This window comes from Chitinophaga solisilvae (assembly GCF_009928525.1).
In the GTDB taxonomy this organism is placed as follows: domain Bacteria; phylum Bacteroidota; class Bacteroidia; order Chitinophagales; family Chitinophagaceae; genus Chitinophaga; species Chitinophaga solisilvae.
In genome coordinates this window covers 1-57671 of record NZ_JAABOK010000002.1, presented here as the reverse complement: position 1 = coordinate 57671, position 57671 = coordinate 1, and the positions used below count along the sequence as shown (strand labels likewise).

Below are 57671 nucleotides of genomic sequence, written 5' to 3'. Positions count from 1 at the left end.
CAGTAATCATCTCCTTGTAGGCGGGAGGCAGGGATTCATAAACAATCAGCACGGTACGGCCATTGCCGCCCCGCTCCAATACTTCAATTCTGTTCCTGTTTTTCAGGGAATCATATGTACCTTTTGGTACCAGTCCGCCGGGATGTTGCGGTGTGCGTATAAATTCGTGTCCTTCAATACATAACCGGTGCTGCGGATCAAACTTCATAGGTAAAGAAGTGTTTAGGATGGGTCAATGGATACTATCTTTTAGGCAATTGATTTTTTTATCAATAATTTTATGTTCATTTGAACGATACAAAAATATAACTATTCTTATATTGTCAAAATCTTTTTTTATAACTATATCTATATTCAGCCAATGACCGAAGGACAACGCATATTATTTGTCAGGAAACTGATACAGAAGAGCCAGCAGGAATTTGCCCAGCTGCTTGCTGTATCTCAGGCGGCGCTGTCAGACATTGAAAACGAAAAAAACGGCATTTCCTACCCTGTATTTAAAAAACTGGTGGAAGAAATCGGTATCCATCCCTATTGGTTTCTATGGGGACAGGAACCCGTTTTCCGGGATATATCCTTTGCAATAAAATATAACATAGGTTATAATTATGCAAGCGCAACTGCAGGCGCAACTGCAAGCCCGGCACCTAAAAAGGCCACCATCAAGCACCTACCCACCCCCACAATGGAAGACGTTATGAAAGAATTGACCGCCCTCCGGGGAGAAGTGAATAAAATAAAGCGCAGCAGCAAAAAAGAACGATAATCAAAAAAAAGACGCCTGGATTTTCCGGTCTTATACCATTACAGGAGATGCCCTGCAGCTCCTGCAGCCCGTCATACCAATATCCTCCCGCCTTTAGCTGACACCCGCCTCCTGCACTTTCTCAACCCGCATTATTTTTTTATATTTAAAATATGAGAAAACAAACATGGTTACTGCTGACAACATTCCTTACCTGTTTCGGCGCCACTGCTCAGACCGCTGATCCCGCCGCCGCTATCAGCCGCATTCATCAACTGTTCCTGCAGGATTACAACTACCTTAAACCCATCGACTCCCTCAAGGGATCGGCGACAGCATACCGGCACAACGAAGACCTCCTTGGCATGTACTTCCAGGCACTCGCCACCTACGAATCCTTTACCGGCAACTACGCCGCCGCCATCAGCGCCTATAACAACATGTTCCCCCAAAATGACTATGATGCCGGTAACACCGAAAAAGCAAAACCTGCCTTTAACGGATACACGCCTGTTAACGCTGCTGAAAAAATTGGCGCCCTGGCAGCACAACACCGGGTCATCATGATAAACGAAAGCCATCACACGCCCTATCACCGCCTGTTTACAAAATCACTGCTACCGGCACTCTATAAAAAAGGATTCCGATACCTCGCACTGGAAACACTGGAGTATAAAGATGCAGCTCTCAACAAAAGAGGATATCCCATACAGGGCGATGGATTCTATTCTACGGAACCTTTGTTCGGAGACCTGATAAGAACTGCCATCAGCATAGGATTTAAGGTCATCTCCTATGAAGACACCACCGCCTGCCGGGAGGGCGACTGCTACCAGCAACGGGAAACAATGGAAGCCCGCAACCTGTGCAAAATACTCCGGGAAGATACTGCCGCCCGCATACTGGTGCACGCCGGATATGATCATATCTTTGAAAAAGAAAAATATAACTTAAGAAGAATGGCCATGTGCTTCCGCGAATGCAGCGGTATCAATCCGCTCACCATCAACCAGGAAAGCATGTGCGAAAAGGGTAACCCGGCAAATGAAAACTCCTATTATACGGCAGCTGCAACGCTTTACCACATCAGCGCGCCCACGGTATTCGAAAAAAAAGACAGCATATGGGTAGAGCCCCGTCTGGCCGGATACGTTGACATGGAAGTATTCCATCCACGGTTCACAGATAAATATAACAGGCCCGGATACTTCCTGCTTGACCCTACCCGGATACCTTCGCCGGTCAGCCTGAAAAAAGAATATACCAACATGCTTGTACAAGCCTATATGGACAACGAATCCGGCAACAGCATCCCCGTTGACCAGCAGGTATATTCCGGCACTTCACCACTGTATCTGATGCTGCCCAAAGGGAAATTTCGTATAGTCGTTAAAGATCATCTCAATAAAATAATATCCACAGCTGCCTACTCCAATTAAGCTGCATCACCTGAAATATCCGGAGTATTGCCTGGATTACTGCTTACAATGCCTGCTGATCTGCTGCTCATAAAACTGTATCCTGCCGGCTGCCTTAGTGGCTGCATCCTCAGGCCCCAGCGGCTTCACCGTTGCCTTCAATCCCTTGCTGCCGCCTATTTTCCGGATAAATGTCTCAAACGCGGCTGACGAAGTTTTTTTCACGGTCAATGTCAGATTATTATTGATCTGCGTGGTAAAGGCCGTATTGCCGAAATAGAAGGCTGCCCTTTCATGATCTTCCGCTACTGCAAAAATCCAGGCAGGTTGCTGCTGGGGCAGGTAAACAGTACCGTCTTTACCATAGAAACCATACGTTCTTCCGTCTTTCAGCAGCCCTCCGGGAGATAATATCCTGTCATGCGGAATTACCAGGAAAAGATGCATGGAGGGCGGCTTCGGGCCGTCTACAGTTACGCTCAGCTGAGATGCAGAGGCAGTCAGCATCTTCCGCGTTTCTTCATCCACATTCTTCCAGCCGAAGTTGTTAATTTTTACGATATAGGCCTGCGCCTTCCTGGTACTACCGTTTGTATCCAGACCAGCAGCCTCAATTTTTTCCGTACCCGGAACTGTATCTATTGTTCGTGTATCCGTTCGGGTTACAAAACCAGCCTGTTCTCCGTTGGCGTCATATGCCAGTTCTTCCTTCGCCTGCGCAAGCATCAGCCGGTAACATTCACAGCTGTCGCAGTTGGTACGGGAATAGGCTTCCGGCTTGCCCGGAAATTTACGGCCTTCCTGTTCTACATAGCTGTATAAAGCTGTCAGCTGCTGCTGTGTAAGCGATGGATAAGCCGGCATGCCGGTTTTATTGTATTTCAGGAAGAGACAGCCGGCACGGAAATTTCCGGCCGATATCTGCGCTGCCGCATTGCGGGTATAGGCAAATAACAACGCGGTATCATAATCCCAGCGGCTCACAGCGCCATACAGTGGTGGGCCTGTCAGCTCCTGGTTAACGGCATGACAACTGCTGCAGTTATCCTGAAAAAGCTGTTGCCCCCGCTTCCATATCGGAGGGGTTGAATCGGCCAGCGGGCGCGGATTAGCCCATGTCAGTTCACCAAATCCTTCCACACCGTCGTATAACTCCATGCCCGGTGAAATAAAATCAGCCGGCACCTGCACCGTTATTGGCTTCCTGATACTGATATCAGCACCTTCTGCCGGTTTTATCATGAACATCCCACCGCTGCTGAGCAAACCGCTGTCACCTACCGTTACCAGTCCGCCGCGGATCATATCTTCCAGCTTAAATGCTTCTTTTATTTCCAGCTGCGCAACACTGTCGGTCGTAACCAACGCACCTGCAGGTATAAATATTTCAAGTCCCTGCTCCATACGCAGCAACGTATCTCTTCCGGGATGAACGCTTACAAACTGGCTGGGAATACGGTCAGGCATATAAAAATATGAAGTTGCCGCTTCACAGGAAGTCAATGCCAGTATAACTATCAGGTATAGGATCCAACTTTTCATGGTAAAGGAATATACCTCAATATAAACCATTCGGAATTGCTATCTGACAATAATATCTGCCCGGTAATTTGTATGCTAGCGACTGAGACTGCCGAGATCATTCTTCTCCGCATATTTTCCCTTATCAGTAAACGTCGTATTCTTGCCGAAGGTATAGCTGAGAGACAGCCGGCAGTCAAAATTCCTGTAACGGTCTGCGGATAATGCGTAATATCCCTCTCCATTACTGCTGCTGCGCTGTTCCAGCCACGGCTGATGCAGGTTGCTGCCTGTTAAGCTGCACATCCATTTCCCTTTCGCATATACAGCATTGATATTGGAGGAAAAATAATCCGGTGAGGTATGCTGAAAACCAATACGTTTATCATAACTGCCTGATACCATCAGCCGCCATTGTGCATTAATCATGCAGGTAAGGGAAAGGCTTGCTCCTCTGGAGAATCCATTGGTATTATAATCCTGGCGCACATGATACCTGTAGTATTCCACCCATCCGGATATCCCGGCTTTTAACTTCCAGGCAAGCGGAATATCTGACAGCATACCTCTCGTGTAATAACCGTTTACGGCCTGCAGATTCCTGTAAGACACTACTGTTACGCTGTCGCGTGCATAGGTATATACACCGATATCGTTGCTGATACGTCTGTAGCTGGCATCAAGATTAAAGCGCAATTTTTTCCAGGGAACGGCATAACCGGCGTTAACAGAAAAGGTACCGGAAGGGCGGAGATCCGGGTTGCCTTCTTTTACAGCATATCCGTTATTGAAAATCATCGGCACATTCACCAATGCGTGAAGCGGCGGACGCTGCTGGGAATATTCCGATTCCAGACGCAGCGTGCCTTTGTTGGGTAACTGATAGTACAGAGAGAGGTAAGGAGATACGAAGAATGACCGGAAATACCGGTCAGGTAAATGCTTAAACCCATTGTAGTTATAATCGCCCTTCAATACTGCTCTTGCGGAAAAGCTACTGCCAAACTTCTTTTCCAGTGATGCCAGCAAAGCGCCGTAATGATACACTGCAGTAGATTGCAGCAGCTCAGGTTCCTGCGGATGCAAAGAAAAATCAGTCTCCTGCCTTTCTTCATACGTACGGTAAAAATACTTGGCAGCAATATCAAAAGCACCCACGCGCTTATTCTCATATGCATAGCACGCGTACGCATATACGTCCTTTTCCCGTTCTTTTTTCCGTTGCCGGTAGTTATCAGCCGGCACTTCTTTTCCTTGATCCACGGCTGACACTAATGAATTCTCCAGACCGGTACCTATAGATACGTATTCTGCTGAAATATCCAGCCGGCGGCGGGTACCAGGTATTTTAGCCGGTATCTTCCATATATATGCCAGCCGGGTGTTCAGATTATTATTATCTGCAAAGGGCATATCTGTTCTACGGGTAGCAGTAACAGATTTCAGGAGTACGTCCTGATGGCGGATACGGGTAACTGCCTCTTCATTCTTATGATCGTCGCTGGCATTCCAGCTGAATTCTGCATTCAGGAAGTGGCGGTCGTTGATGCGGTAATTATCTGATATACTGATAAAAGGTGTTATCCTGGCGGTTCCGGTAGTGCGGGTTTCTCTTGTCAGTACAATGGCGGAAGTATCATAATGCGTATTGCCAGTCATCACTTTTTCAGGGGTATATCGCCGGGAATATCCACCCATAGCGCTGATGGTATGCTTTCCTGTACGGGCAGTGATACTGCCATCGGCACCACCGGAAACAGTAGAAACATAAGTATTAATGTTTCCATAGATGCTTTTATCAGCAGGCAGCACCTGTTCAAAGTTGAGCGTTGGCTTTTCAGTTTTCAGGTCGTGCAGCTGCAGTGTAATGCCGGTATATTTCAAAGCTGGCTGCTGGTGAATATTATCTGACAACATTTTACTGAATACCACTGAGGTATATCCGTTATGCTTGAGGGCAACCGGTTTACCTGCATAGGTAATATTACCGTTTGCATCTACCTCTACGCCGGGAATATTTTTTAGTGCTGCAGCGATAGTCCAGAATCTGGCTTCCGGAATTTTAGTCAGGTCCATGGTTATTTTAGCAGCATCGCCTTTTGTATAGGTTGCGGCAGCTGTGATACTGACCTCCTTTAACTGCTGCGTACTTCCGGGAATAATGACAATCCGGGTTTCCGGCTTATCTGCTGCCACGGTGCAGTATCGGCAGGTAAAGGCAGTATCCTTCAGCTGCAGGGTTAGTGGTGCATGGATCGTATCCGGCAGCAGAAATCTGCCTGCAGTATCGGTAATACCTGCAATATTTTTCTTTCCGGGAGAAAGCATGACAAATGCTACAGCGCGCTGCGGCCTTTTAAAATTGTCCTCGAAAATGAGCACTCTTTTATCACCTTGTTGTGCAAAAGCATGCTGGCAAACGAACAGCAGCAGCAGGCAGGTCAGTATTTTCATATCATATCTTACAATTATACCGCACCGGAATAACAGGCGTTCCGGTGCGATGGTGCAGAGTTTCGTAATTACATGTAAATATGGATGCCGGTCAGTTTACCTGTCCGTTTATATAAAAGGGAGTCGGAGAGTTGACCGCATTTGAATACACCCGCATCATGCGTTTAAAGCTACCTGCCGATACACCGGACACCACTACTTTAATAGTTCCCTTCTCTCCCGGTGGCACAGCCACCTTGGTAAATTCACCTACTGTACAGGTACAGTCGGAAACTATGTTTTCCACCTTCAGCGGTTTCTTACCGGTATTTACAAATGTTATCGTGACTGAATCTTTTTTATTCAACGCAATGGGTTTCTGGAAACGTTGCTCAGCTCCGGGATCCATAATCGCTTCGTTCTGCTCATCATAATTGTTATTCACAATGTGGTGTGCATGCTTTTTCAGTGCCAGGTTCAGAATATCAGAAATTTTATCATCCACAGCAAGCGCCTTTTCTGCTGCCAGGCTGGCCTGCACAGTATCATTACGCTGCTTGTAATATTGCGCCAGCAGGAAGTTGTTGTAAAAGGTAGGCAGCACTGCGATGCTTGACTTCAGCAGCGGCGCTATGTCCTTCAAGTCTGCGCTGTCATGTGATTTACCGAATGTTTCCAACTGCAGCTGGGCCGTGAGTGATCCCTGCACAAATGCGCGGGTTTGTTCATCCGGTATACGCTGATGTTCAATAACATCAAATCTGTCTGCAGCAAATGCACCTTTCTTTTCCAGTGTGGCTAGTATCTGTCGCAGTCTTTCTTCCGGCATCTGTCCGAAGTAAATACCTTTCAGTTTCATGGCTGCATCTGTAAAAATAAAGCCGGGAGTGGCGCCGCTGTTCAATATGCGGGCCAGCCATTCATTACCGGCAATGGAGTGATCAATATATACTACCAGGTATTTATCGGTAACAGCTTTCTGCAATGCCTCATTTCTGAACAGCATCAGTTCAAACATATCACACGGACTGCAACCACCGGATTTATTTACCAGCAGTACATCTTTATGTTGTTCTTCCGCCATCTTGCTGATCTGCAGCAGATGCAGGTTATCAAATATTTTCTTCTGATCCGGAGAACAGGAATACATCACGACGCTAAAAAGAAGAATAAAAGGAAAAAATATTTTTTTAATCACAGGTTATAAATTGACAGGTATAAAAAAGGGCTTGTCCGTATATCACAGCAACGGCTATCCGAAAAGCACATTTATCACTCCGGAACGTTTATATTCCGGAGTGACAGCAATACTTTCCTGCATGAACAACATGCTTCGCTGATTCAATGCCGGAGTATTATTTACTCCGGCATTGCCGGGAAAGCTATTTGCAAGGGCATCCATCCGGTACAATGGAGGGATAGGTGCACATTTGTCTGATACAATCCCACTCCAGTCCGGGTCCGCAATGACGCTTCACCGGCACCAATGCCGCATCGCATTCATAATAAATAGTACAGTCCTTTGAGTCTGACAGGTATTGCCCCTGATTGGCACAGGTACCTACAACGCTGGCATGCGAAACATATGCGCCCATAGCCAGTACGGCGGCTAAAATTAGTCTCTTCACCATTCTTAATTTAATGATTAAACAATTGATTTGTCACATCGTATTACATATTGCAGGGGCATCCTGATACTTTTTCAGGATAGTCGCATACCTGTACAATGCAATTCCAGTGCAGCCCTGCGCCGCAGTCACGCCGCTGCGCCACCTTCATGGCATCGCATTCATAATAAATAGTGCAGTCTCTTCCGTCGGGCAATAACTGACCCGGATTTGAACATGGCCACCATACCTGACACATACCTGCCAGCGAAATGCATAGTAATGCACCAGCAAAGAAAACTTTCTTCATATAACTTATTTTTAAAGATGGAAAAACAATAGTGCGGATCTGATATTATTTTTTACAAGGGCAATTTCCTGGTACGCTATCAGGATAATTACAGATCTGTCTTATGCAATCATACTCCAGTCCTGGAGGGCAATCATGTCGCTGTGGTTTTTTCATCGCATCACACACATAAAAGATGGTGCAATCTTTCGAATCTGCCAGGTACTGTCCTTCGTTCGCGCAGTCACCTACTACTTCCGCATTAGAGATAACAGTACTTATCAACAGCACTGCTACAGTCATAATTTTCTTCATAATACTTTTTTTAAAGGGTTAATTAAAATCTCACCATAGTACAGGGACAAGCACTATTTACTTTCTCCCTGACATCACAAGTCTGTTCAACGCAATTCCAGTAGAGGCCTGCGCTGCAATAGTGTTTAACAGGGTTCAGGGCCTGGTCGCATTCATAATACACACGGCAATCCCAGCCATCCGGCAGAAGCTGGCCGGGATTCGTGCAGTTCCAGAAGGGCTGGCAAATGCCCGCCACGGAAGCGCATAGCAATGCACCAACGAAGATCAATTTCTTCATTTCATTAAATTTTAAAGTAAAAAAACAGCGGAGCAGTTATGCTGACCGCTCATATCAGAGATGCTGATAATACTGCTGAAAACGGGCAATACATAGCTGTCTGATACAAGGTATGTATCAGTCCGGGCACATAACACTACTACCGGTACTGCAACCTGCGGCACGGAAATACTGCTGTCCGGGGAAATGCACGGCTATATACAATGCATGAGCATAGACCGGTATAAAAGATATTGGTTCATGGCGGATTTTATTCGGTAATAAAAATGGTAACAGGTTTTTTATTCAGACGCAGTGTACTGCAAAATTTATTTCATGACTACGGGAAACAATAACTATTATCAAAGGCTTTTTAATGTTGGTTTATTAATGGTTATATTTTTCAAATATAGAATACGCAGTTATAAAATCAAAGTATATTTCTGAAAATATTTTCTACCTTCCTGCCATCAACACAACCATTATATAAAAAAGGAAATGATTAAATTTTTTTCTTTTCTTGTTACGATTTTTACAGTTTCTCTGATGTCATCTGCACAACAGATAAAGATATATTTCCCTTCGGGCAGCACTGTATTAAACGACCGGTCAAAGCAACTACTTAGCAGCATATCCGTTACCGGAGCGCGTATCATAGAAATAACCGGCCATACAGATACTATCGGCACAATAGCGTACAACAAAAAACTGGCTGCCGGCAGAATCAAATCAGTAACAACATATCTTGGCATCACCAATGTCCCCGCTTCCATCAATGTATACAACAAAGATGAATCACATCCGTTGCAACCTGGTCATGACTCTCTCAACCGATGCGTTGTAATCAGCCTGGTATGCAAGCCTGAAACAGACAGCACTACTGCGCGGCAGATATCTGCAGGAAGCCGGACCCGCACACTGATTAAACAGTTTACGATCAGGGACCTTCTTTTCCTGCCCGACAAAGCTGCGCTGGATCCCGCTACTGTTTCTGCGCTTAACGAAACAGCTGCATACCTGCTCCGGTTTAAAAATCATGCATTTGAAATCAGGGGGCATGTTAACTATCCGGCGGAACTGTTACTGGATACCGCCTCTGCACTGTTCCGGCTATCGGCCGACAGAGCATCACTGGTGAAAGACATGTTAACAGACTATGGCATTCCGGCCGCCAGTATTACCTGTAAGGGCATGGGTAACACAGAACTATTGTATCCGAAACCCGGCAATACCGATGAGAAAATGAAAAATATGCGGGTAGAAATTCTTATCTATCAGTTAAGCCAATAACGTATATGCATATACGTTGAAAATGATATTTCCTCATTTATTTACGACTATGAGGTAAACGGAAAAAATTCGGTAAATTAGAATACAATTGCTTAACTCCTGAAATAACCCCATATGGAAAATGATTATATCATTCTGCAGGCCATCACCCCTTCAGGCGTGAAGAGAGATGCCGGAAATAAGGATGTCGCCGAAATAAAAGCTGGCCCTCAGCCTGTTGAATACAAAGCCATTACAACCAGTTTAAGCGACAAAGCTGCAGCAGATACCGCCAGGGATCCAAGCACCTTAGCCATGAGCCCTAGCATGCCGCTGCAACTCATCACTCCTTTTGAAAGCAGTACCGCTGCTGCTCCTGCTTCCGGCGGCGTTACCTGGAATATTCAGTCTATCGGCGCCGATGCCTCAGACTTCACCGGGGAGAATACCCGGATCGCCATCCTGGACACCGGGATAGATGCTGATCATGAGGCATTCAAAGGCGTCAGCATCGTAACAAAAAATTTCACGGATGACAAGGAAGAGGGAGATGTATGCGGACATGGCACCCATTGCGCGGGTGTGATTTTCGGACGGGATGTAGCTGGGACCCGTATCGGTATTGCACGCGGTGTAACAAAAGCGTTGATAGGCAAAGTTATCAGTCCCCGCAGTACCAGCGGCGCGCTGACGAAAGGCATCAACTGGGCAGTAGAAAATGGCGCGCATATTATATCGATATCACTGGGACTCGACTTCCCGGCCTTTGTGCAACAGCTGGAAGAGCGCGACATGCCCCGCAATGCCGCCATATCAATGGCACTGGAAGCATACCGTAAAAACCTGCAGCTCTTCCAGACGCAACACAAATACCTTATGGCAAATGTGGAAAGTAATTACATCCAGCCGGTAATACTGATTGCAGCTACAGGCAACGAAAGCAGCAGGCCCCGGTATACCGTGGCGGTAGCCCCTCCGGCAGCAGCTGAAGGCATCCTCACGGTGGGTGCTGTTAAACAGGAAAACGACCGCCTGATTATTGCTCCATTCTCCAATACCGGCGCTACCTATCTGGCTCCCGGCGTAAATATCCTGTCTGCCAAAGCAGGTGGTGGCCTTATCAGTAAAGATGGTACCAGTATGGCCGCGCCGCATGTGGCGGGAGTTGCCGCCCTATGGGCCGGCAGAATGATTTCCGGCGGGAAACTTACCCGGGAACTGCTGATCGACCGGCTAAAACAAGAGGCGGATGGCAACTACGGACTGGAAGCACCACTGATAAAAGCACCGGCGCCGCTAAAGCCTTAACACCAGAAAAGATTCTGCCTCCCCCTCTTTCTTCCCGCACGCATATACGCTGTCAGCCACAGCCTGCAGATATAGATGCAGCAACATGTTATGCCCTGAAACTTTCGATTGTTATTTATTTTCTCTATCTTTTTATCCAGATATGTATGGAGAAGCCATACTTTTCCACGCGATGAATGATGAATACCTGCTGATTAAAAAACCGAAAAAACAAATCTGTCCGGCGACGCCTTCAATGTGAACTTTTAGTTACCAATTCCACGACCATATCACATTCCATCATTGCCATTATATTTTTACCACTTGAAAACTTTAATCATGAAACCTGTCTGTAAAACTGTCCTTCTCTGGCTGCTATGCTGCCTTTCTTCGTATTATGCATCTGCGCAGACAACGCAGGCATCCATTATCGGAACAATCACCGATGAAACCAAACAAACCATTCCCGGCGCCTCTGTAGTGGTACGTAACGAGTCCACCGGATTCAGCAGCCGTACCATCTCCAATGCCAAAGGGGAATTCACTATCAGGGAACTGCCGCTGGGCGGCCCTTACACCATCCACGTTACCTTTATCGGCTATCAGGAACAGAAACGTACCGGTTACACCCTCAACCAGGGCGACCTGGTGCGGGCCAACATCGAACTGAAAAGTGCGTCTGTCAGCATGGAAGAAATCAAAGTGGTAGCTTCCGCACTGAAGAACAAATCCGAGAACTTCGGCGCCGCTACTACTGTCACTGCCCGCGACATCGCCCGGCTACCCGTTAACGGCCGTAACTTCAACTCCCTGGTAGACCTCTCTCCGCTGAGCAGTGGTAACAACCTGTCAGGGCAGCTCGGCTCATCCACCAATATCACCATCGATGGTACCTCTGCTAAAAATCCTACGTCCAGCAGCGGCACCAACACCCGTATCGGTGGCCCCTATGCCATGTCCATGGAAGCTATCCGTGAATTCAAAGTGGTAACCAACCAGTACGATGTACTCTATGGACGCAGCGGTGGCGGTACCATCAGCACCGTAACCAAATCCGGTACCAACACCTTCTCCGGAAGCGCCTTCATGTTCATGCGCAACGATGCACTGTCCAGCCGCTTCGACGCACGCGGTAAAACACGTACCAATGAATTCTCTACCTATCAGTATGGATTCTCCGCCGGCGGCCCCATCATCAAAGATAAAGCGCATTTCTTCGTAGCCTGGGACCATCAGGCAGATGCCCGCCCGCTGATACTGGCAGATATTAAATCGCCACAGGATGAAGTTACCTTCAACGTAAAACAGACAGTACTCGATACTTTCCTGCAGATTGCACGCGGCTCCTACGGCGTAGCCAATACACCGCAGTTCGGTTCCTTCAACAAAAAAAGAGGTACGGATGCTGCCTTCGCCCGTATTGACTGGCAGCTGAATGAAAAAAATCTCCTCACCATCCGTAATAACTATGTGAATGACCGTGCTCCGCTTGGCCGTGATGATAACTCACTCATCAATCTGTATGAAGTATATGCCGATGCCAAGGCTATCAATAACAGCCTCCTGGCTACCCTGCGTACCGTAGTAAATCCGCGCGTCACCAACGAACTGAAAGTACAGCACCTCTACACCTTCGAGGAAAGCACACCAGGAAAAGAACTGCCGGCACAGAATATACCACGCGCCATTGTGGAACGCGTACAATCCAACTTCAACGGAACGCCTGCGTATACCACCATTCAGCTCGGCGGACAGCGATATTCTCCGGAACACTTCTATAACAATGTATTCCAGCTGGTAAACAACACTTATTACAATACCGATAAAGCGAATTACACCTTCGGGACCGATGTCATGTACAGCCACATGAACTCCCTCTACGGCAGTGAAATGAACGGCCGCTTCTATTTCAACACCATGGATAAATTCAAAAACCTCACGCCCTACCGCTATGCCCGTGAAGTAGCCCTGGAAGATGATCCCAGCGTTAAACAAAATATCTTCAGCGCTGCGCTCTACGCCCAGATACAAACCAAACTCTTCAAAGGATTCGAAATGATTGCCGGTCTGCGTGCAGATTATACCGCTTATCTCAACAAACCAAACTTCAATAAGACGGTATACGACGAACTGGGATTACGTACCGACAACTCCCTGAGAACCTTCCAGCTGCAACCGCGCCTGCAGTTCAACTGGGACATCAACGAAAAGCATACCGATTACCTGCGCTTCGGGGCAGCCATCTTCGGATCTGATATTAACAACTACGCCATGATCAACAATATGCTGTTCGATGGCACCAAGGTTTTATCTATTGATCTCGCCAACGTACCCACCGTTCCCCGTCCCAACTTCGTGGAATACCGCAAGAACCCGTCTTCCGCACCAGGCAGGGAACTCTTCGATCAGCTGAACCTCCCGCGTATAGGCACAATCAATATGAACGGCAAGGACGCCCGCATTCCTGTGGTGTATAAAGCCAATGTATCCTATAACCACCTGTTCTCTGACCGCCTGAAAATGGGGCTGACGTTCTTCACCACCATCGCCCGCAACAACTATATGTATGTGGACAGAAACATGGTGGATCAGCCGTTCTTCACCCTTCCCAACGAAGGCAACCGCGGCGTATATGTACCGGCGAAAAAGATTGATGCAGGAACAGGCAACGCCGACTGGCAGAATGGCCGCAAATCTACCAGCGTGGGCCGCGTGCTGGAACTGAACAGCGGCGGCAAGGTCAACCAGTTTGCATTTGTGTTGGACGGTACCTGGCGCTATTTTAAAGACGGCGAAATATCTTTCAGCTATACCTGGAACGATACCAAAGACAATACCTCCTATAACGGAGACGTAGCCAACACGGCCACCTTGTCCCTCATGGTAAAAGACGATCCCCGCAATCTTAATACCATGAGCTATTCCGACAACCAGTTCCGTCACAAAGTGGTGTTCTACGGTACGCTGCCCAGCTTCTGGGGTATCAATATAGGTATCCGCTACAGCGGCATCGGCGGTACCCGCTACTCCCTCTCTGCCGGCGGCAACGTAAACGGCGACTTTGTGGCATCCAACGATCTCGCCTATGTTTTCGACATCAACGACCCGAAAGTACCTGAAACAGTTCGTAACAACATCCACAAAATCCTGGATAATCCGCTTGCCAACGAAGGCTATAAGGATTACATCCGTCGCAGCATGGGCAAAGTAGCTGAAAGAAATGGCGGCATCAACGGCTTCTACGGCGTATGGGATATGCGTTTCACCAAAAAGTTCAGCTTCGCCAGAACCCAGAGTGTAGAACTTTCCTGCGACCTCTTCAACATCGTAAATATGTTTGACAGAAACCGCGGCGTATCCAAGTTGCTGGGCAAACAAAATATCTACTCCATCGGCGGATTTGATGAAAATACACTCAGCTACAAATACAACGTCAACACCAACTCCGGCGTTGTCACCCCCGGAGGCTCGCCCTGGCAGATCCAACTCGGCATCAGATACGGATTCTGATCATTTTGTTATTTTATTATTTTATTATTTGAGATTTGTATCTATAAAAAATGTCCTCCGGAGTTTCCGGAGGACATTTTTTATGGAATGCAGTGCGAAAATCTTCGTTCAGCTCTTCGCACTGCATTCGTAATTCGTAATTTGTAATTCGTAATTACCTTATCTAACCTCCGCTTCTGTTTGTTTGCAAAACCGCTTTGCTTCGTGGCTGAAGGCAAATCGCATCAGGAGTATGTTAGTGCTGATAAAAAGAACAATAGCTAATATGGCTGCTACTTTGGAGAGGCACGCCAATGCCGGTCTTTTAGAGAAGCCTCCGAAAATGTAGCCGATAATGAATACCATGCATACACCGAATAATATGCGGAGGAGAATAAGAAATGGGAAAATCATTGTTTTAAATTTTAAAGGTTCAACTATTTCAGCTTGTTCAGCAGTTCCTCATCTTCAGTTTTGCCCCAGTGAGGCGCCACACCTGTTGATCCGTTTTTCAGTCTGGAAAGGCTTTTTTCAGCCAGCTCCCTGGCCTGTTGTTTATCGCCGCCCCACATTCTGGGAGTGGCATATTTTACCCAGGCCTGTACATATAAGGCGCGTGGGTTCTGAGGGTCCAGCTGCAAAGCCTGTTTCATAAATTTATCTGACAGCGTGCCGTAACGGCGGCCATAAGTCATCGGGTTGATAAATACTTTAGTACGATATACCATGCTGTATACAGTATATACTTCTGCCAGTTCCTGCTTCTGCCGGATGGTGTCCAGCAGGGACTGTGCCTTTGCCAGCTGCTCTTCGCCCCTTACGCTATAGGGTTCTATTCTTTCGCCGTCTTCTTTATAAAGAAATCCGATTTTGGCATTACAGAAGGCAGCATAGTAATAAGGCAGCCAGGAAGATTTCTGAGAGGCTGCCAGTGTAATAAATTCTTTCTCCAGCGACTCATAATCTTTTACGCTGGCGGCCTTATCCAGCTTTGCCACAGCGCCCTGCAGGGCGGCGTCAGCACTTTGCGCGAAGCTGCCGGCAGTGATGAGCAGCAATAACAGCCATGTAATGGAAATCCTTTTCATAATGTAATGTTTATTTTATGATGAGTGAATGAATGAATACTTAATTTTCGTTTAATCATTTACGTTATATGACAATTACAGATTATCGAGTATATCACTGGTACGGTCTGTTCCCAGGCTTATGAATACGCCTATGAAATAAGTACGTGTAGCCGGCAGCGTGATAGCTACCTTATTAGCGCCACCGGCGCTGTAGTTATATCCGAATACCTGTGCAGTACCCAGGAGATTATTTACACCGCAGGCGACACCCGAAATATCCCTGTGTTGCCGGTTCTTAAAGAAAGAAGTGATATAGGCGACGTGAATATTGGCAACGCTGTAGGCTTTGGTAGTACCTTCGTCGTATGTTCGCCAGTGTCCGGCCGCCATATCATAACGCAGGTCATAATACGGCCGGCCGGCTGCCAGCGAATAAGAAAGGTTCACGTACAAAGACAGGTCCTGGAAAAATTTCTTGATGGCAATGGTAGTGGTATGCGGTGCGGCAAAGGTGGGGCGCATCTCATACGGATAGTTCATAAAATCCCGTTTTGTATCCAGGTAGGTATAGGTGATCCAGTAGTCCAGGTTGCGGAAGGTTTTCTTATCCCGGTAGAATAGCTCCACACCCTGCGCATAGCCGTTGCCGTTATTACCGGTTTGCGGAAAGGTTTTTATGAGCTGATCATATTTTTTATAGTAGGCCTCCAGCCGGAAGTAGCGGTTATTGGCCCTCCTGGTGTAATTGAGTACGTAGTGGGTAGCCTTTGTATAATCCAGGCCGGTATTGTGATACAGAAAAGTGTTCTGCGGCTCCTGGAAGAAGATGCCATAAGCCAGGTTGAGCTGTCCTTCTTCGTTCAGCCGCCAGGCTATGCCGGCACGCGGCGCTACCACCCCGCGCTGCAGCAGCGAACTGTATTCTGCGCGTACACCTGCCCGCAGCGAAACATTTGTTGCCAGCCGGATGTCGCCTTCAGCAAAGGCGGCAGACAACTGATCTGTCAGCCGGATGATGCTGTCACGCATCACACCATGGTCTTTACTATAGAAATGTTCTGCCCCGATACGTAATGCCTGTCCGCGTGGAAAGAAACGTGTTATCACCACCCTTGCCTGCGCGAAATCTGATTTCACCACATCATTACCATTTTTATAACGATAGGGATCGGTTGCCAGGATGACCGGTTTGCTTTCTGCATTGGTCAGGCTTCTCCGTGTATCATTATCGTTATAGCTGTAGGCAAGGCCCGCATCCAGCCGCCAGTCGCTGTTCCAGGTATTACGGTAGCTGAGGTTGCCGTAATAGTTTTTCCCTTTCACCTGGTAACCGGCAAGCAGGGTGGTACTGTCAATATCCGGGTTCCGTATGCCTACATCGCTGGAAGTCCACATGGTATAGTATTTCAGCATGCCTGTCCTACCTGTTTTAATTCTGAAATTGGCATTCCCTTCGAAGTACGAAGGGCCGCTGAAGTAATCGGGGTTATGTGGCACGATGGCGTTATACCATCCCTGGTGGCTATACGTCATGCCTACGCCGTAGCTGCTCCGCCCGTTTCTGGCCAGATGCTGGTAGCCCGCGCCCAGGTTGGACGGGAACACGCTGAAACTGGCGGAAGACTTATCAGGCAGATCAATGCTTTCCATGATTAAGGCGCTGCTCATTGCCTGACCATATAAGGCAGAATAGCCGCCAGCACTGAATAATATACCTTTGAACAGAAAGGGGTTGATGCGTGCAAACTGTTGTATGCCCGGCACAGCAGGATAGTTGGGATATTTCAGCAGGGTGCCGTCAATAAACTGTCTGGTTTCATCGCTGGTACCGCCACGAACAAAAAGCCCTTCCTGTTCGCCTATCTGCTGTGCGCCAGGCAGGGAGCGCAGCGCCTGTGTAATATCTGCATTGCTGCCAGCTACGGTAACGGCATCCATAGGTGTCAGCGAGGCGCCTTTGGCTTTATCGCTGGCATCAAAAGACCCGGCGCTGACAGTAACCTCCTTCAGCACGCGGTTGCTGCCGCGGCGCGCCGTGTCAGCAGGCAGACTGTCTTTTACCGGCTGCTGAGCTGCCACAGCAACACTCATCAGAAATACCGCCCATATGACAGATACTCGTTTCATTGCTGGTAATATTATTTACCTGCAAAACTATCGGGATGCAGCACTGAAAATCCGGAGAGTAGATGTCACGGGCAAGTGTTGCGACAACCGGCACAAGTGTGCACATGTCAGCTTTCGGGGTTCACAAGTCTGTTGATATTTTCCTTGTAGAAATCGCTTACAGGAATCTCCTTTTCACCGATGCATACCAGGTCGCGCCGGATGGCGGTGATCTTCTGCGCCGCCACCAGATAGGATTTATGGGTACGTACAAAAGCGGCAGCAGGTAGCTTTTCCGCTATTGCTTTCATCGTCATGCGGGTGAGTACAGGCTTGGGAAAAGATGATAAATGTATTTTGATATAATCTTTCAGTCCCTCAATATATTCGATGTCGGCCACCACTATCTTCACCTGGGTGTATTCCACATTCACAAAAAAATCAGTGATCTCACGGGTAGGCGCTGACAGCTTTTGCTGCATCCGGAACAGCTCATCGGCACGGTGACAGGCTTTCAGAAAGCGTTCAAAGCTGAACGGCTTCAGCAGGTAGTCTACCACCTGCAGGTTAAATCCTTCCAGCGCATATTGTTCATAGGCGGTCACCAGGATCACCAGCGGCGGGTTACGTAATGATTGTAAAAAGTGAAGGCCACTCAGCCGCGGCATCTGTATATCCAGGAAAATCAGGTCGATGGTTTCCTGCTGCAGTACTTCCATCGCTTCCAAAGCATTCCTGCAGGTTTTTACCAGCTGCAGAAAAGGTATCTGCCGGATATTATCTTCCAGCAGCTCACGTACCAGTTGTTCATCATCAACCGCAATACAGCGTAGCATATCATATTAGTGTTAACGTCAGGGAAATATTAAATTCATGACCGTTATCCATTATCTTCAGCTGATGTTTGTGACGGTAGAGCAGGTCCAGCCGGCTGCGCACATTGGCGAGCCCTATACCGGAACTTTCATCTTTGCTGCTATCGAGTATACGGTCATAGGCGTTATTCACTTCAAACACAAGCTCCTCCTGTTTTACATACAGACGTACGGTTATCACCGGCGATACCACGCCCGTTCCATGTTTGAAGGCGTTCTCCACAAACGGTATCAGCAGCATCGGTTCTATCAGCTGTGCGCCTGCATTTTCTTCCAGGTGTATACCGGCCTGAATATCCACATCCGTTCCGAAACGCAGCCGCTGCAGGGCGATATAACTCTCCAGGTAAGCCACCTCTTTGGTAACAGCCACCCTGGCTCCGCCGGCATCATAAATCATGTACCGCATCAGCTCCGATAGCATAATCAGGGAAGGCTCCAGCTGGTCAGACTTCTTCCTCGCCAGCGATACCAGGTTCGTCAGCACATTAAACAGAAAATGCGGGCTTATCTGTGAACGCAAAAACTTCAGCTCTGAAGAAAGCTGCTGCGCCTGCTTCTCCTTCTGCTCCTTCTCCACCCTTATCCGGTCCAGGATCTTACGGTATACCAGGCTGATGACAAATACGCCCACCGATGGCGAAAACACCGCCCTGTACGCCGGCCGGTCTTGCAACAGCTCCGGATACCACCACGCCATCATATGATACTTCAGCCAGAAAGAGCCTCCCAGCAGTGCTGCTGCCGCCACTATATACAGCCACCAGTAACGCCTGTTCAGCCACCGCGGACAAAGAAAAAACGCATTGACATAAAAAATAATCAGGTGAATGATCCCCGACAGCGTAAAGAACGTTCCCGGCAGCGGCCCCACCCGGTAATCATTCGCTTCCGTAGATACCAGGTATGGCAGCAACAGCACCATGCCCCAGATGAGCACGTGCAACACAATAATAATATTCCGGGATCGCAGCAACGCTTTCATTTATCAATGGTCAATACACTTCCATAAAGATACGCGAAGTAATGCAACGGGAGGGATTATACGACAAGACGGGGAATTGTGCAGACCAAATTGATTTTAATTACGAATTACGAATTGCGAATTACGAATGAGGAGCGAAGACATAAGCGAAGAAGTAATCTTCGTTTATGTCTTCGCTCCTCATTCGTAATTCGCAATTCGTAATTCGCAATTAAAACTCCGGGTCTTTCGGCGTATTCGGATTATCATTCCTTTCTACAAACGGATACGGGAAATACGTGCGTTTCCTTTCGCTGACAGGCCGGTTAAAGCGGCGGCTGTCTTCGAGTTCCTGGCCGCCCATATAGAGTTCTATGCGGCGGTGTTTATAGATGAGGGTCAGGAGTTCATCTTTATCGCTGGCGGATACCGCTGGCAGGTTGGCTGCCAGTTTGTAGGCATCTTTATCAGCGGTTTTGGTGACTACCTTGTTGAGTTCGGCGAGGCCCTGCGGGATCAGGCCGGTGCGGGCATAGCATTCAGCTTTTATCAGGGTGATTTCTCCGGGCAGGAACAGCGGAACCGTATCGTTGAGGCTTTTAAAGAAGCCGTTGATGATAAAGCGGGGCTTCGCCTGCCGTTTGATATAGAAAGGTACGCGGCCGTCTGCCTGGTCGGGCTGGATCTCTTTAGGTAATCCCATGGAGGAATCTACTACCTGGAAGATGTTGTTGGTAGCGGTGGCCAGCGTATAAACCGGATTGGTAATCAGGGAGGTGAATACCAGCGCACCCTTGCCTTTTTCGGAAAGGTCTACTTTGTCTGCTGCCGCAAGCGCACCGGCATAATCGCCGGCATACAGGCTATACCTGGCTTTCAGCGCATATAGGGTATTCTCAATGTTGATACCCTTTGGTATGTAACGGAGGAAATTATCGCTGACAGGAGCTGCGCTGATGGCATTCAGCGCATTATCAATAGTGCGTACGGCACGCAGGTAGCCCTGCCTGGCCGGAATGAATTTCACATCGTTGGTAATGCCGTCCGGCCTGCCAATGGTATCCGGCACCTGCTCCCAGAAGTTGGCCTGTATACCCAGGCTCAGGGCCTTAAATATAGACGTATAGCCAATCAGGCCGCTCGCGAAACCGGCATCTTTTACAATCATTTTCGTGCTGCGCAGGATGCTGTCAGACTCATACACTATTTTATTGGACACCGCCCACATACCGGTTACTACAACATTGACATTGAGCAGTGCTGCGCCACCGGTGCCCAGCTGCGCTTCATCTGCATTGCCGGGGTTGGTTACAAATGTTTCGCCGGTGAGCAGGCTGCCCGCCGTAACAGTAGTATAGAGCAGGCCGGTCCGGTCGCGGACATACCAGCTTTGCAGACCGGCCGCCACATCAGCCAGCACGATAGGCGTACTGAAAGCCTGATCAGAGGAAGGTCCGGAAGCATCCTGATAATCTTTCTTGCAGGCGGTGAAAGTACCCAGCAACAACGTAATCCCTGCAAAATATTTATAGATGTGATGATAACGTTTCATAATCATTGTTTTTGTGGATTAGAATTTAGCGCGGACAGAGAAGTTAAAGGTTCTGGGCACCGGTACTGCGCCGAAATCGATACCGCGCAAAATGGTGCTTTGCCCTGCTGCATTCACTTCCGGATCATATCCTTTGTAGTTATCCCAGGAGATGAGGTTACGGCCGCCGAGGCTTACACTCAGATCACTCAGTCCTTTCAGCTTACCGAAGTCATAGCTCAGCGCCAGTTCTCTCAGCTTCACAAAAGAGCCGTTATCAATTCTGAATTCATGAATATCATACACTGCTCTGAAATATCCTCTGGGCAATTGTCCCAGGTCTTCCTGCTCTGCCACCTTTCCGTTGTCGGTAGCCTGGCGCGTTCTGTAGTCTGCATTGAAAACATCTACGCCCTGAACGGCATCGAGCTGAATGTGCAATCCCAGTTTTTTATAACGCAGATCTGTTGTCAGCGTAGCAGTATAATCCGGGTTCGGGTTACCGATTATTTTATTCAGCGTAGCACCTGTGGGAAGCCCTGTGGCCGGATCACGCTGCGCCTGCCAGGTGGTGGGAGATGTTTGTACACCTTTCTCTGTGAGCGGAAGACCAGCAGCATTTTTCATGATGTTGCCGTTGGCATCCCTTGCATAGAACAGGCCATAGAAAAACCCGATAGGCTCCCCGTTGGCAATACCTACCGGCGCACCGCCTACAGTGCTGAGTAATACCAGCGACTGCCCAATGTCCAGCGCTTTGTTCCTGTTGCGGTTGAAGATAGCGGTAACATCCCAGGTGAAGTTGGTCGTTTTCACCGGCGTTACATTCAGCACCACTTCCAGCCCCTTGTTCTCCAGGCTGCCGATATTTTCCAGCACAAAGGAATAACCGTTTGTCGGCGCTACCGCCCGGCTTATCAGCAGGTCTTTTACCTTCTTTCTGTAGTAGTTAACGGATAGGCCTATACGATTATTCAGAAATGCCATATCTGTTCCTATTTCCAGTTCCTGCTGCCTTTCCGGCTTCACATCAGGATTGGTGTAGGTATTGGGCGACTGAAAAGCGGCGGCTCCGAGGAAAGGAGTAGCGCCATAGGTATTGAAACGGCCATAGGCCGGAATACCGGTGAGGTTACCTGATTCACCGTATGCAGCACGTATTTTCAGCAGATCCCACCATCCTGACACACCGGCATTAGCCCAGAAGTCGGTACCGGACAGCACATAGCTGCCGCTCAGCTTAGAGTACACCTGGTTACGTTCATTCTTCCCGAATACGGAAGAACCGTCCATACGTAAAGCGCCGGTAATAAAGAGTTGATTACGGTATTTGAAATTCTGCTGTATATACTGTCCGGAGATGGATAACTCCGTACGCTGATCCGCGCCGGGAATGAAAGTGATGGCCCTGTCTGCCGTTTGTACAAACGGCGGCATCCCTCTTCCCTGCAGTAACGTGAAATGTTGTTTCTGGTACTGTACAGAATAACCTACCTGTGTTACAGATTCCAGCTTATCATTGATATGCCAGTTATAGGTAGCATTCAGATCGTGGTTCAGCAGGAAGGAAGTATTGGAAGCCGAGCTGGCATATCCATTCTGTGTAGGATCCAGTTCCGGTCCGCCGCCATAAAAACCTGGATTGACAAAATAAGCGTAGGCGGGCATGAAAGTCGTACCATCCTGGTTATAGTTATCAATACCCAGGCGGTAATCAACAGTCAGATTTTTAATCGGATTCAGTTTAATTCCTGCGCCGGCAATCACACGGCCTACCTGCTGCTGCTGTTTAAAATCTTCTATCACCGATACCGGATTTACACGGCCTCTTTCTCCTACCTTCATCAGGTTACCGAGAGCATCCCGTTGCTGAATATCATAATAGTTGCCCAGGATGGTGATGGAGTTCATGGGAGAATAAAACGTATTCCCATCAGGCTTTTCATGACTGCGGCTGTATACGTAGTTCATGGTAGCATTGACGCTGATCCATTTATTGATTTCCTGATCCAGGTTGAGACGGAAGCTGTAACGGCTGAAGTCTGTATTTTTAATGATACCCTGATTATAGAAATAACTGGCAGATGCGTAATATTTCGTTTTATCTTTTCCGCCGGCAACCGATACATTGTTATCAGTACCTAATCCGGTACGGAAAATATAATCCTGGTAATCATAGCGGTTTACCTTTGTTTGCGAAACAATGCTGGGAGTAAGGATATCCTGGGTAGCATCATCCGGCGAACCTCCAAATTTTACGGGGGCCCTGTTTACATCCAGCTTCTTGCGCAGCTGGTTGACAGATATACCCGTAGAAAAATTTACGGTTGGTACGCCGCTGCTGCCGCGTTTGGTGAATATCTGCACAACGCCGGCATTGGCGCGGGAACCGTATATAGCTGCAGCCGCAGCACCATTCAGTACTTCTATCCTTTCAATGTCTGCCGGGTTAATATCCGCCATACGGTTCTGGCCTACGTTACCCACAAAGGTACCGCCGGCATAGTTAGGATCACTGTTGGTAACGCGGGTGGTAGAGTTATCTACAATGACGCCATCAATGATATAAAGCGGTTCTGTAGAGCCGGAAATGGTGCTGGTACCTCTCAGCTTTACGCTGATACCGCCGGCAGGATCGCCGGAGTTCTGCGAGATCTGCGCGCCGGCAGTTTTTCCCTGCAATGCGGACAGCACATTCCCGGTACCGCCCTTGTTGAGTTCATCCGCCTTTACGGTGCTGATATAGTTTCCCAGCTGCCTCCTGGTGGTTCCCTGTGAGGTACCGGTAACCACAATTTCATCCAGCTTGGATACAGCTGTAGCTACCCTGATATCATGCGTAATACTGCCGCTGCCGGTGAGCGTAACGGCGCTTTCTGTAGTGGTGAATCCTACGCCGGAAGCTACCAGGGTGTAATTGCCGGCAGGCAGGTTAACCGTGAGGTTGTACACACCATCTGCATTGGTGGCGGTACCCGATTTGGTATTCTTAATGGTAACGGTGATACCCGGTAATGCCGATCCTGTTTCGTCGGTCACCTTACCGGAAATTTTTACCTGCGCCTGAGCTGCAGCAGCCAGACAGGTCATCAGCAGTAGCAGCAACAGGCTGCAACGCCCTGTCAATCGCGTAATCTGACACATGAGCATAATGATTTAAATAGTTACACAGACTGATGGAATTGCGGTCAGTCCGGGATGAATTGGTTGGTAATCTGTTCCGGCATAGCCTGAAATGTTCGCTTAGCAATCGTTCTTACCGATGACCAATAGTTTTTCCTGTGAAATAATTTTTAGATAATAAAGCTGATAATTGAAATTGTTGAATACTGCTCCGGATGGCCGGAATGACGTACATAAAATCTGATACTATAAAATTCTGATGCCCTTATTACTGTAAGGCTGTAACTTTTTAGATTTAGCCGGTAACTCTGTTATTAATATATCAATGTCTTCCACATCGCATACTTTCAGGTGTTCGGCGGTATTGACCTTTTCCGAAATACATAAAGCCACCACCTTCCTGGAAGTACTGACCATGGCCTTTTTCACCTGTACCACTTCCCAGTCGTTATCAGTAAGCCCCGCATGCACATCGATGGCATTAACGCCCAGGAAGCAGAGGTCTGCACGGATATCCCTGATTCTGGCAATGGCTTCGCCGCCTACGGTGATTTTGGAATTTTTTGCCAGCTTGTCCCCGATCACAATCACATCTATATTCGGATGATTGGCATATTCAAAAGCAGCAGGCAGACTTACCGTAATAAACGTGGCCCGCAGCTCCGGCGGCAATATACGCGCCAGCTGCAGGATGGTGGTACCGCCGGTAGTCAGTACAAACATACCGTCAGTAATCAGGTCTACGGCTTTCAGCGCTATCAGCTGCTTCTTTTCCTGTGCATATACATCCTGCGATACAATGCCCTGATGAAAAGAATTGGATAACCCGCCTCCATGCACCTTGAGGATCTTCCCTTCCTGTGCCAGCGCCGCCAGATCGCGGCGGATAGTATCTTCCGATACCGCCATCTGCTCGCTCAGATGCGATGACAACACCTTATTATGCAGGTTTATCTGGTGCAGAATATATGCCTGTCTTTCCTTTTTTAACATTTTTCAAGTGGAATTCCGGGATAATTTCGGCAAAAAAACGCATACAAACAAGTAAAAAAAAGCATTTTCCTGCGGGAAAATGCTTTTTTTATAAATTACGAATTACGAATTGCGAATTACGAATGTAGAAGCGAAGATTAAAACAAAGATTGAATAGGATATTTAATAGCTATCCATGTTAATCTTTGTTTTAATCTTCGCTTCTACATTCGTAATTCGCAATTCGTAATTCGTAATTATTTAAGTAGTGTTTCCAGCCCCACCATCCTATACCCCTGATTCTTCAGCGCTGTTATCAGTTCGGGGAGGCGTTGATAGAACTTATCTTTTCTGCGGGGATCGGAGCCGATGTGCAGCAGCAGGAGGTAGCCGTTCAGGCCGCCGGGCTGCTGGCGGGCAGTGGTGATGATGGAATTGAATATTTCTTCGGAGGGGCGGTAACGTGCGCCCATGCCGGGGAAGGTGTAGTCGGCATTGGAGCGGGTACCGGGTGTAAAGCATATCAGCTGCCGGCCGGAGGCTTTGGTCCAGGCGGCGATACTGTCGTTATACCACTCATAGGCCGGCAGGAAATAGCGGGCTTTTGAACGGTCGATGCCCAGCAGGGCCATACGGTGATAATTGGCATTGAGATCCTTCTCGAAGTCCGCACGGGTAACCAGGAGGCTGTCCCGGTTGCTCCAGTCGCAATATTGCAGATGCTGATCGGAATGAGGGCCCAGGTAATGGCCGGCATCTTTCAGCTTTTTAATCAGCGCTTTGTTATCCGGGTTAGCATAGAATTTTCCGGTGAGGAAAAATGCTGCCGGCGTCTGCTGCTGCCGGAGGGCTTCATAGATGGCTTCGCCGCCATCGTTGAATTCATCGCCGGTGAAAACGAGCGTCAGCTCCCGGCGGGTACTGTCACCACGGATAATACCCCCATGCACATACGAAAATGCCTTCTTCCTGCTTTCATTATCCTTTGCGGCCAGCAGATATACCAGAGAAGCCGTGCCATCCATGGTAGGTTCGTTGGTGCTGTAGTCGCCGTTATCATCATGGTATACGGCCAGATCGCTCTGGAAGGGAGCATAGGTATCCGGCTTTGATAGTTTTATGCCGATAAGGTTTTTGTAGATGCTGGTATAAACGGGGCCATCCACCAATCCGCCATCAATGGGGTAATGCCCCAGGTGCGAGAAGGCAGAATGCGGGTCAGCAGGAGTATCGCCGGAATCCGGCAGCCCATATACCATACTGGTGCCCCAGGGATTGCAGCCGAAGAGCCAGTCGGTATTGGCCTGTTCCAGTTCTGCAAAGGCGGTATCGCCGGTTAGTTGCTGGTACCAGTAACACTGGATGGCAAAGGCAGTGGTGAGGTTATTGCTGCACCAGATAAAAGGTACGCCGCGGTAAAAGGCATTCTGTTTCGCTTTCTGCCAGACTTTGTCTATGCCTGTTTTATAGAATCCGGTGACTGCTTTTCGTTTCTCTCCGTCCAGCTGCCGGGCCAGGGCATAATGTCCCAGGTTGATGAAGGGGTACCACTGGTAATGACTGGCGGTATCTGTTCCCAGCCAGGGTGTAATCTTTTCCTGTTGTGCATATTCCCATGCCTGCTGCAGGTATTGTGGCTGGCGGAGCATATCGCTGAGGGTGGCGGCTGCCAGTTCCATATCGTCCGTCCAGTTTTCTTCGGCATAGATATAGGGAGATAATACGGAGGCTGTCTGGCATACTCCCGGCTGGCGCAGGCCCATGGCGTAGGCGGATAAGGCCCTGCTATACAGGCGGCGCGCATATGCGCTGTCCTGCTGCCTGAGTATAGTGTACCCCAGCGCAAAGGCGCTGGTGAACTTGCCGGCGGTAGAGGCTACGCCGGTAGATTTGTTCTTGTATTTACCGAGTCCCTGCGGAGCGCCGGTGCAGAAATATACGGGGCGTTCAAATCCTTTTCCATAGAAATCATCCATACCGGGCAGGCGCATCCCGTGGTGGTCGCGGTCGTCCGCGATCTGATTGAACATGATATTCTTTGCGGGATGCATTTTCAGCAGCCAGTCGAGCCCCCATCGCGCTTCGTCCAGTACGTCTTTCACGTGGTTGCTGCCTTCCAGTCCGTTAGCGGCGTAATGATCCCCGAAAGTGGCGGGGAAGTCGCGGTAAGCGGCCAGCAGGTGCCAGGCGGCATTGGCGGAGGTAGTGACATATTGCAGGTAGTCGCTGGCATCGTGCCAGCCACCGGCAACATCTATATAGGTGCTGTCGGGCATGGGGCCATACATTGTATAGCCGTCACGGGTATGACAGGAGTCTTTCAGGAAGGGATTGAATCCGCTGCGTTGCTGACGCATATAACGCAACGCTATATCTGCAGCGCCGGTATATACGCTGTCGCCTATACGAAAAACGGGCGACCGGGCCGGGCCGGCCTGGAGGTAATAAGTGCCTGCCTTTTTAAAGGAGGTGAAGTTGAGCCGGCAGGTTTGTGTAAACGGACCGTAGCTACCAAAAGCCTTACCGGTGCTGCCGGTGTAAACTACTTTATGATGTGAGGCTTCTATGAGTTGAAAGGAGGAAGGCATGGCGCCTGATTTTGCACCCCACACCGCTACTTTGATACCATCCGGCAGGTAGCCCAGCTGGTTGATCCGGATCCAGGCTGCAGGCTCCTCTGCGCTGCTGAAAGCCCAGAGGAGCGTGAGCAAAATGAGTAAGTAATGCTTTTTCATTACTTAAATCTAGTAAAAAATAACTGCCGGTAATAGCATCGGCTACTTATTCTCCACCCATACAACTTTCTGTTCAGAGGTATGCGCCTGCCCGATAATATCCCGGTAGAGATCCGGACGGCGTGCTTTGCGGTATCTGTGTCCGCCTGCCTGCTGCAGCTTTTCCGGCGTCAGGACGGCAATTGCGAAGTCGTTGCCCAGCTTGCGGCACTCCGCAATAACATCCCCGAAAGGATCCAATATCATGGAACAACCATTCTTTAACTGGTCATCATCCATACCAATCGGATTGGAAAATACCACGTAAATGCCATTATCATAGGCACGTGCCGGTAACCATTTCATCAGCCAGCTTCTGCCTTTCATGCCATCAAATTCCAGCCGCAGTGATGTAGGATCAGATTCCCGGTGATGCCACAGTGCCGGATCTGCGAAACCGGCGCCAGGGCGGGTAGACGGCGTCATCATGGTGACATGCGGCATGAAAATAATGTCGGCCCCCAACAGGGTGGTAGCTCGTACATTCTCCACCACATTGTTATCATAACAGATCAGGATGCCGCACTTCCATCCCAGCAGATCAAACACCACATATTCATTCCCCGGCGTAAGATGCGGATTGATAAACGGATGCAGCTTGCGGTATTTTGCTACCAGGCCATTCTTATCTACACATACATATGCTTTATACATTTTATCTGCTGCATCTTTTTCAAACAGTCCGGCCAGGATAACAATATTATGTTTCGCGGCAATGGCTGTCAGCGCACGGATGCTTTCTCCATCCGGTATCAGTTCCGACAGCTCCAGCATTTCTTCCCTGGAGAGATGGCGGGCAAAAGTATATCCTGTTATGGAACATTCATGAAAAGCAATGACCTGCGCACCTTCAGCGGCAGCCTTTCCGGCGAGGTGATCTATCTGCTGAAGATTATAGGATTTATCTCCGTTCCTGTTTTCAAACTGGGCAGTGGCAATCTGTAATTTTTCCATCGGGAGCATTTTTCGGGTGAGTAAACAAAGGTAAAGCCAATTATCGCTGCAAGTACCGGCACAGGAATATTTGATTTATTATTAACAAAACTTATCGCATCCGCTTGCCGGCAGCACTTTCTGCAATCAGCTTATCCAGCCGGGATTCCTGTGTGGCAGCCTGTTTCGCGCTCATCACCCAGTGTATGCTCACCTTTATGTAAGAGGGCGCCTGGCTTTCAAAAAATTCCCATGCTTTTTTGCTGGCCCTGAATTTTTGCTCGTAAGCAGGAGAAAGAGAGCGGGCTTCATTCTCGTGAGAATAGATGTTGGTGCGTGATTCATTCCGCTGCCGGAATACTGCCAGACCAGCAGGCATCATTAGCCCCTGAGCTGTCAGGTCTTCCACCTTCTTCAGGTTGATGGCGCTCCAGATGCTGTTGGGTTTACGCGGACAAAAACGGATATAGTAACTTTCCTCATCGATGGATTTCCGTACGGCGTCTATCCATCCGTAGCAAAGTGCCTGATCTACGGATTCAGACCATGTCATGCTTTTTCTGCCGCTGCTGGTTTTATAAAATCCTACTATCAGCTCTGCTGCTTTACTGTGGTTTTTATCCAGCCATTTGCGGAAATCTGCGGCTTTTTCAAAAAAGGTAGGTTTAATATCGTTAGACATGACGCTTTTTTTGCAGCTTAAAATTACACATTTACCACCTGATGCCAAACAAAAAAGCGATCTGTTTATCGGCAATACGTCGTGGAACGCTTTTCAGCAGCCGGTTGCGCAGCCAGGTAATAAAGCGTCCCTTCCGGTTGGTCAGCATCGCCAGACTCCAGGAGGTGTTCACAATTTTATGCGCCCTGGCGATACGCTTATCCTGGTATGCCTGAAAAGCCGTGGTAATACTGCTTTCTGTCGCAAGACAACCAGCGAGTACCCAGGCATCTTCCACAGCCTGACTGGCGCCCTGTCCCAGGTTAGGCGTGGTGGCATGTGCAGCATCTCCCAGCAACACAATACGGCCCCTGTACCAGGTGTGAACAGGTGCAATATCATACAGGTCGCTGCGGATCAGCTTTTCCACGGGAATATGACACACAACTGTCTGCATGTATCCTTTGAACGGCAACAAATCCCTGCGGATCATATCCAGTGCTTCCTGCGGTTCGAACGGCGTGCCTGCCGGCAGTTTCTTAGTATACCAGAAATACACCTGCTGCGGATCTACCTGCACAAAAGATGCCCGTAGTCCATTTCCCGGCCCCCATACTTCTGCGGTGGTATTAATTTCTTCCGGCGGTAAAGTCATAGGAACGATGGCGCGCCAGCAGATCTGTCCGGAGTAACGGTATTGTGCAGGTGCAATATATTTTTCGCGTACCAGAGAGCGGATGCCGTCTACCCCGATCAGCAGGTCCCCGGCAGCGCTGCTGCCGTCTTCAAAACGGGCAGTGACGCCATTTTCATGCTCCTCAATGGCTGCCAGTTTTTTCCCCCACTGCACAGGCTTCTTCAGCCCTTTAATCAGTTCATCCTGCACAGCGGCACGGTGTACGGCGTAGCTCCCGTTGCCATAACGGTCACGCACCTCCGTATTACTGATGTGTTGTAATATTTCTCCCTGGTAATCTTTTATGTAGATGCTCTCCGGGAAAACGGCGCGCTGCCGTAGCGGGGCCGCCATATCCAGTTTCTCCAGGACATTCATGGCGTTGGCGCCCATCAGCATACCGGCGCCCACCGGCAGATTCGCAGGTGCTGCGTCAAATATTTCATAGTCTATTCCATAATGCGCTAAAGCCAGTGCAGTAGTCAATCCGCCAATACCGGCGCCGATAATAACAGCTTTCATTGCGGGTTCATTTTTATCTGACAAAGATAGCTGCTTTTTTCAAATTAGGACATTTGACCTAATTTATTTTTTAAAGTTTTCAGGAAGACGGCATTTTACTAGCTTTGGGGGAGAACCAGCAAATATGAAAGATTTTAAAAAGCACTTCAGCGTACCGGCGCCGCCGGAAGAGGTATTTGCCGCACTCACGAACCCAGCCACCATTCAGCTGTGGACAGGAGAGCGCGCGGAAATGTCTACCGAACCCGGCACTGAATTCTCCCTCTGGGAAGACAGCATCGTAGGCAAGAACCTGGAATTTGAAGAAGGCAGGAAAATAGTGCAGCAATGGTATTTTGGTGAAGATGAGGAAGCTCCATCCATCGTTACCATCATCCTGCATCCCGGCAAAAAAGGTACCGACGCCGAACTCCGTCATACCAACATCCCGGATGAAGCATATGAAGATATAACGGCAGGATGGGTAGAGGAGTATTTTGGGGCGCTGATTGATTTCTACAAGGAATAAAGGAGATAAAATAATTACGAATTGCGAATTGCGAATTGCGAATTACGAATGTAGAAGCGAAGATTAAAACGAAGATTTAAGGTGATAACTATTAAACATCACCTTAAATCTTCGTTTTAATCTTCGCTTCTACATTCGTAATTCGCAATTCGTAATTCGTAATTGTTTCCAACTACAATTGGTATGGAAAACTATTATCCAGCCATTCAAAGTTGATGTTTGCTTCGAGGATACCATGTAATTCCTGTCCGGTAAGTACGCCTTTCTGGTAGGCGGTGGCCACTACCTGTTGCTGTTGTGGCGAGAGGTAGGGGGCGTGGGTACGCAGGAAGTGGTAGCTGTTTACTTTTATATCTCCGTCGGCGATGAGGCCGCGGTATTGAGGATCAGGGTTGGTGATGGCTTCCAGCAGCTGGGAGAAGATGAAGTCCTGCAGGTTCTTTGCGATGATGGTCGCTTCATTGGAATCGTGGTATACCAGTGCAACGGGTACATCGTCGCCCTGTTGCAGGTTATAGTAGAACGCGTACCAGTCGCCCGCGCCGGTGTAGCCAAAGGGAACGAAGCGGTGTTTTTTATCTGCATTGGGCAGCCCGTCTTCCATCTCGGCGGAGATGTCTGCTTCATCCATAATCTCAAAATCCGCCGCAAACATCAGGAAACGGGGAGTGGCTTTCAGGCCGGGATATACGTCCCTGATCCAGTCCGGGCTAAGTTCTCCCCAGGAGAGCATCCCGTCTTCCGAGAGTTGCTTGTACAGCGCGGGATAGGTAAAGTTATAATCCTGTTCAATGGCTTCTAGTGTAGTCATCGGTTAAATCTTTTCTTGCAGCAAGATACCCTTTATTTATGAGCTGCCCTACGGGCAAAGGTTTGCTCACCCTGTTTGGTATATGGATTCATGACAAAAGAAAGCATAGTACCATCGGCTTTCAGCTCTACTACGCGAAAGCCATGATAGGGTGTACCCCAGCTGCCGCCAACATGGCTGTCAAACAGGAAAGGAATTTTCTGATCCAGTATCTTCACGCCATCTTCATCATGGTCATGTCCGTTGAAAACGGCTCTCACATTCGGATACTTTTTTATGAGCGCCTGAAACTCCGGCGCATCGATGCCATGCTTCGTCCATTTCACCGGTGTAATATGCACAAAGATGAAAATGTTGGCCGCATCTTTATATTGTTCCAGCTTCTCTGTAAACCACGGCACATCCGGACTCACATACTTCCCTGTCTGCGTAGCCGTATCTCCCAGCAGTATTACCTGGTTATCTATCATCACATCATGGTTCAGCGGAAATCCCCATGCCTGCTGCCATGCCTCCGGTGTAACCATATCATGGTTCCCCCTGGTAGTAAACACCCGCGGATGCAGTTTCCTGAACATCGCTGCGGCAGGCGTCAGCAGTTGCGGATCATTATGAATCACATCTCCGTTCAGCACAAAAAAGGAACAGGGATACACTTTATCATATGCCTGAAACGCTTTTTCCAGATCCGCATAATATTGCTCATACGATGTGCCCGGTTCTCCGTAATGCCAGTCAGATCCGATAGCAAAACGGAAAATGGTCTTACCACCAAAATGCTCCGCAGTAGCCGCTTTTGCGATCCTGCCACAAGCTGAAATAACAATAGCAGCAGAAACGCCGCTGAGGAAGTTACGCCGGTTCATAATTGTTTTTCTTTAAAATTACGAATTGCGAATTACGAATTACGAATGTGAAGCGAAGATTTAAGCAAAGAAGTAAATTCTTTATCCGCTTAAATCTTCGCTCCACATTCGTAATTCGCAATTCGTAATTCGTAATTAATTCTTCTCAAAGAATTCCCTAATGCTTCCCGTTATATGCAAAACCTGTTCCTCCGTAAGTTCGTAAAACAGCGGCAGCCTTACCAGCCGGTCTGAATAATAGTCGGATTGCGGCAGGTTTCTTCCGTCATGTTTATCGTGATAGAAAGGTGATTTATGCAGGGAGAGGTAGTGGAAAACGGCGTATACATCGCGTTCTTTCAGCCAGGCGATCAGGGCTTGTCTTACTGCGATGTCCTGACACACGATATAGAACATGTGTGCGTTGTTGGTGGCGTACTCCGGTATAAAAGGCAGCGTGATACGGTCTTTCAGGCTGTTCAGTTCGCGGAGGTATATCTCCCACAGGTGCTTCCGCTGCTGCTGGATATCAGCGATATTTTCAATCTGTGCATAGAGGAAGGCAGCGATTACTTCGGAAGGCAGGAAGGAAGAGCCGATGTCTACCCAGCCGTATTTATCTATTTCACCACGGAAGAAGGCGGAGCGGTTGGTACCTTTCTCCCAGATGATTTCTGCTCTTTCCACAAAGCGGTCATCGTTGATGGCGAGCATACCGCCTTCGCCGGCGATGATGTTTTTTGTTTCATGGAAGGAGAAAGCTGCGAGATGCCCTATACTTCCCAGCGGGCGGCCGTTGAAAGAGGAATCGATGGCCTGTGCTGCATCTTCAATCACAAATAGTCCGTGTTTGTCTGCCAGCTGCATAATTTTTTCCATATCGCAGGCAATACCGGCATAGTGTACCGGTACGATGGCTTTTGTACGCGGGGTGATAAGCGATTCCAGCAATGCGGTATCTATATTGGGATTGCTGACGCCGCTGTCGGCAAATACGACGGTGGCGCCTCTTAATATAAAAGGGTTGGCGGTGGACACAAAGGTGTAGGAGGGAATGATGATTTCATCTCCCGGCTTTGTATCAATCAGTATGGCGGCCATTTCCAGCGCATCGGTGCAGCTGGTGGTCAGCAGGGTTTTCTTAAAGCCATATTTTGCTTCCAGCGCTGCCTGGCATTTTTTGGTAAAAATCCCGTTGCCGGACAGTTTGCCGGACAATGCTGCCTGGTACATGTAGTGCGCTTCTTTACCGGTGAGGTATGGCTTATTGAATGGTATCATGATATATGGCTTATTAAAATTGTTTGTTCAGGCCTGCGGCCAGAAATGGTAAAAGTACAGCGCTTCTTCCACGGTGCAGCCGCTTTTCTCATAGAGCATACATGCCGGCTTATTCAGGCCCTGTGTCACCACCTGCAGGGAAGTATGGCCCTGCGCGATGGCCCATTGTTCGGCGGCGGCCATGAGAGTGCGTCCTATGCCTTTTCCGCGGTGGTTTTCCGCTACTGCCAGCAGGCCGATGTCTGCCCGTTGGCGCTTCTCTCCTACTGTTACTACGCCTGCTATCTCCCCGCCCGTTTCATATATCAGCACATCGCGGGCAATGGTACGGTTCACGGAATTGCGCATCCAGATGGTATAGAGTGCTTCGAACCTGTCAGGCCCGATGCGCGGGTCCCTGCTAAAACGCGACCACACGCCACTCTGGATGGCCAGCTGCAGCAGCTGTTCATTGGGTGCATCCGCGGTATAGGAGATAATATTTGCCGGCATAGCGCCTTGCCGAAGCGCATGCTTTACATAGGTTGTTTTGATATCTGCTTCAAAACCCCGGAAACGTTGCAGCGACGGAGTTGTTACCGCTACGGGATACCGGGAGGGATAATAAATCAGTTGCGCAGTTGCCGGCATTTCCGCCAGCATTGCAGCCAGCGCTTCTTCGCCAGGCAGCTGCCGGTTGATACGGTATACTTCGTATCCGAGGAAATCACTGTCCCATGGTAATAATTCAAATGGTTCTTCCATGACAACTGCTTTTATGACAATATCTCCTGTAACACCTGCATCTTCCTGCTGATGTCAAAGATAGCGTCAGTGCGGGATACATTCTCTGCTGCTGCCGCCGACTGTATAGGCCGGCTGAACTCTTCGAAGCTCATATCGGCTGCTGTGGCGGCATCCCAGACATGTATCTGTTTTTCTTTCAGAAACTGATATACAGTACTGTTGTGATGCAGGAATACTTTCTTTCCGCGGTAGAGCAGCGCCAGCGTATTACCGGCGGCCTGTGTGCGGTAGTGGAACATAAAGGCAATATCCACTTCATCGAGCTGCCGGTAATAGTCTTCCCGGTTCATGAAGCCGCGGATGGCCTGCACTTTATCTTTCCCGAAGATGGAGATGGCCTGCTGTTCTATCATATCGCCATAACGCCTGTCGCCGTAGTTCAGCGGGATAATCAGCTTTATCGGCTCGTGACGGAACTTTGCCAGCACCTCCAGCGCTTCCTGGTGATTGTTGGAGGCGGTATCGGAATTACCCAGCAGAATGGTGGTAATACCCGAGGAACCCTGTGCGCCGCCACTGCGGAAGGTATCCGGCTCAGGCTTCGGGTTGAAGTTATAAAAGAAGAAGCCGAAGGCGGCATCTGTCTGAAAATGTTTTCTGATCCACTCAAAATCTATCTCGCTCCAGTTGAAGAAATAATTGAGTCTTTTGAAAAAACGTTCCCGGCGCTTTGCAATCTTACGCTGTTCTTTCGGGTAACGGATGTAACGGTTACGGAATGTTTTATAGGTCCGTACCGGCTTCAGCAGGTTCCATTCCACCATAGCCCGCTCTTCATACTTTTCAAAATACTGCAGGCTCTTCGGGCCGTATACAACCTGCTTAAAGCGGGTGAACGGTATTTCCACAATGTCGCCGCCCCAGAAAAACATGCTGACAATAATCTCCGCCGGCAGGGAAAGTACAAAGCTGATCGCGCTTTCCGAGGTCCAGTGAATAAATACCTTATCGCTGCCGGTCATATTTTTCGTCAGCTCCCGGAAGGCGGAGGTGTGATAAGGCGCAAATACTGCCAGCGGGTTCTTCACATGCCTGGCATTTTCCTGCAGCCCGTCAATAATATAGATATTATTTCCAGGTGCGGCTTTCTCTGCATCGCTAATAAAATCGTTGATAAACTTGTCGTCTACCATTAAATGGTAATTCATACTATATCTATAAAGTTCGTCCGGAAGGCTTTCCCATGCTGCGGAAAAAGAAGTGTCAAATATAAATAAAATATATGAATGCCTTTGGAAGGCAGGCAGGCAACAGTTGTTGCCGCTACAAGATAAGCGGATTAAAAAAATATCAGTTCACAATAATATACCATTATAACTATGATCTTCTTTTCTGTCTGCTGCACATATTTAAAAATCAGTTATACAAATTTATTCAAACGCTGTTCTATCAAAGGTTTCCACTGTTTTCAATTTTATTTTACGGGAGAAGAAATTGAATATCACTTCTTCAACTTTCAATTTATTCAGAAAGAATTGTAATCAGATTGTTAATATTAGTCTGAAAGATGCATTTTATTACCCCTGCAAAATTTTTTGATTGTAACTTTGCACCTCGAATAAAAATGGGGTTATGTTTAGAAGCAAGAGTACGTCTGAAACAGGTCCGGATGTGGTTTTAATAGGCGCGGGAATCATGAGCGCCACACTGGGAACGCTGCTCAAAGAGCTGCAACCCGAACTGACCATTACAATTTTTGAGCGACTGGATATGGCGGCAGCAGAGAGTTCCGACGCATGGAACAATGCCGGCACCGGCCACTCCGCATTCTGCGAGTTGAATTACACACCGCAGAAGCCGGATGGTTCAGTAGATATTAAGAAGGCGGTAAATATCGCAGAACAATTCGAAGTATCCCGTCAATTCTGGGCTTACCTGGTGGAGAATCATATTATCTCCAATCCCGGCGCCTTCATTCAAAGTATTCCGCATATGAGTTTTGTATGGGGAGAAGAGAATGTGGATTATCTCAAAAAGCGTTACAAGGCCCTGCAACAGTGCCATCTTTTCAAAAAGATGGAATACTCTGAAGACAAATCCCTGCTGCAAAACTGGATGCCGCTGATTATGGAAGGCCGCGACGCCTCTCAGAAAGTAGCCGCCACCCGCATGGAACTGGGAACCGACGTGAACTTCGGCGCACTCTCCCGTGCACTCTTCGATCATCTTGCATCCCTGGACGGCGTTAACATGCACTTCAACCATGATGTGCGCGACCTCAAAAAACAGGACGACGGCAGCTGGCTCATCAAAGTAAAAAACCGCGATACCCGCGAAAAACAAACCATCAGAACAAACTTCGTATTCATAGGCGCCGGCGGCGGCTCCCTGCCACTGCTGGAAAAATCTGATATACCGGAAGGTAAAGGCTTCGGCGGCTTCCCTGTAAGCGGACAATGGCTGCGTTGCACCAACCCGGACATCATCGCCCAACACCAGGCAAAGGTCTACGGCAAAGCCTCTGTAGGCGCGCCTCCTATGTCTGTGCCACACCTGGACACCCGCATGATCGATGGCGAAAGAGCCCTGCTCTTTGGCCCCTATGCAGGCTTCTCTACCAAATTCCTGAAAAACGGCTCCATATTCGACCTGCCACTCTCTATCAAAGTCAACAACATTCACCCCATGGTGTCTGCCGGCCTTGATAATATTCCGCTGACCAAATACCTCATTGCACAGGTACGCCAGAAGCCGGAAGACAGGCTGGAGGCGCTGCGCGAATATTTCCCCGAAGCGAAAATGGAAGACTGGCAGCTGGAAATCGCCGGCCAGCGCGTACAGGTCATTAAAAAAGATCCCGTACACGGCGGTATCCTCGAATTCGGTACGGAAGTGGTGAGTGCGGCAGACGGCTCCATCGCCGCCCTGCTGGGCGCTTCCCCAGGCGCTTCCACCGCTGTTTCCATCATGCTCAACCTACTGAAACGCTGCTTTAAGGATTACGTGGAAACCGAGGAATGGCAGATCAAACTCAAAAAAATGATCCCATCCTACGGCCAGTCCCTCCTCAACGACCCGGCTCTCTGCGACTCTCTCCGCAGCTGGACCAGAGAAGTCCTTGAATTAGGTGAAACCAGCCACCAGATGGCAGTGTAAAATTTGATTATTTAATTATTTGAGATTTTAAATAAAAAAAAGGTGTCCTCTGAACAGATCAGAGGACACCTTTTTTTATTTAAAATCTCAAATAACCAAATAATCAAATAACTACATTTTCTGGATTTTCTTCACGGTTACTTTCCCGCTGTGTACCAGTTTTACCAGGTAGGTGCCGGTGGGCAGCGTTGCGCCGGACAAACTACGGGTATGGCTACCCGCAGGAAGATTGCCTTCTACCAGGGTGGCCGCTACTTTGCCGGTCATATCGTACACAGCCAGTGTAGTAAAGCCGGCTGATTTCAGGGAGAAGCTGATCGTGAAATGTTCCGGTGAAGGGTTAGGATATACCTGCAGCACCGTCAGCTTTTCTGCCGGCTGATCTGCAACGGGTACAGCTGCCTGCCTGGCCAGCAGAGACGGCGCTGTAGCTGTCACTACCAGCTGCGGCGCGTTGCTGCCTGATTCAGCTGATTCAAAGTTCATCACCGGCGTACTGGCGCCATCGGCCTGCACCAGCAGGGAGATGATGTTGCGGCCGGCCGCTTTTTCTGCCTGTACGTATCCTGAAATATCCCAGGTATAGTAACGCGCGATGGAATCAGTCACCGTAGCGCTTTTCAGTGCTGCAGTGCCTGCCGCAGGCTTATTATTCCAGGTAATGCTGTTTTCCGTCCAGCTGGTATTTGCCACCGGATACACGCCCACCGGTATATTAGTGGAGCGGTTATCCGATAAACGCCCATAAATTTTCAGGGTGGCGTTACTAACGGTACCGGCTACACTGTTCAGATCAAAGGAGAGATATACCAGCCGGTCATTACCCGCAGTGGTAGTCGGATTTTTCTTCAGCACCAGCTTGGCAGAATCAGTCACACCATGTGCTATGTCTGCATAGGAGGCGCCATTGCGCACATAGGCGTCTGCCCTTGCCGGCAGTACTACCTGCGTGGAGGTGCCGCCGCCGGTTTTCACCACTACTTCCGCATAACTGTTCCAGGCATTGACATTATTACCATGCCCCACAATTCGTATATACTTTGCCGTTATTGGTGTGAATGTAAACGATTCCAGATTCAGCGAGGTACCGCTGCTCTGTAAACCACTGGCCACCGTTGTCCAGTTGATGCCATCGTTTCCTGCCAGCACATCGAAGAGCGAGCGGCGCTCATTGCCCTTGAAGAAGGCGATATCCACACCGCTTACGCTGGCAGCGGTACCCAGACAGAACTGTATCCACTCGTTATTGCCGGTAGCTGACCAGCGGGTATTCAGGTCATTATCGATGGCATTGGCGGGAACGTTACCATCATGGCTGCTGGCAGACACCGGCACACAGGCAGGCGTACTGGTATCTCCGGTAGGGAAATCGTCTGCAGGGCTCATGATTTTGCTGCGTATCCACACACCGGCTTCTTTCAGGTTGGCAACTGTCCACGGGCCATTGGCGCCTACGCTCTCTTTCCATACAGCGCCGGAACGCCAGTCGTTCGAATAGTTCCAGTTGACCCAGCTGATTTTCTTCTGCCGCATCATATCTATATATTTCTGCGCCATCACAAAATCATTGGCATTTTCACCGCTGGCTTCCTGGGTGCCGAACTCTGTAACAAATACCGGTAACCTGTCTGCCGCCCAGCTTAACTCGTTCAGGTACTGATCTCTGTGATCCTTCGCATAGAAGTGGAAGTTGTACATGATATTGGTATAGTTAAGCGGGTTGCTCACAATGTCCTGCGCAGAACGGCCGTCGGAAATACCCATACTGGACCAGGCATGTGTTCCTATAAGGATAGGCGCATCATTGTCAATAGCGCGTATCAGCGGAATAATCTGATCTGCATAGCTTTTGATGGTAGCCCAGCTGACACCGTTCGGCTCATTGCAGATGTCATACAGGATATTATTCTTATTCTTATTCCTGGTGGCAATGTCTGTAAAGAATTTTTTTGCCCTTGCCAGGTTGTAGTTCGGATCACCGGGTTTAAGCTGATGGAAATCCACCACGGCATACATACCGCGTTCGGAGGCTTCATCAATCAGGGTATTGACCATGGTGGTAAATTTATCCGGGAAATCCTGGTAACCGCCATCCTGCACGTACATGGATATACGAATTACATCTGCTCCCCAGCTGGCCAGGGTATCCAGGTTGCCATCGTTCAGGAACTGCTGCCAGCCATACCACTGCAGGCCATGCGTACTCATACCGCGCAGCTGTATAGGTTTGTTGTACTGGTTGCAGAGTTTCAGCCCTATAACTTTCAGCTGGCCGTTAATGCCTACAGGCGTATTAGGTCCGGCTACAGCCGCTGCGGGCGCACTGTCAGCCGTTGCAATATCTGACGCAGGACCGCCGAGATATTCAGGTCCCACATCAGCAGTCGTCAGTGGTCTGTTGGTAGCAGTACCGCTTACTGCCTCATCGCAGCCAACATCTTTCTTGCTGGTACGTGGCTGCCCGTCAATATCATAGGCTACGGACATATCCACATCCAGGCCTGCAATGCCACGAATGCCGCCCCAGCCGCCTTTCCCGGAATCAATGGAAAGACTGTTGGAGAGTAATTTCCAGCTGTTGGCGGTCAGCCCCGGATTCCTCACTGCGATGCCACCCGGATTGGTAACACCCAGCGGACCGCTGAAAATATTGCCCCGCCAGTCTTCTGTGCCGGTGAGCGAATTAGCTACATTGCTTAAAGTACTGCTGATCAGGTTATTGGCAACTACCACATTCAGAGGGGATAAAGGCCGGCCGCCGTTATTCAGGTCCAACGCCTTTCCGCTGATGTTGCCCACAATGGTATTGTAGGCAATCACGCAGCTGTCTATCTGCGGATTAAAGCGTACTTCGCCGGAAGCATAGCTCTGGCCTTTCTGCAGAATAATGACCGCATCGCCGGTGGAGTTCTCCGCATCCAGACCGGAGAAATAATTGTTGATGATATAATTTTTGGAGCCGATCACGCGTACGCCACCGGTGCCGCTCTTACCTTCTCCCAGGAAGAAATTACTGTACACCACATTTCTGTCGCCATGACGGAAACAGAACTGCCCCTGCGATTTCCTGATGGTATTGAACCGGTACAGGTTTTCACAGGATTTGTTGGAGATGATTTCATTTTCTCCATCACATTCTTCAAATAAGTTATATTCGAAGATAGTTCTGGAGATGTTATCCATCTGGCCGCTGTAGCCTGCGCGGATCGTTTCTCCGCCATTGGCGCCCAGGGAAGGGCGTTGTGCAAAGTGGTTATGATCTACCAGGTGATAATCTGCCGTTTTATCTTTCACTTCAATCTGCATGGTAGGATCAGCTGTATTCTTTCCTTCAAACCGGTTATGGTCTACCCGCAATTTAAAACCATCCAGCACGATCCATTTCTTGCCGGCATTATAGTTAATCATAGCGCATTGCGTTACCCGGTTATAGCTGCCCTGAATGGTAACGATGTTAGCGTCTATATTACCGTTAGTCCAGCGAAAACCGGCTACTACCAGGTATTTACCGGTAATGGTCAACGTTGAGGCGCCGGAGAAGGTGACACCGCCGGGTGTTTCTGCGCGCATGGTAATCAGTGCAGCCGCAGTACCGTTGGAACTGAAGGTAATGGCAGCATTGGACCATGTTCCGTTTTTCAGGATGATGTTGTCTCCCGGCTGTGCGGCGCTGATAGCAGATGTTAACTGCGAATTGCTGGTCACAAACCGGTCAGTGGCCTGCAGTTCGTTGAACTGCAGGCTTAACAGGGAGATTACAACATATAAAAATCTGTGCTTTTTGCTGATATACATAGTTACTGTTTATGGTTAATCTTTGATAATTTTCTTGCTGACTGCTTTGCCATTATGTACCAGCTTAATCAGGTAGATGCCTGCCGGAAGAGATCCTGCCGGAACCGTTTTCGTATAGGCGCCGCTGTTAAGTCTTCCGTTCACCGGAATCAGCAGCTGTTTACCACTCATATCGTATACTGCCAGGGTGGTATAACCATCGGAAGGCAGCTGGAAGTTCACGGTAAAGGCGGCCCCCACAGGGTTCGGATAGATAGTCATGGCAGCCAGTCCGGTGTTTTTAGCCAGTGCTGCGCCGGTAACAAACTGTACCTCATTGTAGCTGTTCCAGGCGTTCACGTTATTACCGTGGCCCAGAATACGTATATGCTTAGCCGTTACACCGGTGAAGGAGAAGGTTTCAAAGGCGGTGGAGGTACCGCTGCTTTGCAGGCCGGTAGCTACATTGGTCCAGGTAGCAGCATCGTTGCTCACCTGTATATCAAAGAGCGAACGGCGGGTATCTCCTTTGTAGAAGGATATTTTCACACCGCTGACAGCAGTCGGATTACCGAGACAGAACTGTATCGACTGTTCACCGGAGGCAGACCAACGGGTGTTGAGATCATTATCTATGGTGTTGGCTGCTACGTTGCCGTCGTCACCGCTGGCAGTAACCGGCGTGCAAACCGGGCCTCCGGTAGAATCACCGATGACAGACAGTTGCGGAGGATTAGCGCCGGCTTCCTTCGCATTCAGGAAGATGCGCGGATCATGCGCCTGCAGGCTTTTCAGCACCAGGGATATTTTCTTGCGGCCGGCTGCCAGTTCGCTCTGCACGTAGCTGGTAACATCCCAGGTATAATACCTGGCACTGTCGTTGGTCAGCACCGTTGAAGCCAGCTGTGTAGTACCGGATGCGGGCTTGTTATTCCAGGTAATGGTTTTTTCTGACCAGGTGGTATTGCTCACCGGGTAAACGGCTACCGGTACGCTGATGGCGGTGGTACCATCTACTTTACCATATACTTTCAGCACTACGGCAGATACATTACCGGCAGTGCCGGTAAGGTCGAAGGCCAGGTAGGCTTCCCGCGCATTGTTCAGCTGACCGGCAGGCGATACCTTGGTAATGAGCCAGGTAGAGTCGGTAGTACCATGCGTGATAGCTGCATTGGAGCCGTCTCTTACATAGGCATCGTTGGTAGGTTTCAGCAAGGTGGCTGCCGGAGCGGCTTTGAACACAGCGGTATATGAAGTATCATGATCGTTGATGGTGATATTCTGTACCCTGTTACCACCATGCAGCCATTTATCGAAGATATAGGTAACCCCGTTCAGCACCTGTGGTGATGCGGCTTCCATGGGTCTTACCATACCAGACAAGGTAGCAGAAGAATAAGGCGTAGTGAACGGAATATCATTCAGTTTAATCTGCAGTCCTGCAGGCTGGGTATTGAGGGTGATATTGGAAGTAACGGGGAACAGTTCTACATAGGAAGTATCGTATTCACCACGGCTGTCTCTCACGGCGAGGTATATACGGTACCAGATATCTGTTTCCGTATGTCCTTCCGCAGAGATCACGAATTTACCGTTCTTAACGCTGTCTTGCAGCTGTGGTCCGGGGTGTACGTGGTTCGCATGATGGAAGTCCACCCACCAGGTGAATGCGTTGGCAGGCAGGGTACCATCTTCCGCATCAGTGCCATTTCCAGCAAAACTAACGGTGTCGCCTGCACGGAAAAGTCCGCCGTTTGCCGGAGCGGTGATAGTGGCTACCGGCAATACATTGGGTGCAGCTACTGTTAGTCTGGCGTTGCTGCTGGTTACGCTGCCTGCGCTGTTGCTTACTACTACGCTGTACAGGCCGGTATCGGCGGGTTGTACATTGGCAATAACATAAGACGCTGCCGTGGCGCCGCTGATGTTTGTGCCGTTCTTACGCCACTGGTAGGACGGCGCAGGGTTGGCGATGGCGGTAACACTGAAGGTAGCAGATTGGCCGGCCGGCACAGTGGTGTTCTTCGGTTGTGTGGAAATCACCGGCGCCTGTGTGCCGGTATACACAATTTTGTACAAGGCACTGTTATCACGGCTCAGGTAATACAGGTTACCATCGGTGCCTTGTTTAATGTACACCATGCCGCCGCCCAGTCCTGTTCCGAAAGCTGTGCGGGTAGGCGATGCGGGGTTGATGTAGTTGATCCATCCGCCGCAGTAGTCGAGGAAGAAATATTTACCGTTATAGGTAGAGGGATAATTGCTGATAGCGCTGTTGAAGAAGGTGCCGCCGTTGATGGCGCAGCCTTGTCCGTCCGGAGGATTGCCGTCTCTGTTAGTACGGTACAGGTATAATGGATTGGTAAGCCCGGAGCAGCTGCCGCTGCAGTTGCCTTCCTGGGTGGACCATCCGAAGTTGCGGCCGCCGGTGGTGGCATCATTGATTTCTTCCCAGGTAGATTCGCCTACGTCATTCACAAATATTTTACCACTGACAGGGTCAATGGAATTAGTGAACGGGTTACGCAGGCCATAAGCCCACACGCGGCTGCGTTGTGCGCCACCGCTGAAGGGGTTGCCAGCCGGTACTGTACCATCGGTATTGATACGAAGCACTTTACCCATGTAGCTGTCCAGGTTGCTGGCATTGTTACCCACCTTGTTATCACCTACAGATACATACAGTTTACCGTCATTGCCGAAGGAAAGACCACCACCGTTGTGGTAGATGGCACTTAAAGTAGGCAGGTCGAGGATCGCCAGTTCAGCACCGGCCACATCTCCGTTCATGGTAAAGCGGCTCACGCGGTTGTGTGGTCCGGAGGTGTGCGTATAGTACAGGTAGATGTACTTATTGGTGGCGAAGTTGGGATCTACGGCCACGCCGATCAGCCCGCGTTCACCGCTGCTGTTGACAGACAGTGAAACGGCTGGTGCAGATAAAAGGCTGCCGTTTTTGATGACACGCAGCTGACCGCCTTCCTGGCACACCAGTATGCGGCCGTCAGGGATAAAAGCCATCGCTGTGGGGCTGCTGATGCCGTTGGCTACCTGTACGCGCTGGAAATTTGCAGGCAGGGATTGTGCGCCGGCATACAGGGAAAGCATCAGCAAAAACAACGGTAATAAGAAACCGGTAATTGTGTATCTTTTTCTCATGATACAATGCTTTTAGTGGGAAAAGGTTATAAAATATGGCCTGATTGTAGGCATAACGGGCCCTAAAGCGTATATCCGTTGTGGTTATACACTGCAATAAATTCCATAACGCAGGCGGGCGTACCTGGAAGGGAAAATCTGAATTACTGGGATCGCATACAACTGTTTTTTTGATGAAAGTAATTGTGTAAAAGTTGGGAAACGGGTTTTCTACAACACTGTGCTACTGGGAGTTTCCGGTTAATAACATCAGAATTAAGGCTATAATAAACTTGGTACGAGATATAATATGGTTTGTTCAGATCCTGGCTATATCAAATTTATGCAATCGTTTGCAAAATTCAAAGATATTATTTTGTCATTTACCGGTATCATTTTCACTATGTTTATTTGATTATTTGAGATTTGATTATTTGAGATTTGGTTTTCATTCATGGTATTCCTTTGTACTGCTAAGTTAAAGGAATACCATGATCGGATACAAAATCTCAAATGATTAAATAATTAAATAATTAAATCTTTTACATCCATGGATCCCCTGAAATTGTTGGCAACCCCAACTACCAGTTGCTGTACGGTGAAATAGGGGGCGGCAAAGGTTTTTGATTCGCGGAGGTAGCCCATCATAAATCCGAATGCACTCAGGTCATTTGTTTCTACGATCAGGAAGTCGGAGATGGCAGCATTGGTGAAATCAGCATCATACAACCTGATATTACAGCGGTCGCTGAAATGATTCAGTATCGGCCGTACTTCCTTCTCCACAAAGGAATCCCGTTCCGTACGAGGCATAGAAAGCCATAGGCTGGTAGCATTGACCAGCACAAGAATTGTGTACTCCATATTATTGTATTTCAGGCGAAAGTAAGAAAGGGAGGGAGGGGAAACATTTACATATGTTGAGAGATAATGATGGCTTTGAATTACGAATTGCGAATTACGAATTACGAATGTAGAAGCGAAGATTGAAACGAAGATTAAAAGAAATGTTTAATTATTATCTCCCTAAATCTTCGTTTCAATCTTCGCTTCTACATTCGTAATTCGCAATTCGTAATTCGTAATTAAAAAACTCACCTGCTTCTCCCTGCATCTTTCAACGCCTGTAGTTCTGCAGCGAGTGCCTTTACCACCTCGGGGTGTTGTGCGGCGACATTCTTTTTTTCGGCGGGATCTCCGGCGATGTCATATAGCTGAGGGGCGGGATCATTGCCGAGTTCAATATTTACGCTGTGGTCGTAACGTGCGCCGTTGCCGGGTTCAATATATTTCCAGTTGCCATGGATGATAGCCAGAGCACCTGCATGTTCTATGACGGATGCTCTTCCTTTTTTATCCTTGCCGGTAAAAGCGGGCAGCATGTCGAAGCTGTCCGGTGCGTCTTCGTGCTGCAGGGTTTGTCCGGTGAGGGCGGCGAAGGTGCCGAGGAAATCAACCTGACTTACCAGTGCGTTGGAAACGCCGCGTTTCATGTTGCCTGGCCAGCGTACTACAAAGGGAACGCGGGTACCTGCGTCAAAATTACTGTATTTGCCGCCGCGGAATTTGCCGGAAGGCGTATGTCCGTTCAGCAGTTCCACTGCCTGGTCCTGGTAGCCATCGTCTACAACCGGGCCGTTGTCGCTGGTAAAAATGAAGACGGTGTTATCAGCAATATGCAGGCTGTCCAGCGTATGCATGATCTGCCCTACAGTCCAGTCCAGCTGCAGAATGGCGTCTCCGCGTACTCCCAGCCCGCTCTTGCCTTCAAATTCCTTTCCGGGTACACGGGGCACGTGAATATCATGCGTTGCGAAATAGAGGAAGAAAGGCGTGTTTTTATGATTGATAATAAAGTCTGTGGCTTTGCCGGTGAGCGTAGCTGCAATGCGGTCGTCTTTCCACAGGGCGGCGGCGCCTCCCTGCATGAAGCCAATGCGGCCTATACCATTTACGATAGCGTTGTTGTGGCCGTTGGAAGATTTCATGACCAGCAGCTCCGGGTTCTTTTTACCGGTAGGCTCATTGCCTACAGGCGCTGTATAACTTACGCGGATAGGATCGTTGGGATCCAGGTTAGCTACGCGGCTGTTTTCCACGTATACGCAGGGAACACGGTCTGCCGTAGCCGGCATGATCCAGCAATAACTGAAACCAATCTCCAGCGGCCCCGGCCTGAGTTCGCCGTTCCAATCCGGCCCTTTCTCATCACCGATGCCCAGGTGCCATTTACCTACAGCGCCGGTAGCGTAGCCGGCTCGCTGCAGCATGCGTGGCAGCGTGTTCATGGCGGTGTCAATAATCAGGGAAGCATTGCCGGGCGCAATGCCGGTACCTTTTTTACGCCAGGCATATTGCCCGGTGAGCAGCGAATAACGGGAAGGTGTACACGTAGCAGAAGAGGCATGGCCGTTGGTAAAGCGTATACCCTGGCCAGCCAGACGGTCAATATTAGGCGTACGTACTTTGGTAGCGCCGTTGCAGCTCACATCGCCGTAACCAAGATCATCCGCATAGATGAGTACGATATTAGGACGCTGCGCTCCGGATGCAGCAGTACGCTGCTGCGCCTGTAAATGCCCGGCTATCCCCATAGCCAGCGCTATGCCCAGCATAGTTTTCATGTTCACCATCATGTTTTAAGCAAGTTGTTCACAGCTAAGATAACATGTCATTCCCCGAAATCAGCAGCAAACAGACATGACAACAGAATAATGTGAAAAAAGCACAACAAAAAGATAAAATCGATACAATTTCCGGATCGATTATTTCCGACCTTTAGTGTACAAACGACGTTTATAAATAGAGGTATCAACTAAATCAATTTTCAATCTTGGAAGCGCCCCGCGCTTATTTTTTTTCAGTATAATGCAAACGATTGCAGAAATATTTACGGATTTTGTGATTTATTGATTTTGAGATTTGAAATGCAGCGGAGATATATAAAGAAAGATGTCCGCTGCATTTCAAATCTCAAAATCAATAAATCACAAAATCCGTAAATAGACCCTACGCCAATATTCCACTTACTTATAAAAACACGTCATGAAAAAACTGGTTCTCATTCTGTTGTCTGTTGGTATTGCGGCACAGACGATCTATGCACAGACATCCGTCTCCCGCGATCAGCATATGAAATGGTGGCGGGAAGCCCGTTTCGGCATGTTCATACACTGGGGCGACTATGCCGTGCTGGCAGGCAATTACAAAGGTCAGCAGGTAGGCCGCGGCGGCGAATGGATCATGAACCGCGCAAAAATTCCGGTGGCAGAATATCAGCAGTATGCCCGGCAATTCAATCCTGTTAAATATGATGCGGACGCATGGGTAAAAACAGCCCGGGACGCAGGTATGAAATATATTGTCATCACCGCCAAACATCACGACGGGTTTGCCATGTTCAAATCTGCCGCCAGCAAATGGAACATCGCAGATGCCACCCCCTATGGCAAAGATGTACTGAAACCATTGGCTGCTGCCTGCAAAAAATATGGTATCAAACTCGGCTTCTACTATTCACAGGCACAGGACTGGAACAACCCCGGCGGCGCTGCTGCCCGCAAAATAGCATCGGAAGGATGGCCTAACCCCGACTCCGCTACAATAGATGCCTTCACCCAGGCCAACAACGGCCACTGGGATCCCGCACAGTTCAGCGCTTCCATGGGTGAATACATCGACAGGGTGGCCGTACCACAGGTGAAAGAACTACTCACCAACTACGGCGAAGTAGCCGTACTCTGGTGGGATACACCCACCAACATGACGGACGAATACGCAAAAAAATTACAGGAAGCACTCCAACTGCAGCCCAACATCATTACCAACGACCGCCTGAAACGCCCTAACTTCCCCGGCGATTATAAAACACCTGAACAGAAAATTCCTGCGCAGTCCGAACTGGATGGCCGCGACTGGGAAACCTGTATGACCATGAACGGCACCTGGGGCTACAAAAGCTATGACCATAAATGGAAAAGCACGGAAACACTCATCAGGAACCTGATAGACATCGCCTCCAAAAATGGTAACTACCTGCTCAATGTAGGACCCGATGCACTCGGTCAGTTTCCACAAGGCAGCATCGATGGACTTAAAGGCATCGGACAATGGATGAAGGTCAACGGCGAATCCATCTACGCTACCAACGGCAGCCCCTTCGCCGCTCTCCCCTGGGGCCGCTGCACCAAAAAAACAAACGGTCAGCAGACTACCCTATACTTTCATGTATTCAACTGGCCCGCTGATGGAAAACTGCTGGTACCCGGAATGAAAAATAAAATCACCAGCGCCGGATTGCTCGCCAACGGCGCCAAAATAACAACCAGTACCACAGAAGAAGGCCTGGTCATCAACGTTCCGGCCACTGCACCGGATGCTGCAGCCACCGTCATCAAAATAGAGACTACAGGTTCACTCTAAAAAATAACGGGGAATAACAGATGAGAATCTGTTATTCCCCGTCTCTTTATACCCATAGGGCTATGATAAAATTTGTACGAATATGGATTATCAGTCTCACGCTGATAGTCGCCTCCGTATACGCAAACGGTAAAGACCGTGTCATTGACATAACCCGCTACGGCGCCGTAGGGGATGGCAAAACACTCAATACCGCCGCTATACAAAGAGCTATAGACACCTGTTCAGCCCAGGGTGGCGGAAAAGTCCGGGTTCCTGCGGGAACCTGGCTCACCGGCACTTTGCTGCTAAAAAACGACGTAATGCTGCTCGTCGAAGAACAGGCAACCCTGCTCGGCAGCCCCGATATTAAAGACTACCAGGTGGTAGACGGATTTAAAGACGGCCTCGGGCAACAAATGGGTTACTCGCTCATCGGCGCTGTAAATGCAAAAAATACCGGTATCACCGGAAAAGGCACTATCGACGGTCAGGGCAAGCTGGTAAGGGTTTCCGGCGGCCACGAACGACGCCCGTTCCTGGTAAGGTTCGTACGTTGCAGCCATATAACGGTAACGGATATACATTTACAGGGGCCTACCGCCTGGACAATGCACTTCTTCCGCTGCAGCAACATCCTGGCAGAAAAAGTAACCATCCGCAGCCGCGGCCTCGGCAACAACGATGGTATTGATATTGACTGCTGCGAGAAAGTTAAGATCAGCAACTGTGACATTGACAGCGGCGACGATGCCATCTGTTTCAAAACTACCAGCCCGTACCCCTGCAAAGATGTGACAGTAGACAACATTAAAATCAATACCGGAGAAGGCGCTATTAAATTTGGTACAGAATCCGCCGGCAACTTCGAAAATATCCGTGTCAGCAACATCGATGTAGCCTTTGCACGGGAAGGCGGCATCAAACTTTTCTCCGTAGACGGATCTCATCTCCGTAACATCGACATACACGACATACGTATGGAGAAAGTGAATATGCCCGTTATCATCAGACTGGGATCAAGACTCAAGACATTCCGCGAAACCGACGCAAAACAGGAGGTGGGCAGCATCAGCAACATCCGTATCAAAAATGTAAAAGTACAGCATGGCGCCTGGACAGGTATGCTCATCAGTGGTATACCCGGTTATTATATAGATGGTATTTCACTGGAAGATATACAGATAAACGTTCCGGGAGATGGCACTGCAGCCGATGCGCGCGCTATACTCGAAGAAAGGGAAGGCGACTACCCGGAGATAAAAATGTTCGGCAAACAAATCCCTGCCTACGGCCTGTATATCCGTCACGCTAAAAATATCCGTTTCCATAACATCACCTATACCACGGATAAACCAGATCAACGTCCTGCCATCATCGCCGGTGATATTGAAAAGGTACAGTTCAGCAACTGGACATTACCCGCCGGAAACAGCGCTCCACCCGTAATACGCATCGGTGATTCCAGGGATGTAAAACTGCAACAGGTAAAGACGGCATCCGGCGCAGGCCCCCTGCTGCAACCTGAAGGCAGGGCAAAAAATATCACAGTAGACGGACAGATTGTTGCAGCGCCGCCAATAGCGCCGCTCTGGAAGGATTTTGTCAGCGCCCGGAAAAATAAGACCATCCCCGTACTTCCTGATTATTCCTATGCCGGTTATCATTTCTCAGAACGTCCCCTGCCGGATGTTTCCGCAGGGAAAAAATTTGATGTCACACAATTCGGCGCTGTCCCCAATGACAGCCTCTATGATGACGAAGGCATACAACGCGCTATAGATGCGGCTGCAGCGCATCCCGGCGGAGGCGTCGTCTTCTTTCCCAAAGGTAAATTCCTGCTTGCCCCGGATGAAGACAACAAAAAGCAACTACTCATTACCGGCAGCAACATCATCCTGCTGGGCAGCGGCAGCGATGAAGGCGGCACAGAAATTTATCAGCACAACAAAAGAATCAACGACCGGCAAATCCTCTTCCGCCCGGCTCAGGCAGTATCAAAAAAATTAACGGCCATTACTGCAGATGCTGCCAGAGAAACATTTACCGTAGAAGTGGCAGATGCTTCCCTGCTGCAACCCGGTCAGGATGTTGTCATCAGGCATCGCAGCGAAGCCTGGACCAGATGGTATTTCAGTCCGCTGCCACTCAAACCCCAATGGACGCGGCTATCAGGGCCTGATGGCGGTATGCGCATCGCTGAAATCCATACTATCGCAAAAATTGAAGGGAACCGCGTTACCTTCAAAAATCCGCTGCACCTGGATATTCATCTTGTTAAAGACAAACCGTTTGAACTGTTCACCTACAACTGCATCGAAGAATGCGGTATCGCCAACATCCGCTTCAGCAGCAACTGGAAAACATATCCCGAAGAATTTATTCACCATAAGAATGAAATCCATGATTATGCCTGGGAAGCAGTTGGTATGGAAAACGTGAAAAACAGCTGGATACGTAACTGCGTTTTCCAGGACTGGAATGAAGGTATCCATATCAATGCCGGGTATCAGGTAACCGTACAACAGGTAACCTTTACCGGGAAAAAAGGACATGCCTCCGTGCATGCACGCACAGGCTACGGCGTATTAATCAGGCAATGCCATTTCAACGGCGCACAGCATCACGGGCCGGGAACAGGTTACAGTGCTGCTGGCACCGTTATCACACAATGCGATCTGGGAACAGATCAGAACATCGACAGCCATTCGGGCCAGCCTTACGCAACACTGTTCGACAACATCCACGGCGGCGTGTTCTATAATCTGGGCGGCCCCGAACCAGGTCATCCGCACCACGGACGGCAGCTGGTGTTCTGGAATTTTCTGCACAGCGCTGCCCAACCACAACATTACAATTTCTGGGATATGGATAAACGCAGGAACTATACCATTGCTGCTCCAATATTGGCAGGATTTCAATCAGATACAAAGGTTACAACAGAAAATGCCGGCATCAATCAGCTTCCGGGGCAGGCTGTAGCTCCCGCCTCCCTGTTTGAAGCACAGCTGGCACTAAGGCTAAGTGGAAAGGATCTCACCGAATAAAAACTACCATTACTCAATTACCGTCATTTTATCAACAAAAACTAACGTTATGAAATTTCTGTTCTGGTCAGGGATGCGCGCAGCTCCCCGCCTGCTCAGCAGTACCTTGCTGTTGTGCTGGCTCTTATCTTTCTGCGTATGTACGTCAACGTTATACGCCCAGCAAAAAACCGTTACTATAGCGGGCCGGGTAACATCACAATCAGGCGAACCACTGCCCGGCGCCACCGTTGTAGTCAAAGGTACTACACACGGCACTGCCACCGCTGCAGATGGCAGTTTCCGGCTCAGCGTACCGCCTGACAGCCCTATCAAAATCACCTATACCGGGTTTATTACCAAAGAGCTGAAAGTAGAGCAGACGAATATGCTCAATATCACCATCCCGCTGATAGCAGATAAGGGAGAACTCAATGAAGTAGTAGTGGTAGGTTATGGTACACAGAAAAGATCTGATGTAACCGGCTCTATCACCACCATCAACAGTCAGGCGCTGCGCGATATTCCCGCTGCTAACCTCACTACCATCCTGAAGGGACAAGGCGCCGGTATCGACATTCAGAAAAGCGGCGGTAACAGCAAGCCAGGCGCAAAGCCTACTGTTCTTATCAGAGGCTCCCGATCCCTGAAAGCCGGTAACGCTCCGTTATTTGTAGTAGACGGTATCCCCTACAACGGCGACATCAACGATCTTAATCCGGATGACATTACCTCTGTTGATGTACTGAAAGATGCATCCTCCACGGCAATCTACGGTTCCAGAGGCGCCAACGGCGTTATTCTCGTGACTACCAAACGTGGTAAAAACGGAAAGGCTGTTATCACCTACAGCGGCTATGGCGGCTTTGTAAAACCGGCCGGCAAATATGATCTCATGAATGCAGAACAATATGCCGACCTGAAAAGATGGGCCTACTGGAACGGCACACAGGATCCACCGCGCAAATACAGCAGCTGGGAAGATCCGCAGATCCTCATCGATGGCTTTGATGCAGAAGAAAGGAGACAGCTGGCAGCCGGCAAAAGCACGGACTGGCAGGACCTCATCTATCGGACCGGTCTTATGACCAACCATCAGCTGGGCATTTCAGGAGGTACCGAAAAAACACAGTTCAGCGCTTCCGCAGGCTACTACAAGGAAACCGGTATTTACACCGGTCAGGCTTTCGAACGCTTCACCATCAAAGCCAGCGTAGATCATGAGATCAACAGAATATTCAAAATAGGTGTGAGCAGCCTGAATAACTTCTCCGTTACCAACGGCGAAAGTGCCAATCCGATGGGACAGGCACTGAGAGGCAGTCCTATGGCTCCTGCCTATGACAGCAACGGCGCTATCATCAATGATTTTCTCTCCGGCAGCGCCAAACAGATCTGGAATCCGCTCGCCAACTTTGAATCCGGCGCCGCAGTGGAAAGAAGAAAACGTTCCGGAACTTTCACTACCGCCTACCTGGATGTGAACATCCTCCCCGGATTAAAATACCGCTTCAACGGTGGTGCGGAAATTAAAAGTGATAACTACGGCAGCTTCTACAGCAGCAAAACCACCGATAACCTCGGCGGCCTCAATACCAGCAGCAACGAGTATAATACCAACATCAACTATACCCTGGAAAACCTGCTGATATATAACAAACGCTTTGGTAAACACCATGTAGATTTCACCGGATTATACAGTATGCAGGAATCCAGCAATCAGTCCAACAGCTTCAACAACAACTCCCTGCTGTTTGACGGACTGCAATACTTCAACGCACAGTACGGCCTGAACCTCGCGGGTTCCGGTGCGGAAAGCAAATGGAATATCATCTCCTATATGGGCAGGCTGAACTACAGCTTCGATAACCGCTATCTGCTCACACTCACCGCGCGCAGCGATGGTAGCTCCAGACTCGCACCCGGCAATAAATTCAAAGGTTTCCCTTCTGCTGCAATCGGTTGGAATGTCATCAATGAAAAATTCATGAAAGACAGCCGGACTTTCAGTAACCTGAAAATCCGCGCTACCTACGGCCGCACCGGTAATACCGCCATCAATCCCTACCAGACGCTCGGTGCCTTAAAAGCAATCAACTACAATTACGGCTCTAGCAATGTAACCGGCATCTTTATCAACACAGCGCCTAATCCGAACCTGCAATGGGAATACACGACCACTGCCAACATCGCCGTTGACTTCGGACTGTTTAACAACCGCATCACCGGTAGCGTGGAACGATATGTAGCGAAAACCAGCAACCTGTTGTTACCGCTGCATCTGCCCGGCACCAGCGGTATTCCGGGAGATGTGCTCGTGAACGTAGGCAAAACGGAAAACAGGGGATGGGAAGTACACGTTGCTACGGTGAATATTCAGGGGAAAAAGGCCAACGATTTTACCTGGACATCCGACATCAACTTCTTTGTCAACAGAGGAAAAATTGTGGAACTGTACAACGGCATACAACAGGATATTGCCAACAACTGGTTTGTCGGTTCTCCCATCGGCTCCTATTATGATTACAAACGTATAGGCGTATGGCAGAATACCAAAGCTGATTCCATGCTGGCGCTGCGCTACGGACAGAAAGTAACCGGCAACAGTTCTATCATCGGTAACATCCGCATTGAAGATATCAACCGGGACAGCACTTTCGGCGATGCAGACAAAACTATTGTAGGCAGCCCGCAACCGAAATGGGAAGGCGGTATGACCAACCGTTTCAGCTACAAGGGATTTGATCTTACCATCGTGGTAAATGCCAGAATAGGCAGTACGCTGAACAGCAAACTGTATGGCGGCGGTTTTGCCAACACCTTCCAGGGCAACTACAATAACCTGAACGTTCCTTACTGGACACCCAACAACGGGGAAAATCATTTTCCCAAGCCTAACCAGTCCAGAACACAACCACAGTACAACAGTACGCTTGGATACTTTGACGGGAGCTACCTGAAAGTGCGTACTATCGGTCTCGGCTATACGGTGCCGTCATCGTTTGTGCAGCAGCTGAAGGCGCGTTCACTGCGCGTATATGTATCCGCACAGGATCCGTTTATTTTCCTCTCCGAATACCGGAACAGGTTCCGCGGCATAGATCCTGAATCTGCCGGTAATATCAATGCTGACACGCCTTCTACCTGGTCTATGATTTTCGGGGTTAATCTTACTTTATAATTTCAAAACTGTGCGCTATGAAAAAAATATTGCTCATTGCAGGTATCGCTGCTGCCGCCGGTTTGCTGGGCAGCTGCAACAAAATGCTGAACGAAAAGCCATACTCCGTACTGACAGCGGATTTCTATAAAACATCCCAGGGTGTAAATGCTGCGCTGGATGCATCTTATGCAGGTATGCGCACCGTCTGGGGCTGCGAAGACTATTTCTCCCTGACCACTCCCGGCACCGATGAATTCAAAAGAGGGAACGACGGCAATAACGTGTTCATGACCTATGATCCGGGACTGCTTGCCAGCGATGGTAAGTTCAAAGCCCAGTGGAATAACATCTACACTTACATCAACACCTGCAACGCCGTGATTGAGTTCGGACCATCCGCTCCCGGTCTTGCAGACAACATCCGGAAGAAAGCTATCGCCGAGGCCAGGTTCCTCCGTGCCAATTACTATTTCGTGCTGGTGCAGTTCTGGGGAGATGTAACCCTGACGCAGTCTTTCATCTCCTCTCCGCTTACTTCTGCCAGCAGAGATCCGCTGGCGAAAGTATATGAAGCCATCATCAAAGACCTGAAAGATGCGATCCCTGATCTTCCGCCGGGGCCTAAAGGCATCGACTTCGGAAGAGCCAACGCCCTTGCCGCCAAACACGTACTGGCAAGGGTATATCTTACCCGCGCCGGCAGCAAGGCTGCACAGGGCACCGACTACCGGGATGCCGCCACCTATGCCACCGATGCCATCAGTACCGCATCAGGGCAGGGAGTCAACCTTTTGCCCGACTTCGGCAGTATCTTCACGGAAGGCAATGAAGCCAATGCAGAAGTACTGTGGTCCGTACAACATACCGCCAGCCTGGCTTACAACGGATCGCCGCAGCAGGACAACCGCACACCGGATAACATGCTGGTACATCTCTTCGTGCCACAGTATGAAAAAGTAGACGGCATGACCCGCAACATCCGCGACGGACGGCCCTATATCCGCTGCGTACCAACTAAATGGTTAACGGATACCGTATTTGCGGAAAGGGTGAACGATACCCGCTTCAACAAAAGTTTTCAGACGGTATGGTTCTGCAACAATGCTTCCAGCATTCCGAAATGGCCGAACCCGTTGCCTCCCGGAGCGCCTGCCGGCGCCGTTGCCGGTGGTCCTAAGATGAAGTTGGGAGATACCTGCATTTATATGCCGCAGGGCAAACGCAGCAGCGCGCAGATAGCAGCAGCGCCCTACACGCTGATGCCTTCTGATAAATATTCCATCAAGATGTCGCCTGCCATCAGCAAATACGTAGATACCAAGCGTTCAGACATGAATGCGCCTTCCATCCGGCCCATCATCGCCTACCGCCTGGCAGAAACCTACCTGATAGCCGCTGAAGCCCTCATGCAGAGCGGCCGCACAGGCGAAGCCGTTCAATACATCAACGCTATCCGTGAAAGAGCCGCCTATCCTACCGGCGACAAAACCAAAATGACCGTCACCGCCGCCGATCTCAACATCAACTTCATCCTGGATGAACGCTCCCGCGAACTCGCCGGTGAAAACATCCGCTGGCTGGACCTCGCCAGAACAGGCAAACTCGCAGAAAGAATCAGGGCCCACAATGATGACGACTCACGCGTCAACTTCAAAGAGCCCAAACACTTACTGCGCCCTATTCCACAGGACCAGATAGATGCGACAACAACGGGGACGCCGTATCCGCAGAATCCAGGGTGGATACAATAAGCTTTGAATTACGAATTACGAATTGCGAATTACGAATGCAGAAGCGAAGATCAAAACGTAGATTATTAGGGATATCTATTAAATATCACCTTTAATCTACGTTTTGATCTTCGCTTCTGCATTCGTAATTCGCAATTCGTAATCATTGGTGTCCGGTAAAAATCAGACCTACTACAAGAAAAAAGGGGGCAGTTGCCCCCTTTTTTTGGTAGATTTAAGTTACCACACTTTAAAATACCATGAATA

Annotated in this window: 39 protein-coding genes (1 of these 39 running past the window's edge); 11 read left to right on the top strand and 28 right to left on the bottom strand. The window is 49.1% G+C overall.

The window, feature by feature from the left end:
* Positions 1–208 carry the 5' end (the start) of a hypothetical protein gene (locus GWG06_RS03050; RefSeq protein WP_160711260.1) on the bottom strand. 1748 nt of this gene lie to the left of the window's left edge, so 208 of the gene's 1956 nt are visible here — the first part of the coding sequence; the start codon lies at positions 206–208; its stop codon lies off the left edge, out of view.
* Between the two features lie 153 nt (positions 209–361).
* On the opposite strand from GWG06_RS03050, the gene GWG06_RS03045 reads away from it, so the two are divergent.
* Complete coding sequence (locus tag GWG06_RS03045; RefSeq protein ID WP_160711258.1) at positions 362–769, top strand: helix-turn-helix domain-containing protein; 408 nt, start codon at positions 362–364, stop codon at positions 767–769.
* Positions 770–921: 152 nt separating this feature from the next.
* Positions 922–2187 (top strand): hypothetical protein, encoded by a 1266-nt coding sequence (locus GWG06_RS03040; protein WP_160711256.1) that lies wholly within the window; start codon positions 922–924, stop codon positions 2185–2187.
* Between the two features lie 36 nt (positions 2188–2223).
* On the opposite strand, the gene GWG06_RS03035 is transcribed toward GWG06_RS03040, so the two are convergent.
* From GWG06_RS03035 to GWG06_RS30785, 7 genes are all read right to left on the bottom strand, one after another.
* Positions 2224–3708, bottom strand: a complete 1485-nt coding sequence (locus tag GWG06_RS03035; RefSeq protein WP_160711254.1) for a c-type cytochrome — start codon at positions 3706–3708, stop codon at positions 2224–2226.
* Between the two features lie 75 nt (positions 3709–3783).
* Positions 3784–6141 (bottom strand): outer membrane beta-barrel protein, encoded by a 2358-nt coding sequence (locus tag GWG06_RS03030; RefSeq protein WP_160711252.1) that lies wholly within the window; start codon positions 6139–6141, stop codon positions 3784–3786.
* 91 nt (positions 6142–6232) lie between these two features.
* Positions 6233–7270, bottom strand: coding sequence for a DUF1573 domain-containing protein (locus tag GWG06_RS03025; protein ID WP_235938162.1), 1038 nt, complete (start codon positions 7268–7270; stop codon positions 6233–6235).
* 232 nt (positions 7271–7502) lie between these two features.
* Complete coding sequence (locus GWG06_RS03020) at positions 7503–7751, bottom strand: chitin binding peritrophin-A domain-containing protein (RefSeq protein ID WP_127036877.1); 249 nt, start codon at positions 7749–7751, stop codon at positions 7503–7505.
* Between the two features lie 40 nt (positions 7752–7791).
* Entirely contained in the window at positions 7792–8037 is a 246-nt protein-coding gene (locus GWG06_RS03015; protein WP_127036879.1) for a chitin binding peritrophin-A domain-containing protein, read from the bottom strand.
* A 45-nt stretch (positions 8038–8082) separates the two neighbouring features.
* A complete protein-coding gene (locus tag GWG06_RS30790) occupies positions 8083–8319 on the bottom strand; it encodes a chitin binding peritrophin-A domain-containing protein (protein WP_420826288.1) in 237 nt (78 codons plus the stop codon).
* A gap of 34 nt (positions 8320–8353) precedes the next feature.
* Positions 8354–8611, bottom strand: coding sequence for a carbohydrate-binding module family 14 protein (locus tag GWG06_RS30785; protein WP_127036883.1), 258 nt, complete (start codon positions 8609–8611; stop codon positions 8354–8356).
* Between the two features lie 525 nt (positions 8612–9136).
* On the opposite strand from GWG06_RS30785, the gene GWG06_RS03000 reads away from it, so the two are divergent.
* From GWG06_RS03000 to GWG06_RS02990, 3 genes are all read left to right on the top strand, one after another.
* Positions 9137–9880 (top strand): OmpA family protein, encoded by a 744-nt coding sequence (locus GWG06_RS03000; protein WP_160711248.1) that lies wholly within the window; start codon positions 9137–9139, stop codon positions 9878–9880.
* 114 nt (positions 9881–9994) lie between these two features.
* Positions 9995–11167 carry a S8 family serine peptidase gene (locus tag GWG06_RS02995; protein ID WP_160711246.1) on the top strand — a complete coding sequence of 391 codons (1173 nt, stop codon included), beginning with the start codon at positions 9995–9997 and terminating at the stop codon, positions 11165–11167.
* Between the two features lie 318 nt (positions 11168–11485).
* Positions 11486–14656 (top strand): TonB-dependent receptor, encoded by a 3171-nt coding sequence (locus GWG06_RS02990; RefSeq protein WP_160711244.1) that lies wholly within the window; start codon positions 11486–11488, stop codon positions 14654–14656.
* 416 nt (positions 14657–15072) lie between these two features.
* Here the strand turns inward: GWG06_RS02990 and GWG06_RS02985 are convergent, their stop codons facing one another.
* From GWG06_RS02985 to GWG06_RS02935, 11 genes are all read right to left on the bottom strand, one after another.
* Entirely contained in the window at positions 15073–15723 is a 651-nt protein-coding gene (locus tag GWG06_RS02985; protein WP_160711242.1) for a hypothetical protein, read from the bottom strand.
* 75 nt (positions 15724–15798) lie between these two features.
* Positions 15799–17832 carry a TonB-dependent receptor plug domain-containing protein gene (locus GWG06_RS02980; RefSeq protein ID WP_160711240.1) on the bottom strand — a complete coding sequence of 678 codons (2034 nt, stop codon included), beginning with the start codon at positions 17830–17832 and terminating at the stop codon, positions 15799–15801.
* Between the two features lie 107 nt (positions 17833–17939).
* Complete coding sequence (locus GWG06_RS02975) at positions 17940–18647, bottom strand: LytR/AlgR family response regulator transcription factor (RefSeq protein ID WP_160711238.1); 708 nt, start codon at positions 18645–18647, stop codon at positions 17940–17942.
* Between the two features lies 1 nt (position 18648).
* Positions 18649–19671, bottom strand: a complete 1023-nt coding sequence (locus GWG06_RS02970) for a sensor histidine kinase (RefSeq protein WP_160711236.1) — start codon at positions 19669–19671, stop codon at positions 18649–18651.
* Between the two features lie 211 nt (positions 19672–19882).
* Positions 19883–21202: a RagB/SusD family nutrient uptake outer membrane protein gene (locus tag GWG06_RS02965; RefSeq protein ID WP_160711234.1), complete on the bottom strand. Its 1320-nt coding sequence runs from the start codon at positions 21200–21202 to the stop codon at positions 19883–19885.
* An 18-nt stretch (positions 21203–21220) separates the two neighbouring features.
* Positions 21221–24325: a SusC/RagA family TonB-linked outer membrane protein gene (locus GWG06_RS02960; RefSeq protein WP_235938105.1), complete on the bottom strand. Its 3105-nt coding sequence runs from the start codon at positions 24323–24325 to the stop codon at positions 21221–21223.
* A gap of 225 nt (positions 24326–24550) precedes the next feature.
* Positions 24551–25297 (bottom strand): DeoR/GlpR family DNA-binding transcription regulator, encoded by a 747-nt coding sequence (locus tag GWG06_RS02955; protein WP_127041431.1) that lies wholly within the window; start codon positions 25295–25297, stop codon positions 24551–24553.
* 236 nt (positions 25298–25533) lie between these two features.
* Positions 25534–28011 (bottom strand): bifunctional glycoside hydrolase family 9 protein/polysaccharide deacetylase, encoded by a 2478-nt coding sequence (locus GWG06_RS02950; protein WP_160711232.1) that lies wholly within the window; start codon positions 28009–28011, stop codon positions 25534–25536.
* A gap of 42 nt (positions 28012–28053) precedes the next feature.
* Positions 28054–29004 carry a nitrilase family protein gene (locus GWG06_RS02945; RefSeq protein WP_160711230.1) on the bottom strand — a complete coding sequence of 317 codons (951 nt, stop codon included), beginning with the start codon at positions 29002–29004 and terminating at the stop codon, positions 28054–28056.
* Positions 29005–29095: 91 nt separating this feature from the next.
* Positions 29096–29665 (bottom strand): YdeI/OmpD-associated family protein, encoded by a 570-nt coding sequence (locus GWG06_RS02940; RefSeq protein WP_202182935.1) that lies wholly within the window; start codon positions 29663–29665, stop codon positions 29096–29098.
* Between the two features lie 31 nt (positions 29666–29696).
* A complete protein-coding gene (locus GWG06_RS02935; protein WP_160711228.1) occupies positions 29697–30842 on the bottom strand; it encodes an FAD-dependent monooxygenase in 1146 nt (381 codons plus the stop codon).
* A 124-nt stretch (positions 30843–30966) separates the two neighbouring features.
* Here GWG06_RS02935 and GWG06_RS02930 point away from each other — a divergent pair, with 124 nt between their 5' ends.
* Positions 30967–31350: an SRPBCC domain-containing protein gene (locus GWG06_RS02930; protein ID WP_127041437.1), complete on the top strand. Its 384-nt coding sequence runs from the start codon at positions 30967–30969 to the stop codon at positions 31348–31350.
* A gap of 172 nt (positions 31351–31522) precedes the next feature.
* On the opposite strand, the gene GWG06_RS02925 is transcribed toward GWG06_RS02930, so the two are convergent.
* The 5 genes from GWG06_RS02925 to GWG06_RS02905 form a co-directional block, all read right to left on the bottom strand.
* Positions 31523–32161 (bottom strand): SMI1/KNR4 family protein, encoded by a 639-nt coding sequence (locus tag GWG06_RS02925; RefSeq protein WP_127041439.1) that lies wholly within the window; start codon positions 32159–32161, stop codon positions 31523–31525.
* A 32-nt stretch (positions 32162–32193) separates the two neighbouring features.
* Complete coding sequence (locus tag GWG06_RS02920) at positions 32194–33027, bottom strand: metallophosphoesterase family protein (protein ID WP_127041441.1); 834 nt, start codon at positions 33025–33027, stop codon at positions 32194–32196.
* Between the two features lie 135 nt (positions 33028–33162).
* Positions 33163–34287 carry a dTDP-4-amino-4,6-dideoxygalactose transaminase gene (gene rffA, locus GWG06_RS02915; RefSeq protein WP_160711226.1) on the bottom strand — a complete coding sequence of 375 codons (1125 nt, stop codon included), beginning with the start codon at positions 34285–34287 and terminating at the stop codon, positions 33163–33165.
* A 27-nt stretch (positions 34288–34314) separates the two neighbouring features.
* A complete protein-coding gene (locus GWG06_RS02910) occupies positions 34315–35031 on the bottom strand; it encodes a GNAT family N-acetyltransferase (RefSeq protein ID WP_160711224.1) in 717 nt (238 codons plus the stop codon).
* An 11-nt stretch (positions 35032–35042) separates the two neighbouring features.
* The gene (locus GWG06_RS02905) at positions 35043–36221 is read right to left on the bottom strand and encodes a TDP-N-acetylfucosamine:lipid II N-acetylfucosaminyltransferase family protein (protein WP_160711222.1); all 1179 of its coding nucleotides are present in this window, start codon (positions 36219–36221) and stop codon (positions 35043–35045) included.
* A gap of 424 nt (positions 36222–36645) precedes the next feature.
* Between GWG06_RS02905 and GWG06_RS02900 the strand changes: the two genes are divergently transcribed.
* A complete protein-coding gene (locus GWG06_RS02900) occupies positions 36646–38169 on the top strand; it encodes a malate:quinone oxidoreductase (RefSeq protein ID WP_127044640.1) in 1524 nt (507 codons plus the stop codon).
* A gap of 111 nt (positions 38170–38280) precedes the next feature.
* Here the strand turns inward: GWG06_RS02900 and GWG06_RS02895 are convergent, their stop codons facing one another.
* The 4 genes from GWG06_RS02895 to GWG06_RS02880 form a co-directional block, all read right to left on the bottom strand.
* The gene (locus GWG06_RS02895) at positions 38281–41964 is read right to left on the bottom strand and encodes a chondroitinase-B domain-containing protein (RefSeq protein WP_160711220.1); all 3684 of its coding nucleotides are present in this window, start codon (positions 41962–41964) and stop codon (positions 38281–38283) included.
* A gap of 15 nt (positions 41965–41979) precedes the next feature.
* Positions 41980–45105, bottom strand: a complete 3126-nt coding sequence (locus tag GWG06_RS02890) for a PQQ-dependent sugar dehydrogenase (protein ID WP_160711218.1) — start codon at positions 45103–45105, stop codon at positions 41980–41982.
* A gap of 504 nt (positions 45106–45609) precedes the next feature.
* The gene (locus GWG06_RS02885) at positions 45610–45948 is read right to left on the bottom strand and encodes a darcynin family protein (protein ID WP_127041960.1); all 339 of its coding nucleotides are present in this window, start codon (positions 45946–45948) and stop codon (positions 45610–45612) included.
* 230 nt (positions 45949–46178) lie between these two features.
* Positions 46179–47708: a sulfatase family protein gene (locus tag GWG06_RS02880; protein ID WP_202182934.1), complete on the bottom strand. Its 1530-nt coding sequence runs from the start codon at positions 47706–47708 to the stop codon at positions 46179–46181.
* 421 nt (positions 47709–48129) lie between these two features.
* Here GWG06_RS02880 and GWG06_RS02875 point away from each other — a divergent pair, with 421 nt between their 5' ends.
* The 4 genes from GWG06_RS02875 to GWG06_RS02860 all read left to right on the top strand — a co-directional run bounded on the left by GWG06_RS02875 (position 48130) and on the right by GWG06_RS02860 (position 57425).
* A complete protein-coding gene (locus tag GWG06_RS02875) occupies positions 48130–49506 on the top strand; it encodes an alpha-L-fucosidase (RefSeq protein WP_160711216.1) in 1377 nt (458 codons plus the stop codon).
* 62 nt (positions 49507–49568) lie between these two features.
* Positions 49569–52532 carry a DUF4955 domain-containing protein gene (locus GWG06_RS02870; RefSeq protein WP_160711214.1) on the top strand — a complete coding sequence of 988 codons (2964 nt, stop codon included), beginning with the start codon at positions 49569–49571 and terminating at the stop codon, positions 52530–52532.
* 49 nt (positions 52533–52581) lie between these two features.
* Positions 52582–55692, top strand: a complete 3111-nt coding sequence (locus GWG06_RS02865) for a SusC/RagA family TonB-linked outer membrane protein (RefSeq protein WP_160711212.1) — start codon at positions 52582–52584, stop codon at positions 55690–55692.
* 17 nt (positions 55693–55709) lie between these two features.
* Complete coding sequence (locus tag GWG06_RS02860; RefSeq protein WP_160711210.1) at positions 55710–57425, top strand: RagB/SusD family nutrient uptake outer membrane protein; 1716 nt, start codon at positions 55710–55712, stop codon at positions 57423–57425.
* The last annotated feature ends 246 nt before the right edge of the window (positions 57426–57671 follow it).

Excerpts from the sequence above, each read along its gene's own strand:
- GWG06_RS02900 (WP_127044640.1), top strand. The coding sequence starts at position 36,646 with ATGTTTAGAAGCAAGAGTACGTCTGAAACAGGTCCGGATGTGGTTTTA.
- GWG06_RS02870 (WP_160711214.1), top strand. The coding sequence starts at position 49,569 with ATGATAAAATTTGTACGAATATGGATTATCAGTCTCACGCTGATAGTC.
- GWG06_RS02935 (WP_160711228.1), bottom strand. The coding sequence starts at position 30,842 with ATGAAAGCTGTTATTATCGGCGCCGGTATTGGCGGATTGACTACTGCA.
- GWG06_RS02930 (WP_127041437.1), top strand. The coding sequence starts at position 30,967 with ATGAAAGATTTTAAAAAGCACTTCAGCGTACCGGCGCCGCCGGAAGAG.
- GWG06_RS02955 (WP_127041431.1), bottom strand. The coding sequence starts at position 25,297 with ATGTTAAAAAAGGAAAGACAGGCATATATTCTGCACCAGATAAACCTG.
- GWG06_RS02885 (WP_127041960.1), bottom strand. The coding sequence starts at position 45,948 with ATGGAGTACACAATTCTTGTGCTGGTCAATGCTACCAGCCTATGGCTT.
- GWG06_RS02940 (WP_202182935.1), bottom strand. The coding sequence starts at position 29,665 with ATGTCTAACGATATTAAACCTACCTTTTTTGAAAAAGCCGCAGATTTC.
- GWG06_RS02990 (WP_160711244.1), top strand. The coding sequence starts at position 11,486 with ATGAAACCTGTCTGTAAAACTGTCCTTCTCTGGCTGCTATGCTGCCTT.
- GWG06_RS02960 (WP_235938105.1), bottom strand. The coding sequence starts at position 24,325 with ATGTGTCAGATTACGCGATTGACAGGGCGTTGCAGCCTGTTGCTGCTA.
- GWG06_RS02925 (WP_127041439.1), bottom strand. The coding sequence starts at position 32,161 with ATGACTACACTAGAAGCCATTGAACAGGATTATAACTTTACCTATCCC.
- GWG06_RS02865 (WP_160711212.1), top strand. The coding sequence starts at position 52,582 with ATGAAATTTCTGTTCTGGTCAGGGATGCGCGCAGCTCCCCGCCTGCTC.
- GWG06_RS02945 (WP_160711230.1), bottom strand. The coding sequence starts at position 29,004 with ATGGAAAAATTACAGATTGCCACTGCCCAGTTTGAAAACAGGAACGGA.
- GWG06_RS02950 (WP_160711232.1), bottom strand. The coding sequence starts at position 28,011 with ATGAAAAAGCATTACTTACTCATTTTGCTCACGCTCCTCTGGGCTTTC.
- GWG06_RS02965 (WP_160711234.1), bottom strand. The coding sequence starts at position 21,202 with ATGAAACGTTATCATCACATCTATAAATATTTTGCAGGGATTACGTTG.
- GWG06_RS02880 (WP_202182934.1), bottom strand. The coding sequence starts at position 47,708 with ATGAAAACTATGCTGGGCATAGCGCTGGCTATGGGGATAGCCGGGCAT.
- GWG06_RS02860 (WP_160711210.1), top strand. The coding sequence starts at position 55,710 with ATGAAAAAAATATTGCTCATTGCAGGTATCGCTGCTGCCGCCGGTTTG.
- GWG06_RS30785 (WP_127036883.1), bottom strand. The coding sequence starts at position 8,611 with ATGAAGAAATTGATCTTCGTTGGTGCATTGCTATGCGCTTCCGTGGCG.
- GWG06_RS02985 (WP_160711242.1), bottom strand. The coding sequence starts at position 15,723 with ATGAAAAGGATTTCCATTACATGGCTGTTATTGCTGCTCATCACTGCC.
- GWG06_RS02895 (WP_160711220.1), bottom strand. The coding sequence starts at position 41,964 with ATGTATATCAGCAAAAAGCACAGATTTTTATATGTTGTAATCTCCCTG.
- GWG06_RS03045 (WP_160711258.1), top strand. The coding sequence starts at position 362 with ATGACCGAAGGACAACGCATATTATTTGTCAGGAAACTGATACAGAAG.
- GWG06_RS02905 (WP_160711222.1), bottom strand. The coding sequence starts at position 36,221 with ATGAATTACCATTTAATGGTAGACGACAAGTTTATCAACGATTTTATT.
- GWG06_RS03015 (WP_127036879.1), bottom strand. The coding sequence starts at position 8,037 with ATGAAGAAAGTTTTCTTTGCTGGTGCATTACTATGCATTTCGCTGGCA.
- GWG06_RS02910 (WP_160711224.1), bottom strand. The coding sequence starts at position 35,031 with ATGGAAGAACCATTTGAATTATTACCATGGGACAGTGATTTCCTCGGA.
- GWG06_RS03035 (WP_160711254.1), bottom strand. The coding sequence starts at position 3,708 with ATGAAAAGTTGGATCCTATACCTGATAGTTATACTGGCATTGACTTCC.
- GWG06_RS03000 (WP_160711248.1), top strand. The coding sequence starts at position 9,137 with ATGTCATCTGCACAACAGATAAAGATATATTTCCCTTCGGGCAGCACT.
- GWG06_RS02890 (WP_160711218.1), bottom strand. The coding sequence starts at position 45,105 with ATGAGAAAAAGATACACAATTACCGGTTTCTTATTACCGTTGTTTTTG.
- GWG06_RS02995 (WP_160711246.1), top strand. The coding sequence starts at position 9,995 with ATGGAAAATGATTATATCATTCTGCAGGCCATCACCCCTTCAGGCGTG.
- GWG06_RS03025 (WP_235938162.1), bottom strand. The coding sequence starts at position 7,270 with ATGTATTCCTGTTCTCCGGATCAGAAGAAAATATTTGATAACCTGCAT.
- GWG06_RS02970 (WP_160711236.1), bottom strand. The coding sequence starts at position 19,671 with ATGAAAGCGTTGCTGCGATCCCGGAATATTATTATTGTGTTGCACGTG.
- GWG06_RS02920 (WP_127041441.1), bottom strand. The coding sequence starts at position 33,027 with ATGAACCGGCGTAACTTCCTCAGCGGCGTTTCTGCTGCTATTGTTATT.
- rffA (WP_160711226.1), bottom strand. The coding sequence starts at position 34,287 with ATGATACCATTCAATAAGCCATACCTCACCGGTAAAGAAGCGCACTAC.
- GWG06_RS03040 (WP_160711256.1), top strand. The coding sequence starts at position 922 with ATGAGAAAACAAACATGGTTACTGCTGACAACATTCCTTACCTGTTTC.
- GWG06_RS30790 (WP_420826288.1), bottom strand. The coding sequence starts at position 8,319 with ATGACTGTAGCAGTGCTGTTGATAAGTACTGTTATCTCTAATGCGGAA.
- GWG06_RS03030 (WP_160711252.1), bottom strand. The coding sequence starts at position 6,141 with ATGAAAATACTGACCTGCCTGCTGCTGCTGTTCGTTTGCCAGCATGCT.
- GWG06_RS03020 (WP_127036877.1), bottom strand. The coding sequence starts at position 7,751 with ATGGTGAAGAGACTAATTTTAGCCGCCGTACTGGCTATGGGCGCATAT.
- GWG06_RS02980 (WP_160711240.1), bottom strand. The coding sequence starts at position 17,832 with ATGAAACGAGTATCTGTCATATGGGCGGTATTTCTGATGAGTGTTGCT.
- GWG06_RS02975 (WP_160711238.1), bottom strand. The coding sequence starts at position 18,647 with ATGCTACGCTGTATTGCGGTTGATGATGAACAACTGGTACGTGAGCTG.
- GWG06_RS02875 (WP_160711216.1), top strand. The coding sequence starts at position 48,130 with ATGAAAAAACTGGTTCTCATTCTGTTGTCTGTTGGTATTGCGGCACAG.